The organism is Microtetraspora sp. NBRC 13810, from assembly GCF_030268685.1.
Classification (GTDB): Bacteria; Actinomycetota; Actinomycetes; order Streptosporangiales; family Streptosporangiaceae; genus BSRQ01.
The window spans coordinates 1-57671 of the sequence record NZ_BSRQ01000032.1; the positions used below are offsets into that span (position 1 = coordinate 1).

48 protein-coding genes and 2 riboswitches (1 of these 50 running past the window's edge) are annotated in these 57671 nt (G+C 72.2%); of the genes, 24 read left to right on the plus strand and 24 right to left on the minus strand.

Annotated elements, in window-relative coordinates:
- Both QSK26_RS39105 and QSK26_RS39110 read left to right on the plus strand, forming a co-directional pair.
- Positions 1–475, plus strand: a 475-nt coding sequence (locus tag QSK26_RS39105) for a serine hydrolase (protein WP_285780417.1), incomplete at its 5' end; no start/stop codon positions are given.
- A 93-nt stretch (positions 476–568) separates the two neighbouring features.
- A complete protein-coding gene (locus tag QSK26_RS39110) occupies positions 569–1537 on the plus strand; it encodes a helix-turn-helix domain-containing protein (protein ID WP_285780418.1) in 969 nt (322 codons plus the stop codon).
- 15 nt (positions 1538–1552) lie between these two features.
- On the opposite strand, the gene QSK26_RS39115 is transcribed toward QSK26_RS39110, so the two are convergent.
- A complete protein-coding gene (locus tag QSK26_RS39115; RefSeq protein ID WP_285780419.1) occupies positions 1553–2527 on the minus strand; it encodes an AraC-like ligand-binding domain-containing protein in 975 nt (324 codons plus the stop codon).
- 436 nt (positions 2528–2963) lie between these two features.
- Between QSK26_RS39115 and sigJ the strand changes: the two genes are divergently transcribed.
- The 4 genes from sigJ (at position 2964) to QSK26_RS39135 (ending at position 6412) form a co-directional block, all read left to right on the plus strand.
- Positions 2964–3896, plus strand: a complete 933-nt coding sequence (gene sigJ, locus QSK26_RS39120; protein WP_285780420.1) for an RNA polymerase sigma factor SigJ — start codon at positions 2964–2966, stop codon at positions 3894–3896.
- 146 nt (positions 3897–4042) lie between these two features.
- Positions 4043–4531 carry a DUF5946 family protein gene (locus QSK26_RS39125; RefSeq protein ID WP_285780421.1) on the plus strand — a complete coding sequence of 163 codons (489 nt, stop codon included), beginning with the start codon at positions 4043–4045 and terminating at the stop codon, positions 4529–4531.
- A gap of 373 nt (positions 4532–4904) precedes the next feature.
- Positions 4905–5330: a hypothetical protein gene (locus QSK26_RS39130; protein ID WP_285780422.1), complete on the plus strand. Its 426-nt coding sequence runs from the start codon at positions 4905–4907 to the stop codon at positions 5328–5330.
- Positions 5331–5602: 272 nt separating this feature from the next.
- A complete protein-coding gene (locus QSK26_RS39135; protein ID WP_285780423.1) occupies positions 5603–6412 on the plus strand; it encodes an alpha/beta fold hydrolase in 810 nt (269 codons plus the stop codon).
- Positions 6413–6650: 238 nt separating this feature from the next.
- On the opposite strand, the gene QSK26_RS39140 is transcribed toward QSK26_RS39135, so the two are convergent.
- Together QSK26_RS39140 and QSK26_RS39145 are read right to left on the minus strand one after the other, a co-directional pair.
- Positions 6651–7400 (minus strand): SDR family NAD(P)-dependent oxidoreductase, encoded by a 750-nt coding sequence (locus QSK26_RS39140; protein WP_285780424.1) that lies wholly within the window; start codon positions 7398–7400, stop codon positions 6651–6653.
- A gap of 25 nt (positions 7401–7425) precedes the next feature.
- Positions 7426–8661 carry an acyl-CoA dehydrogenase family protein gene (locus QSK26_RS39145; RefSeq protein ID WP_285780425.1) on the minus strand — a complete coding sequence of 412 codons (1236 nt, stop codon included), beginning with the start codon at positions 8659–8661 and terminating at the stop codon, positions 7426–7428.
- A 98-nt stretch (positions 8662–8759) separates the two neighbouring features.
- Between QSK26_RS39145 and QSK26_RS39150 the strand changes: the two genes are divergently transcribed.
- From QSK26_RS39150 to cobM, 4 genes are read left to right on the plus strand one after another with little or no spacing between them, the layout of a single operon-like run.
- Positions 8760–9509 (plus strand): helix-turn-helix domain-containing protein, encoded by a 750-nt coding sequence (locus tag QSK26_RS39150; protein ID WP_285780426.1) that lies wholly within the window; start codon positions 8760–8762, stop codon positions 9507–9509.
- On the plus strand, positions 9506–9931 hold the full coding sequence (locus QSK26_RS39155; protein WP_502888802.1) for a pyridoxamine 5'-phosphate oxidase family protein: 426 nt from the start codon (positions 9506–9508) through the stop codon (positions 9929–9931). Before QSK26_RS39150 ends, QSK26_RS39155 begins: the two co-directional genes overlap by 4 nt.
- Before the next feature lies 1 nt (position 9932).
- Positions 9933–11213, plus strand: coding sequence for a precorrin-6y C5,15-methyltransferase (decarboxylating) subunit CbiE (cbiE, locus tag QSK26_RS39160; protein ID WP_285780427.1), 1281 nt, complete (start codon positions 9933–9935; stop codon positions 11211–11213).
- On the plus strand, positions 11210–11953 hold the full coding sequence (cobM, locus tag QSK26_RS39165; protein ID WP_285780428.1) for a precorrin-4 C(11)-methyltransferase: 744 nt from the start codon (positions 11210–11212) through the stop codon (positions 11951–11953). The genes cbiE and cobM overlap by 4 nt, the downstream gene beginning before the upstream one ends.
- Here the strand turns inward: cobM and QSK26_RS39170 are convergent.
- Positions 11926–13026, minus strand: coding sequence for a cobalt-precorrin-5B (C(1))-methyltransferase (locus tag QSK26_RS39170; protein WP_285780429.1), 1101 nt, complete (start codon positions 13024–13026; stop codon positions 11926–11928). The genes cobM and QSK26_RS39170 overlap by 28 nt on opposite strands.
- A gap of 35 nt (positions 13027–13061) precedes the next feature.
- Between QSK26_RS39170 and QSK26_RS39175 the strand changes: the two genes are divergently transcribed.
- Positions 13062–13802 (plus strand): cobalt-precorrin-6A reductase, encoded by a 741-nt coding sequence (locus QSK26_RS39175; RefSeq protein ID WP_285780430.1) that lies wholly within the window; start codon positions 13062–13064, stop codon positions 13800–13802.
- Here QSK26_RS39175 and QSK26_RS39180 read toward each other — a convergent pair.
- Genes QSK26_RS39180 through QSK26_RS39190 form a run of 3 tightly spaced genes read right to left on the minus strand, consistent with a single transcriptional unit; the run spans position 13790 to position 17527 of the window.
- Entirely contained in the window at positions 13790–15298 is a 1509-nt protein-coding gene (locus QSK26_RS39180; RefSeq protein WP_285780431.1) for a precorrin-2 C(20)-methyltransferase, read from the minus strand. The genes QSK26_RS39175 and QSK26_RS39180 overlap by 13 nt on opposite strands.
- A 5-nt stretch (positions 15299–15303) precedes the next feature.
- Positions 15304–15930: a precorrin-8X methylmutase gene (locus tag QSK26_RS39185; protein ID WP_285780432.1), complete on the minus strand. Its 627-nt coding sequence runs from the start codon at positions 15928–15930 to the stop codon at positions 15304–15306.
- A 52-nt stretch (positions 15931–15982) separates the two neighbouring features.
- Positions 15983–17527 carry a ferredoxin-like domain-containing protein gene (locus tag QSK26_RS39190; RefSeq protein WP_285780433.1) on the minus strand — a complete coding sequence of 515 codons (1545 nt, stop codon included), beginning with the start codon at positions 17525–17527 and terminating at the stop codon, positions 15983–15985.
- Between the two features lie 132 nt (positions 17528–17659).
- Positions 17660–17786: riboswitch (cobalamin riboswitch) on the plus strand.
- Positions 17787–18049: 263 nt separating this feature from the next.
- On the opposite strand from QSK26_RS39190, the gene cobN reads away from it, so the two are divergent.
- A complete protein-coding gene (cobN, locus tag QSK26_RS39195) occupies positions 18050–21628 on the plus strand; it encodes a cobaltochelatase subunit CobN (protein WP_285780434.1) in 3579 nt (1192 codons plus the stop codon).
- A gap of 11 nt (positions 21629–21639) precedes the next feature.
- Here cobN and QSK26_RS39200 read toward each other — a convergent pair whose 3' ends face one another.
- From QSK26_RS39200 to QSK26_RS39235, 8 genes are all read right to left on the minus strand, one after another.
- Positions 21640–22455, minus strand: coding sequence for a hypothetical protein (locus QSK26_RS39200; RefSeq protein ID WP_285780435.1), 816 nt, complete (start codon positions 22453–22455; stop codon positions 21640–21642).
- A 209-nt stretch (positions 22456–22664) separates the two neighbouring features.
- Positions 22665–24044, minus strand: a complete 1380-nt coding sequence (locus tag QSK26_RS39205) for a cobyrinic acid a,c-diamide synthase CobB (RefSeq protein WP_285780436.1) — start codon at positions 24042–24044, stop codon at positions 22665–22667.
- Entirely contained in the window at positions 24038–24640 is a 603-nt protein-coding gene (gene cobO, locus QSK26_RS39210; protein ID WP_285780437.1) for a cob(I)yrinic acid a,c-diamide adenosyltransferase, read from the minus strand. Before cobO ends, QSK26_RS39205 begins: the two co-directional genes overlap by 7 nt.
- A gap of 1 nt (position 24641) precedes the next feature.
- Positions 24642–26759 (minus strand): putative cobaltochelatase, encoded by a 2118-nt coding sequence (locus tag QSK26_RS39215; protein WP_285780438.1) that lies wholly within the window; start codon positions 26757–26759, stop codon positions 24642–24644.
- Positions 26756–27475: a histidine phosphatase family protein gene (locus QSK26_RS39220; RefSeq protein WP_285780439.1), complete on the minus strand. Its 720-nt coding sequence runs from the start codon at positions 27473–27475 to the stop codon at positions 26756–26758. The genes QSK26_RS39215 and QSK26_RS39220 overlap by 4 nt, the downstream gene beginning before the upstream one ends.
- Before the next feature lie 5 nt (positions 27476–27480).
- On the minus strand, positions 27481–28260 hold the full coding sequence (locus tag QSK26_RS39225; RefSeq protein WP_285780440.1) for a CbtA family protein: 780 nt from the start codon (positions 28258–28260) through the stop codon (positions 27481–27483).
- A gap of 7 nt (positions 28261–28267) precedes the next feature.
- A complete protein-coding gene (locus tag QSK26_RS39230) occupies positions 28268–28456 on the minus strand; it encodes a CbtB domain-containing protein (protein WP_285780441.1) in 189 nt (62 codons plus the stop codon).
- Positions 28457–28490: 34 nt separating this feature from the next.
- A riboswitch (cobalamin riboswitch) is annotated at positions 28491–28609 on the minus strand.
- Positions 28610–28637: 28 nt separating this feature from the next.
- Positions 28638–29963 carry a TrkH family potassium uptake protein gene (locus QSK26_RS39235; protein WP_285780442.1) on the minus strand — a complete coding sequence of 442 codons (1326 nt, stop codon included), beginning with the start codon at positions 29961–29963 and terminating at the stop codon, positions 28638–28640.
- A gap of 400 nt (positions 29964–30363) precedes the next feature.
- Here QSK26_RS39235 and QSK26_RS39240 point away from each other — a divergent pair, with 400 nt between their 5' ends.
- The 3 genes from QSK26_RS39240 to QSK26_RS39250 are packed head-to-tail and all read left to right on the plus strand — an operon-like array spanning position 30364 to position 34621.
- Complete coding sequence (locus QSK26_RS39240; RefSeq protein WP_285780443.1) at positions 30364–31323, plus strand: hypothetical protein; 960 nt, start codon at positions 30364–30366, stop codon at positions 31321–31323.
- Positions 31320–32291: a hypothetical protein gene (locus tag QSK26_RS39245; RefSeq protein ID WP_285780444.1), complete on the plus strand. Its 972-nt coding sequence runs from the start codon at positions 31320–31322 to the stop codon at positions 32289–32291. Before QSK26_RS39240 ends, QSK26_RS39245 begins: the two co-directional genes overlap by 4 nt.
- Positions 32288–34621 carry a hypothetical protein gene (locus QSK26_RS39250; protein ID WP_285780445.1) on the plus strand — a complete coding sequence of 778 codons (2334 nt, stop codon included), beginning with the start codon at positions 32288–32290 and terminating at the stop codon, positions 34619–34621. The genes QSK26_RS39245 and QSK26_RS39250 overlap by 4 nt, the downstream gene beginning before the upstream one ends.
- A gap of 3 nt (positions 34622–34624) precedes the next feature.
- Here QSK26_RS39250 and QSK26_RS39255 read toward each other — a convergent pair whose 3' ends face one another.
- The 3 genes from QSK26_RS39255 to QSK26_RS39265 form a co-directional block, all read right to left on the minus strand.
- Positions 34625–35566, minus strand: a complete 942-nt coding sequence (locus QSK26_RS39255) for a hypothetical protein (RefSeq protein WP_285780446.1) — start codon at positions 35564–35566, stop codon at positions 34625–34627.
- A 123-nt stretch (positions 35567–35689) separates the two neighbouring features.
- Complete coding sequence (gene fxsT, locus QSK26_RS39260; RefSeq protein WP_285780447.1) at positions 35690–39433, minus strand: FxSxx-COOH system tetratricopeptide repeat protein; 3744 nt, start codon at positions 39431–39433, stop codon at positions 35690–35692.
- A gap of 49 nt (positions 39434–39482) precedes the next feature.
- Positions 39483–39686, minus strand: coding sequence for an FxSxx-COOH-like cyclophane-containing RiPP peptide (locus tag QSK26_RS39265; protein WP_285780448.1), 204 nt, complete (start codon positions 39684–39686; stop codon positions 39483–39485).
- A gap of 206 nt (positions 39687–39892) precedes the next feature.
- On the opposite strand from QSK26_RS39265, the gene QSK26_RS39270 reads away from it, so the two are divergent.
- From QSK26_RS39270 to QSK26_RS39305, 8 genes are all read left to right on the plus strand, one after another.
- On the plus strand, positions 39893–41092 hold the full coding sequence (locus QSK26_RS39270) for an FxsB family cyclophane-forming radical SAM/SPASM peptide maturase (protein WP_285780449.1): 1200 nt from the start codon (positions 39893–39895) through the stop codon (positions 41090–41092).
- On the plus strand, positions 41089–42408 hold the full coding sequence (locus QSK26_RS39275; RefSeq protein WP_285780450.1) for an HEXXH motif domain-containing protein: 1320 nt from the start codon (positions 41089–41091) through the stop codon (positions 42406–42408). Before QSK26_RS39270 ends, QSK26_RS39275 begins: the two co-directional genes overlap by 4 nt.
- Before the next feature lie 131 nt (positions 42409–42539).
- On the plus strand, positions 42540–43463 hold the full coding sequence (locus QSK26_RS39280; RefSeq protein ID WP_285780451.1) for an aldo/keto reductase: 924 nt from the start codon (positions 42540–42542) through the stop codon (positions 43461–43463).
- A gap of 117 nt (positions 43464–43580) precedes the next feature.
- Positions 43581–45119: an ABC transporter substrate-binding protein gene (locus QSK26_RS39285; protein ID WP_285780452.1), complete on the plus strand. Its 1539-nt coding sequence runs from the start codon at positions 43581–43583 to the stop codon at positions 45117–45119.
- Positions 45120–45122: 3 nt separating this feature from the next.
- Positions 45123–46076 (plus strand): ABC transporter permease, encoded by a 954-nt coding sequence (locus tag QSK26_RS39290; RefSeq protein ID WP_285780453.1) that lies wholly within the window; start codon positions 45123–45125, stop codon positions 46074–46076.
- Entirely contained in the window at positions 46073–46882 is an 810-nt protein-coding gene (locus QSK26_RS39295; RefSeq protein ID WP_285780454.1) for an ABC transporter permease, read from the plus strand. Before QSK26_RS39290 ends, QSK26_RS39295 begins: the two co-directional genes overlap by 4 nt.
- Before the next feature lie 49 nt (positions 46883–46931).
- Entirely contained in the window at positions 46932–47741 is an 810-nt protein-coding gene (locus tag QSK26_RS39300; RefSeq protein ID WP_285780455.1) for an ATP-binding cassette domain-containing protein, read from the plus strand.
- Positions 47742–47773: 32 nt separating this feature from the next.
- On the plus strand, positions 47774–48592 hold the full coding sequence (locus QSK26_RS39305) for an ABC transporter ATP-binding protein (protein WP_285780456.1): 819 nt from the start codon (positions 47774–47776) through the stop codon (positions 48590–48592).
- 16 nt (positions 48593–48608) lie between these two features.
- Here QSK26_RS39305 and QSK26_RS39310 read toward each other — a convergent pair whose 3' ends face one another.
- The gene (locus QSK26_RS39310) at positions 48609–49043 is read right to left on the minus strand and encodes an RrF2 family transcriptional regulator (RefSeq protein WP_285780457.1); all 435 of its coding nucleotides are present in this window, start codon (positions 49041–49043) and stop codon (positions 48609–48611) included.
- Between the two features lie 370 nt (positions 49044–49413).
- On the opposite strand from QSK26_RS39310, the gene QSK26_RS39315 reads away from it, so the two are divergent.
- On the plus strand, positions 49414–50334 hold the full coding sequence (locus tag QSK26_RS39315; protein WP_285780458.1) for a TauD/TfdA dioxygenase family protein: 921 nt from the start codon (positions 49414–49416) through the stop codon (positions 50332–50334).
- Between the two features lie 111 nt (positions 50335–50445).
- Here QSK26_RS39315 and QSK26_RS39320 read toward each other — a convergent pair whose 3' ends face one another.
- The 5 genes from QSK26_RS39320 to QSK26_RS39340 form a co-directional block, all read right to left on the minus strand.
- Complete coding sequence (locus QSK26_RS39320; RefSeq protein WP_285780459.1) at positions 50446–51573, minus strand: LLM class flavin-dependent oxidoreductase; 1128 nt, start codon at positions 51571–51573, stop codon at positions 50446–50448.
- On the minus strand, positions 51570–52643 hold the full coding sequence (locus QSK26_RS39325) for an LLM class flavin-dependent oxidoreductase (protein ID WP_285780460.1): 1074 nt from the start codon (positions 52641–52643) through the stop codon (positions 51570–51572). Before QSK26_RS39325 ends, QSK26_RS39320 begins: the two co-directional genes overlap by 4 nt.
- Positions 52640–53803 (minus strand): LLM class flavin-dependent oxidoreductase, encoded by a 1164-nt coding sequence (locus tag QSK26_RS39330; RefSeq protein ID WP_285780461.1) that lies wholly within the window; start codon positions 53801–53803, stop codon positions 52640–52642. Before QSK26_RS39330 ends, QSK26_RS39325 begins: the two co-directional genes overlap by 4 nt.
- Complete coding sequence (locus QSK26_RS39335) at positions 53800–55095, minus strand: NtaA/DmoA family FMN-dependent monooxygenase (RefSeq protein WP_285780462.1); 1296 nt, start codon at positions 55093–55095, stop codon at positions 53800–53802. The genes QSK26_RS39330 and QSK26_RS39335 overlap by 4 nt, the downstream gene beginning before the upstream one ends.
- 139 nt (positions 55096–55234) lie before the next feature.
- Positions 55235–57671, minus strand: partial view of a fumarate reductase/succinate dehydrogenase flavoprotein subunit gene (locus QSK26_RS39340; protein WP_285780463.1) — the 3' portion only. The gene runs 215 nt beyond the window's last position; the window shows 2437 of its 2652 coding nt (coding positions 216–2652); its start codon lies off the right edge, out of view; its stop codon occupies positions 55235–55237.

Consider the following 57671-nt stretch of genomic DNA (forward strand, 5'->3'; position numbering starts at 1 on the left):
CGCGAAGGGCTACTACACGCCCGGGTCACCGGCCGCGCCCATCAACGGCTCCCAGGCGTTCTCCGCGACCGGAATCTACTCCACCGTGGACGACATCGCCCGCTGGGACCGGTCCTTCGGCGCATACAAGGTCGCGCCACCCGCCACCGTCAAACAGGCGTTCACGCCCCAGGCGCCATGCCCCGCCAACGGCTGCCTCAACCTGCCGTCAACCGCGTACGCCTTCGGCTGGGCCGTCGACCGGCTCCACGGGCACCGGCTCCGCTACCACCACGGACTTCTGCAGGGCTACGCGGCAATCAACATGTACCTCCCCGATGACGACATCGCGGTTGTCGTGCTCAGCAACGTGCAGGACACCGACACTTACGGCATCGGCCGGCACCTCGCCACGATGGCCCTCAAGTCTGCGGTCACAGACAGGAATACACGCGGGACGATCCAGGGGCTGTCGCATCAGGCGAGTCGTGGGTGAATGTCCCTGCCTGTGATATGAAGAGCTTCGCCAGGCCACATTCGTACGCCACTTTCCCGCACGTGACCAGCGGCCGGTTGGAGTAACACATCGATGATGGAAAGAGCCTTCGACAGTGAGACTCTGCCGTTGTCGGACCGCTTGAACGCCTGGGACGACTTGATGTCCCGCACGCATGTCCCCACCGTGTTCAGCGTTGAACGCACAGTCGCCTTTCGGGCGGCGCTACGGGTGATGGATCTGGGCGCGGTGCAGGTGACCGGGATGACATATTCGACGTTACGGTCGCAGCGGACACCGAAGCTGATCCGGCGCTCCGATCCCGAGCTGTACGCGATTCAGCTCGTCACACGGGGAGGTCAGCACCTCGGCCAGAACAACCGGGTGGCCACGCTCGGCGCGAATGACCTGGCGATGTACTGCTCATTCCGGCCCTTCGACACCTGGATCGAGGCCGGTGACGGCACGGTCGCCTCCATGGTGGCGCAGATTCCGCGGGCACTGCTGCCGTTTCCCGACAACAAGCTCGACGGGCTGCTGGCCAGGCCCATGTCCGCACAGGAGGGAATCGGCGCCCTGGTCGCGGCCTTCCTCACCCACCTGGACGGCGATACAGGCCCTTATCGGCCCATGGACGGCTCTCGCCTGGGCATGGTGCTGATCGACCTGATTGCCGCGCTGCTGGCCCATCACCTCGAATCCGACCACGCGTTACCAGGGGGGTCACGCCGGCGCGCCCTGTTCCTGGAAGTCCGGGCGTTCATCCTCCGGAATCTCGGCGATCCCCACCTGTCCCCGGACGGCATCGCCGCCGCGCACCATATTTCTCTTCGCTATCTGCAACGCCTGTTCCAGCAGCACGGGCTCAGTGTGAGCGCATGGATCAGGGAACAACGGCTGGAACGCTGCCGGCGCGATCTGGTGGATCCCGCCCTCGGCGCCCACCCCGTCCACGCCATCGCCGCTCGGTGGGGATTTCCGCACCCCCAGCACTTCAGCCGTGCCTTCCATCATGCTTATGGGGTGTCGCCACGCGACTACCGGCATCTGTCGATGCCGTAGGCTCTGCGCCGTTGATCAGGTGACCGGCCGGAAAAGGTGCCGGTAGCCACGCGGTGAGATGCCGTATGCGGCGCGAAACGCGCGGCTGAAGGCCGCTGGATGGGTGAATCCCCAGCGAGCACTGATGGCGTGGACAGGATGAGAGACCAGCGCCGGATCTGCGAGGTCACGTCGAGCGCGTTCGAGGCGTTGCTCACGAATCCATGCGCTCACACTGTTGCCGTGCTGCTGAAAAAGACGCTGCAGGTAACGAAGAGAAACATGGTGGGACGAGGCGACACGGCCCGGAGACAGGTCGGGATCTCCCAGGTTCTCCACGATGAACGCACGGACCTGCGCGATCAGGGCTCGTTCACGTGTTTCCGCCGGCAGGTTGTTCTCGGCGTCAAGATGGTGCGCGAGCAGAGCCGTGATCAGATCCAACGTCACCATGCCCAGGCGGGGGGCATCGCCTCGCCGATACGAACCGTCGCCGAAGGCGAGTTGGGTGAGGTACGCAGCGAGCAGCCCACCCATTCCGGTCGTGCCAGGCAGCCGGACCGACAGCAGTCGGTCGACCTTGTTCGCGGGTAACGGCAGAGTATTGCGCGGAAAGTGCGCGACTATACTGCCTCCCGTGCTGCCGGCATCGTCAACTCGAGTCTCGAACGGGCGAGAAGTCGAGTACAGCACCAACTCGCCTTTCATGAGCATGGCCTCCCGCCCCAACTGGGCGATTCCCTGGCGCCCCGACCTGACAAGCCCGATAACGTAGAGTTCGGGGTCTGAGCGCCGGATCAAGCCAGGGGGACGGCTGGTGCGCAGAGGCGAGTAGGCCATGGCGGTGATTCTCGCCGGCCCGAAGTCCGACGCCCTGAGCGAGGCCCGGAAGTTCGCCGGATCATCGACATCGAACACGTTGGGTATCAGCGACCGGGACACAATGTCACACCAGGCGTCCAACCGGTCCGGCCGCGGCAGATCATCGCTGTCAAACAGCTTCTCTAGCATGATTGACCTACTTGGCGATCGGAAACAGTATAGCCTTTGTCACAAACTGCGAACGTCTGCCTTAGTCAGGGACATTCGGCAAAGTCTGCAGCAATTTCGCACGAGCAACTTGTCCTCGTCAAGCGCGACAGGCACAGGCATCCGCTTGGGGATTGACAGTAATGCCGATTCAGGCCAGGCCGTCGAGGGCCCAGCCGGTCGAAATCCCTCACCCGTGACCACCGCCATCACTCCTGACAAGGACATGGGCGGGCCGCTTGCAGGGTGACGCCGGTGGGCGGGCCGGGAGGTGCCGTAGGGACTGCCCCGACCTGAACGGGACGGGGTCGGTGTACGGCTCCGTGGAATGTGGGTCGGCGTGGCAGCCTGACATTCGGAGGGGCTGTCTCGTCGGTCTGGGGAGGACAGCTGCGACAAGAGGGAAGTCGGCGACACCATGACCACTGCATCCGGGCCAGGGGACGGCGGGCTCGATCCGGGTCTGAGCGCGATCATGAGCGAGCGGCGTCAGCTGATCAATCTGGCGTACCGGCTCCTCGGTTCGCTGGCCGATGCCGAGGATGTCGTGCAGGAGACGTACGCCCGCTGGTATGCCATGTCCCGGCAGCAGCAGGAGGCCATCGAGTCACCCGGTGCCTGGCTGACGCGGGTCGCCGGTCGTGTCTGCCTGGACCTGCTCGGCTCGGCCCGGGCCCGGCGGGAGCGCTATGTGGGTGAGTGGATCCCGGAGCCGCTGCCCGACCGTACGGAGTGGAACAACGAGCCGGCCGGCGCCTCCGCCGATCCGGCCGACCGGGTCACCCTCGACGAGTCGATCAGCATGGCCTTCCTCGTCGTGCTCGAGTCGATGACCCCGGCCGAGCGGGTCGCGTTCGTCCTGCACGATGTCTTCCGCTACTCCTTCGCCGAGGTGGCCGGGATCGTCGGCCGTACGCCGGCGGCATGTCGCCAACTCGCCTCCTCGGCCCGCCGTCGCATCCGCGCGTCGCGGGCTCCCGCGACGCCGGCGGCCCCGCGGGCCGGTCTCGTCAGGGACTTCAAGGAGGCGTGGGAGGCGAAGGACATCAACGCCCTCGTCGGTCTCCTCGCCCCCGACGCCACGGCGGTCGCCGACGGCGGCGGCCTCGCCAGCGCCGCGCTCCACCCGATCGAAGGCGGCCGGCAGATCGCGCGCAGCTTCGTCGCCATCATCAGCCAGGCGCCCGGCCTCACGGTCCTGGAGCGTACGGTCAACGGTCAGCCCGGTCTGGTGGCTCAGTTCGACGGCGAGACCGTGGCGGTGATGGCCTTCGAGGTCGCAGGTGACCGGATCAAGCGCATCTGGGCGGTACGCAACCCCGAGAAGCTCCGCTCCTGGACGACGGGCTGACGCCCGCGGGAGTCGCATGACGCATCCTCTGTGGGCCGTCCTTCCGGCGAAGCGGTCCGCGTCCGCGGCTGCCGAGGGGGGTATGGCGTCCGCGGCTGCCGAAACCGCGTCGACAAGGTCGTCGCGGGTCGCCTATGTTTCCGGCCATGACTGACAGCCCCGCTACCGGCCGGTGCGAGTGCGGTGCCGTAGCCGGCCCGCTGGGCGTGTGCGTGGACTACTACTACGGGATCCTGGCCGAAGAGCAGGCCGATCCCCAGATGTACAGGTGGCACGCACCGGTGGTCTGCGCTTATCTGCTGCAGCACCCTTCCAGGGGTCATGAGAAGTACCTTGACGTGCAGTTCCGCTGGTTGCAGCTCTACATGGACAAGGGCCTCGACGGGCTGCTTCGCGTACAGGCTCATCAGGTGGCGCGGAACCGGCACGGGGCGCGGTCGGGCTACGACATGGCGCCGTTCGCGGCGTACGCACCCCTCCCGCCGGGCAAAACTCCCGGGCCCTTCCGCGCCGCGTTCTCCGGGTTGCCGTTCAGCGACGGGAGTTTCGTGTCCGACGGGCATGTGGCGTACGGATGCCGCATCGAAGCCATCGTCGAAGCGACCGTGGAGTCCTGGCTGTCCGTCCAGGACTGACGCACCGCGGTCGCCGGGGCGAGGCGGTGGCGAGAGGGGCTGGAGGGGCCAGGTATCCCAGAGTTGTCCCAGTGGGGTGGCCGGAGGGCAGGTCACGAGGGGTGCGGGCGTCCCAGCTTCCCATTTCGCGGGTCCGTCTTGTGCGGGCGGTGAGGGCGTCGGCAAGATCGTTGCCGGTGCGGGGACGGGACACGGGAGTGCTGCGGCTCGCGAGGTCCCGTCCCCCGTCCCGTCTCCGGTTCCGCGCAGTGTCCGCATAGCGTCCGCGCAGTGTCCGCGCAGCGTCCGCGATCTTCTCGGAGCGCCCGCGGAAGGCGGAACACCCGCGGAACGCGGAACCTCTCTATTTCTACGGATCCTTTTGGGAGCTTTCATGGCGGTTATTCGTCGCCGAGGTGTCGCCGTACTCGCCGGGGCGTTGCTGGCCCTGCCGATGCTGGCTCTTACGGCGCCGGCCGCGTCGGCCGACACCAACTGCGGTAGCTGGCCGGGGAACAGCATCGCCAACCATGACGTCACGTCCAGGACGATCACGCATGGCGGGCGTACGGTGAAGATCGCTCTGGTGAACCAGCGGTTGAGCGACCACTCCTTCGCGGCCGTGCGCGATGGTTACAAGGACGGCGACCAGACCTGGGTCGACCGGTCCTCCAACGGTGGGGCGTCGTGGACGCAGTGCGGGCCTTTCAACAACAAGTTCTCCAACGACCTGCTGAACGAGGGCTACCACATGCGGGCGTGCGTCCGTTTCAACGGGGCGAGCTTCTGCACGGGATGGTATTTCGACCATGTGGAGTAAGTGACCCCTCTCCCCATCGTCACTGAGGATCGTCGGACGCGGCCGGACCGGGTGGCCCGGCCGCACCGGGACGTCGTGCCCGCCCGGACCGGGACGGCGGGCGCTCGAAGACGGTCCGGTGGGGTGATCCGGATCGAACGTCTGCCCGGTTGATCCGCATGTCGCGATCTTCTTTAGAACGCATGAGCGGTTGGGCGACGATTTCGGCCGCCGAGCGGAGTCTTACCCTTGTCACCGCGACCGCGGACGACCACAAGGAAGGACGAGCGGTTATGACCACCACCCATATCCTCGACATCCCGGACGGGCGCCTGTACTACGAGGTCCGCGGGTCGGGCCCGCTGCTGCTCGTCATGGGTTCGCCCATGGCCGCCGCGGACTTCGCCTCGCTCGCCGACGCGCTGGCCGGCGAGCACACCGTCGTGACCCACGACCCGCGGGGCATCTCGGGCAGCACGCTGAACGATCCGGAGCAGGACTCCACCCCCGACCTGCGGGCGGACGACATGGCCGCGCTGCTGGACGCGCTCGGCGCCGAGTCGGCCGACGTGTTCGGCAGCAGCGGCGGCGCGGTGACCGGGCTCGCGCTGGCGACCCGGCATCCTGGGCGGGTGCGTACGCTCGTCGCGCACGAGCCGCCGCTGCTGGAGCTGCTCCCGGACGCCGCCGACCGGCGCGCCAAGGTGGACGACATCGTCGAGACGTTCCACCGGGAGGGACCGGGCGCCGCCTGGATGAAGTTCATGATCAGCGCCGGGTTCGACCTGGCGGACGCGGACGCCCCGGCCGCGCCGCCCGGGGAGCCCTCGGCGCAGGCCCTCGCCGACTCGGCCCGCTTCTTCGCCCACGAGATCCAGGGCACCACCCGCTACGTGCCCGACATCGCGGCGCTGAAGGCCGGTCCGGCCAGGATCGTCGTCGGCATCGGCGCCGCCTCGGCCGGCCTGCTCACCGTGGACACATCCACGGCGCTGGCCGGGCTGCTCGGCACGGCGCCGGTGGAGTTCCCCGGGGACCACGGCGGCTTCATGGGGCAGCCCGGGGAGTTCGCCGAGACGCTGCGCAAGACGCTCGCGGGTTAGGCCGTCCCTCGCCCGCTCCCCTGACGGGGGGCGGGCGGTGACCGCCCCCCGTCGCGGAAGCGAACGGTGCGCCTCGGTCGCAGGGGCGGGGGCGGGGCGCACCTGGAACGGCTCGCCTCAGTCGCGGGGGCGCGGCGGAACTGGAACGGCGCGTCTCAGTCGCGGGGGCACAGCGGACCTGGAACGGCTCGCCCCAGTCACAGGGGCCGGGGGCGCGGCGGAACTGGAACGGCTCGCCTCAGTCGCGGGGGCCGGGGGCGCGGCGGAACTGGAACGGCTCGCTCTCCCGGCCCGAGACGACGTACCAGCATTCGCCGGTGCCCTCGCTGTCGAGGAGCCGGAAGAAGGCGTCGGCGACGTCGCCTACCTTCATGATGGGGATGCCGAGTTCCTGGAGCAGCCCCCTGTGGTCGCCGAGGATGGCCGTGTCGGCGAAGGACGGGCACAGCGCCTGGACCTTGACGCCGGCCGGTTCCAGGGCCTCGCCGAGGGAGCGGACCAGGCCGACGACGGCGTGCTTGTTGGCCGCGTAGATCGGGTCGGACAGGATGCCGACGATGCCGGCCAGGCTGGCGGTGGCGACGATGGTGCCGCCGGTCGCCTTCAGGGCGGGGAGCGCGGCGTGCGCGCCGAAGACGACGCCGTCGAGGTTGGCGCCCATCGCCAGGCGGTACCTGCCGAGGTCGAAGTCGTCGCCCAGGCCGCATCCGGTGGCGATGCCGGCGTTGAGGAAGGCGAGGTCGAGCCTGCCGTACCTGCTGGTGGCGGTGGCGACGGCCGCCTCGTTGTCGGGGAAGGCGGCCACGTCGCAGTGCACGAACGTGCCGCCGATCTCGGCGGCGACGCGCTTGCCCGCCTCGTCGTCGATGTCGGCCACGACGACGCCGGCGCCGCCGGCGGCGAGGCGGCGGGCTACCTCGGCGCCGATGCCGCTGCCGGCTCCCGTGACGAGAGCGGCCTTCCCTTCGAGCCGGTCACTGCGGATCACAGCCGTCCTCCTCTGCCGTGGCCCGTCACAGCGGGAGCCCGCCGGTGGCGGCGCTGGTCGAGCCGGTGTCCCGGTAAGCCGCGATCGTACGCTCCGCGATGCGCATCTGGTGGATCTCGTCGGCGCCGTCGGCGAACCTGGCCCAGCGGGCGTGCTGGAACATACCGGCCAGCGGGGTGTCGGTGGAGTAGCCGAGGGCGCCGTGCACCTGGATGGCCCGGTCGACGATCCGGTTGAGGCTGTTGGCCACGAAGTGCTTGCACATCGAGACCTCGGTGCGGAAGTCCTCACCCTTGTCGATCTTGGACGCGGCGTGCAGGACCATGAGCTTGCACTGGTAGAGCTCCATGGCGGAGTCGGCGATGAGCCACTGGACGCCCTGCTTCTCGGCCAGCAGCGAGCCGTGGCTGTACCGGTTGAGCGCCCGGTCGACCATCATGTCCAGCGCGGTCTCGGCCTGGGAGATCCACCGCATGCAGTGCGCGAGGCGGGCCGGGCCGAGGCGGTACTGGCCGAGCCGGTGGCCGTTGCCGCGTCCGCCGAGGATCTGGGTGTCCGGCACCCGCAGGTCGGTGATGACGATCTCGCTGTGCCCGGTCGAGCCGTGCATGGTCTCGATCTCGCGGACGTCGTTCCACCCTTCCTGCGGCAGGTCGACGAGGAAGGCGGTGTTCGCGCCGCGGGAGCCTTCCGGGACGTCGAGCTCGGTTCTGGCGATGAGGATGGCGAAGCTCGCCCGGCGGGCGCCGGAGATGAACCACTTGTGACCGTTGATCACCCACTCGTCGCCGTCCCGCACGGCTTTCGTCCTGATCAGAGTGGGGTCGGATCCGGCGACCTCCGGCTCGGTCATCGCGAAGCAGGAGGACGTGACGCCCTTGAGCAGCGGCTTGAGGTACTTCTCCTTCTGCGCTTCGTCGGCCCAGTGCAGCAGGGTGTGCATGTTGCCCTCGTCGGGCGCGGCGCAGTTGAGCACCCACGGGCCGAGCCTGGTCTTGGCCGCCTCGGACTGCACCATGGCCAGCGCGACGTGGCCGAGTCCCATGCCGCCGTACTCCTTCGGCATGTGCGGCAGCCAGAGTCCCTCGTCGCGGGCCTTCCGCCGCAGGTCGAAGATCACCCGCAGGTACTCCTCGCGGGAGCCGCCCGGCGACTCCGCGCCGAAGTCCTTGACCGCCGGGATGATGGTCTCCTGGACGAACGTCCGGACCCGCCGCCGGATCTCTTCGTGCTCGGGAGCGAGTGTGAAGTCGATGGCCATGAGACTCCTCACGGTTTTGATGCGACTGGCGGACGATTTGAGGCAAGTGCATGATTACGGTAACGAGCGCCGCTCGCCGCGACAAGAGAGGTACCCGGATGCCGCCGAACCCCGAGGCGACCAGCAGGCGGCTGGTCTCCGCCGCCGAACGCCTCTTCGCCGAGAGGGGCATCGACGGGGTGTCCCTGCGCGAGATCAACAGCGCGGCGGGCCAGCGCAACTCGACCGCCCTGCAGTACCACTTCCGGGACCGGGCGGGCCTGCTCGGCGCGGTCCTGCGCAAGCACCAGCCGGAGATCGAGGTGCGGCGGCACCAGTTGCTCGACGACTACGAGTCCCGCGGGCCGCTGCCGGGCGCCGAGGCGCGCCGCGCGCTGGCCGCCGCGCTGGTCCGCCCGCTGGCCGCGAAGCTGTCCGACCCGGACGGCGGGCGGGCCTATCTGCGGATCATGGAACAGCTCGTGCACCGGCACGATCCCCCCGTGCTGGGAGGCGCGCGGGACGACCCGGGGCAGAGCGTCAACCGGTGGCGTGAGCTGGTCGCCCCGCTGATCCCGCAGGTCGCCGTGCACCGGCTGCACCAGCGTTTCATGGCCATCCGGGTGACCTACGTCGAGCTGGCCCGGCGCGCCGACGGGCCGGCGGGCCGGGGCGACCGGCTCTTCACCAGCCACCTGATCGACGTGGTGTCCGCCGTCCTCGCCACCGAGGTCTCCGAGGAGACCGCCCGCCTGCTCGCCGAGCGTGATGCCGGACGGCGGGCCAACGGGAGCGGGGGTGAGATGAACCCGGGTGATACGGGGGATAATGTCCGGGTTCGAGATATCGCCGGAACGGAGCTGTCGTGACGCCAGCCGCATCGCCCCGCACGCCCCTCGACCTGCGGGCGCGAGGCGAGGGGTTCGCCGAGTTCTGGCGGGAACGGCACTTGTGCACCCTGACCGGGGTCCGCCCGGACGGGACGCCGCACGTCGTGCCGGTGGGGGTCACCCTCGATCTCGGCACGGCGATCGCCCGGGTCATCACCTCCGGCACCTCGTACAAGGCGCGCACGCTGGCCGCCGCCGGAGCCGAGGGCGCCCCGGTGGCGGTCTGCCAGGTGGACGGGCGGCGCTGGTCCACCCTGGAGGGCCGCGCGGTCGTCAGGAACGAGCCCGAGGTGGTCGCCGACGCCGAGCGCAGGTACGCGGAGCGTTACCGGACGCCGCGGGAGAACCCGGCCAGAGTGGTGATCGAGATCACCGTCACCAGGGTGCTGGGCAACGTCTGACATGTCCGAGGTGATCAACGTCGTCGGGATCGGCGCCGACGGCTGGCAGGGCCTGTCCGCGCGTGCCCGGGAAGAGGTGCTCGGCGCCGAGGTGCTGCTGGGCGGAGCCCGCCAGCTCGGTCTGGTGCCCGGCACCGGGGCCGAGCGGGTGACGTGGCCTTCGCCGATGCTGCCCGCGCTCCCCCGGCTGCTCGGCGAGCACGCCGGGCGCAGGGTGTGCGTGCTGGCCAGCGGCGACCCGATGTTCTTCGGCGTCGGCGCGACCCTGGCCCGGATACTCGGCCCCGAGCGGCTGCGGGTGCACCCGCATCCGTCCTCGCTGTCCCTCGCCTGCGCCCGGCTCGGCTGGCCGGCCGAGGAGGTCGAGGTGGTGAGCCTGGTGGGCCGCCCGGACTCGCTGCTGCACCCGGCGGTCCTGCCCGGCCGCAGGGTGCTGGTGCTGAGCGCGGACGGCGGCACCCCGGCCCGGGTCGCCGCGCTGCTGACCGCCCGCGGCTACGGCGCCAGCCCGATGACCGTGCTGTCCGGCCTGGGGTCCGCCGCCGAGGCCCGCCTCACCGGTACGGCCGGCGGCTGGGACCACTCCGGCGCCCCCGCCCTGAACGTGGTCGCCGTCGAATGCCTGCCCGACCCCGGCACCGCCGCGCTCCCCCGCGTCCCCGGCCTGCCCGACGACGCCTTCGAGCACGACGGCCAGCTCACCAAGCGCGAGGTGCGCGCGGTCACCCTGTCCAGGCTGGCCCCGGTCCCCGGCGAGCTGCTGTGGGACGTCGGCGCCGGGGCGGGCAGCGTGGCCGTCGAGTGGATGCGCACCCACCCGTCTTGCCGGGCGGTCGCCGTGGAGAGCCACCCGGACCGGGCGGCGCGCGCCGCGCGGAACGCCGGCGCCCTCGGCGTGCCCGGACTGGAGGTCGTGGTGGGGGCCGCCCCCGGCGCGCTGGCCGGGCTGCCCGCGCCGGACGCCGTCTTCGTGGGCGGCGGCGCGACCGCCCCCGGCCTGCTCGACACGTGCTGGGACGCGCTGCGCCCCGGCGGCAGGCTGGTCGCCAACGCGGTGACCCTGGAGTCGGAGACCGTCCTCGCCGCCTGGTACGGCAGGCACGGCGGCGACCTGGTCCGGCTGACGGTGGGCCGCGCGTCCCCGGTGGGCGGCTTCACCGGCTGGCGGACGATGATGCCGGTGACCATCTGGTCCGCGACCAAGAACGCGACCATGAACGCGGTCGAGAACGCGGTCGAGAACGAGGAAGCGTCCGGGGCGAGAGGCGAGGAGTTGCCGTGACCGTGTACTTCGTCGGGGCGGGGCCGGGGGCGGCCGATCTCATCACCGTGCGCGGGCAGCGGGTGATCGCGTCCGCGCCGGTGTGCCTCTACGCGGGCTCGCTGGTGCCGGAGGAACTGCTCGCGTCCTGCCCGCCGGGGGCCAGGCTGGTGGACACCGCCCGGCTGAACCTGGACGAGATCGTCGCCGAGATGCTCGCCGCGCACGCCGCCGGGCTGGACGTGGCCCGGTTGCACTCGGGCGACCCTTCGGTGTTCAGCGCGATGGCCGAGCAGATGCGCCGGCTCGACGCGCACGGCGTGCCGTACGACGTCGTGCCCGGGGTGCCCGCCTTCGCGGCGGCGGCGGCGACGCTGAAGCGGGAGCTGACCGTGCCCGGGGTGGGGCAGACGATCGTCCTCACCCGTACGGCGGCGCGGGCCACCCCGATGCCGGACGGCGAGGACCTGGCCACGCTCGGCGCGAGCGGCGCGACGATGGTCCTGCACCTGGCCGTGCAGCGGATCGACGAGGTCGCCGCGGAGCTGCTGCCGTCCTACGGGCCGGACTGCCCGGTCGCCGTGGTGGCCAGGGCGAGCAGGGACGACGAGCTGGTCGTGCGGGGTTCGCTGGCGGACATCGCCGGACTGGTGCGCGCCGCCGGGGTGCGGCGCACGGCCGTGATCGTCGTCGGCCGGGTGCTCACCGCCGCCGCCTTCCCCGACAGCCACCTCTACTCGGCGGCCCGATGCCGGGACTGAGTCCCCGCGCGGCCCACGATGACGCCCGCCCGGTCGATCACCACGACATCCGTCTCGACCGGCGCGCCGCGCAGCACCTCGACGGCGGTGCGCAGGGCGCGTTCGGCGATGAGGTCGCCGAGCGGCAGTCCCTCCTCCTGGCACAGCCGCAGCGCGTGCAGGGCGGTGTTCGCCTCGCCGACGCGCCCGGCCAGCGCGGCGGACGCGCCGGCCTCCAGGGCGAGCGAGGCGAGCAGCGCGGGGTTCACCTGGGAGCGGCCGGAGTGCAGGTCGAGGTGGCCGTCGGCGAGCTTGGACAGCTTCCCGACGCCGCCCGCGACGGTGAGCCGCGGCACGGGATGGCGGCGCACGTACTTCAGGACGGCCCCGGCGAAGTCGCCCATGTCGAGGAGGGCGTCCTCGGGCAGGCCGTACAGCTCGGCGGCGACGCGTTCGGAGGTGCTGCCGGTGCATCCCGCGACGTGCGTCCGCCCGGCGGCCCGCGCCACGTCGACGCCGCGCCGGATGCTGTCGATCCACGCCGAGCACGAATAGGGCACCACGACCCCGGTCGTGCCCAGGATGGACAGTCCGCCCAGGATGCCGAGCCTCGGGTTCCAGGTACGGCGGGCCAGTTCCTCCCCGCCCTCGACGGAGATCTCCACGACGACGTCCCCGGTGCCGCCGTGCCGGGCGGCCACCTCGGCGACGTGGTCGCGCATCATCGCCCTGGGCACCGGGTTGATCGCCGGTTCGCCCACGTCCAGCGGCAGGCCGGGTTTGGTCACGGTGCCCACGCCGGGCCCCGCGGCGAACGTCACGCCGGAGCCGGGGACGCCGTGCCGTACGGTCACGGAGACCACCGCGCCGTGTGTGACATCCGGGTCGTCGCCGGCGTCCTTCACCACGGCGGCGGACGCCTCGCCGTCGCCGAGGCGTTCCCTGGCCAGGGCGAAGGCCGGACGCTGTCCCTTGGGCAGCAGGATACGCACCGGGTCGGGGAAGTCGCCGGTGAGCAGGGCGGTGTAGGCGGCGGTGGTCGCGGCGGTCGCGCACGCGCCGGTCGTCCACCCGTACCGCAGGGGGCCGCTCACCGCTGCTCCCCCGTGGTCACGTCGAGAGGGGTCGCATGAGCCGGGTGCTCATTCTGGGCGGCACGGCCGAGGCGCGCGGGCTGGCCGCCGCGCTGGCCGGGACGCCGGGGCTGCGCGTGGTGTCGTCGCTGGCCGGGCGGGTGAGCAACCCGCGGCTGCCGGTCGGCGAGGTGCGCGAGGGCGGCTTCGGCGGGGCCGCCGGCCTGGCCGCCTACCTGCGCGAACACGCCGTGGACGCGCTGGTGGACGCGACCCATCCGTTCGCGGCCAGGATGACCGCCTCCGCCGTCGAGGCCGCCGCCCTGACCGGTACGCCGCTGCTGGTGCTGCGCCGTCCCGGCTGGCGGGAGGGGCCCGGCGACCGGTGGCACTGGACGCCGGGGCTCGCGGAGGCGGCCGGGCTGCTGCCCGGCCTCGGGGAGCGGGTGTTCCTGACGACCGGCCGCCGGAGCGTGCCGGTGTTCGCCGGGCTCGACCTGTGGTTCCTGCTCAGATCGGTCGATCCGCCGGGGCCGCCGCTGCCCCGCCGGTCGCTGGTGCTGCTCGCCCGCGGGCCGTACACGCTGGAGGGTGAGCTCGCGCTCATCCGGGAGCACCGGGTGGACGTGCTGGTGACCAAGGACAGCGGCGGCGAGATGACCACCGCGAAGCTGGCCGCGGCCCGCGAGCTGGGCCTGCCCGTGGTGGTCGTGCGCCGGCCGCCCGCACCGGAGGGCGTCCCCCTGGTGGCGGACGTGGCGGGGGCGGCGTCCTGGGTCGCCGGTCATGCCGGGTAGCGCCGCGGCGTGTAGACCACCTGCCTGCCGTCCCGTTCGGTGACCCGCGTGGTGGAGGAGCCGACGATGAGCAGGCAGCGCATGTCCACCTCGGCCGGGTCGAGCGTGCCCAGCGTGACGACCCGCACGCTCTCCTGCGCGCCGCCGACATCCCGCCCGATGACCACCGGCGTCTCCGGGGCCCGGTGTTCGAGGATCAGGTCCCGGGCCGCGGCCACCTGCCACGTACGGCTGCGCGAGGCCGGGTTGTAGATCGCGAGAACCAGGTCGGCGGAGGCGGCGGCGGTGATCCTGGCGGCCACCACGTCCCACGGCTTGAGCAGGTCCGACAGCGACAGCACGCAGTAGTCGTGACCCAGCGGCGCGCCCGCCCTGCTCGCCACCGCCTGGGCGGCGGTCAGGCCGGGCAGCACCCGCACCTCCACTCCGGCGAACTTCGGCTCGGCCGCCACCTCCAGCACCGCGCTCGCCATCGCGAACACGCCCGGGTCGCCGGAGGACACCACGGCCACCCGGGAACCCGCGGCGGCCAGCTCCAGCGCGTGCGCGGCCCGTTCCGCCTCCACCCGGTTGTCGGTGGGGTGGCGGCGCTGGCGCGGGTTGGCCGGCACCCGGTCCAGGTAGGGGCCGTAGCCGACCAGGACGTCCGCGGCGGTGAGCGCGTCCTGCGCCTCCGGGGTCAGCCACGGCCGCCCGGCCGGGCCGAGCCCCACGACGACGACCTCGCCTGGCCCGGCGGTCCGCTCCGGCTCCGCGACGGGAACCTGCGCGGTGAGCGGGCTCGGCAGCAGCGCCAGCGAGAAGTACGGCACCGTGGCCGGATCCACCCCGGCCAGCGGCTCGATCCGCTGGCCGGAAGTGGTGGCCCGTTCGACGTACCACGCCTCGTCCAGCCGGCCGGCCGCCTCCAGCGCGGAACGCACCTTCTCGAAGGTCCGGCCGAGCTTGAGCACCGCCGCCGAGTCGGTCCCGGCGAGCCGCTCGGCCAGCACGTCGGCGGGGAGCGTGCCGGGCAGCACGGTCAGCGTCTCGTCGCGTTCGACCAGCGGCCGGCCGAGCACCGCCGACGCGCCGCTGACCGAGGTGACGCCGGGCACCACCTCGGTGGGGTACCGGTGGGCGAGCCGCTTGTGCATGTGCATGTAGGAGCCGTAGAAGAGCGGGTCGCCCTCGCAGAGCACCACCACGTCCCGCCCCGCGTCCAGGTGGACGGCGAGCCGGGCGGCGCACTCCACGTAGAAGTCGTCCAGCGCGCCCTGGTAGCCGCCCGGGTGGTCGGTGGTCTCCGTGGTGACCGGGTAGATCAGCGGCTCCTCGACCTGGTCGCCGCGCAGGTACGGCAGGGCGACCGATCTGGCGATGCTGCGGCCGTGCCGGGCACTGTGGTAGGCGATCACGTCGGCCTCGCCGAGCAGGCGGGCGGCCTTCACCGTCACCAGCTCGGGGTCCCCCGGTCCCAGCCCCACCCCGTACAGGCGTCCGGGGGTTTCGGTCATGATGTTCACTCCTCTTCGCTGGCGATGGCGTTGATCGCCGCCGCGGCCATCGCGCTGCCGCCCCTGCGGCCGTGCACCACCAGGTGTTCCAGGCCGGACGGGTGCTCGGCCAGGGCCTGCTTGGACTCCGCCGCCCCGATGAACCCGACCGGCACGCCCACCACCGCGGCCGGGCGTCCCGCGCCCTCCGCCACCATTTCGAGCAGCCGGAACAGCGCCGTCGGCGCGTTCCCGATCGCGACCACCGCGCCGTCGAGGCGGTCCCGCCACAGCTCCAGCGCAGCGGCGCTGCGCGTGGTGCCCAGCCGCCGCGCCAGCTCCGGCACCTCGGGGTCGCCCAGCGTGCACAGCACCTCGTTGGCCGCGGGCAGCCGGCGCCGGGTCACCCCGGAGGCCACCATCATCGCGTCGCACAACACCGGCGCCCCGTCCCGCAACGCCCGCCGCGCCACCGTCACGACCTCCGGCGACCAGGCCAGGTCGTCCACCAGATCCACCATGCCGCAGGCGTGCACCATCCGCACCGCCACCTGGGCGACCCCGGCGGGCATCCCGCTCAGATCCGTCTCGGCCCTGATCGTGGCGAAGGACCTGCGGTAGATCTCCGCCCCGTCCCTGACGTAGTCGATCATCTTTCCCTTCTGAGGGTGGTCGGTCGGGCTCATCGGCCGTGGGCGGCGCCGGTCATCGTCGCCTCCTGGCGGCCATGACGGCGGCGCCCGTCTCCCGGGTGTCCGTGAAGTCCCTGCTGGTTCCGTCGAGGTCGACGCGGTAGCCGTACCCGGTGGCGACCACGTCCACGACCCGGCCGGCGGGTCGCCCGCACCGCCGTTCGCATCCCGCCCAGTGCACCGGGAGAGTAGCGGCCCCCTCCACGCCGTCGCTCACCCGGGGTCCGGCCCCGCCGCTCCCGACCGACACCGGAACGTCCGCGACGTCCGCGACGTCCGCGACGGCACCGGCGGCGTCGGCGGCACCGGCGGCGTCGGCGGCGTCGGCGGCGTCGGCGGCGTCGGCGCGAACGTCGGCGAGGGACTTCGCGCATCCCGGCCGCCCCGCGCAGGCGGTCATCCCCTGGTACGGCGACGCGGGGTCGGTGACCAGCCCAGCGCCCGCCAGCGTCGCGGCCCACCGCTCGGCCTCCGCCCACGGCAGGTCCGGCACCACCGCCTCCCGCCAGGGAGTGACCCGCACCTCTCCCCCGCCCGCCGCCGCGGCCTCGGCGAGCAGCTCCGCCTGCGCCGCCGTCAGCCGCCCCAGCGGCACGAGCACCACCAGCGCGAACCCCCCGTCGCGCTGCTCCACCACCCCCACCGGCCGCCCCACCCGCCGCCCGACAGCTCGCCACTTGCCGGCATCCGCGCCGGTGTCCGCGCCCGTGCCTGAGTCGGTGCCTGTGCCCGTGCCCGTGCGTGCGGCGGTTTCCGCGTCGGTGGCGGCCAGCCGCGCGGCCACTCGGGCGGGGCCGTCGGCGAGCTCGGCCAGCCGCCAGGCGCCCGAGCCCTGCGCGGCGCGCTCGTCCAGGAATGCCTCCGCCACGGCCAGCATCCCGGCGACCGCTCCGGAGAGCGGCACCCGCAGCCCGGCGTCCACCCCCGACAGCAGCAACCCCACGACCGGCTCGCCCTCCCGCCCGGCCCCGAAGCCGCGCACCTCAGAGCCGCGAGCCTCGGAAACGGGGGTCTCGAAGCCGAGGACGTCGGCTGGGATGAGGGTCACGTCCGCGTCGAGGGTGGTCACGTCGCCGGTGCCGTCGTCGAGGGCGAAGAGGAAGCGGCCGGGCAGGGCGGCGAGCGCCGGGCGGGCGCAGAGGCGGCGATCCAGCTCGGCCACCAGCGACCGTACGTCGAGCACGCTCTCCGCGGCACGCCCCGCCAGCGGCGAGGCGACGATGTTACGCACCCGCTCGTGGGTCGCAGACGGCAACAGCCCCGCCGCCGCCATCCGCTCCGCGAACGACGCGCCCGTATCCCCACGCGACATCCCTGCGCCCCCACGCGACATCCCCGTGGCCGGGGGTGACGGGTCGGGGAGGTCGCTCGACGTCGTCGTGGCCGGGGGTGACGGGTGGGGGAGGCCGCGGAGTTGCAGGTTTGCGCGGGAGGTCAGTTCCAGGACGGCGGAGCCGAGGTCGCGGGCGGCGGCGGCTACCTGGCGGAGCTGGGAGGTGGTGAGGACGCCGCCGGGGAGGCGGAGCCGGGCGAGGCCGCCGTCTGCCGCGACGTGCACCTGAAGCGCACCGGGACACGCGTCGCGTCGCGATCGTCCAGAAAAGTCGGCTATGGCCACGGTGAGGATGGTAACGCCAGTTTCCTGCTGGGTACCGGCCTGGCATAGTTTGCTCTTAGGCGACGGCACAAGGAGGAAGCCGGTGTGAATCCGGCGCGGTCCCGCCACTGTCACCGGGGAGCGAACCCCTTGCACCGCCACGGTCCGGAAGACGGGCTGGAAGGCCGGGGCGAGCGCTGATCCGGAAGCCAGGAGACTCCTGCCGCCGCGACACCCGCGACCCGGGGCGAGGACCCCGAGGGAGGACCCGCCATGCCGCCCACCCCCGTACCCCCTGCCGCCCCGGACACCCCCGGGCAGACCCCCTCCACCCCCCACGACTCCCCCACCACACCGGCCGCGAACCCTACGGGCATCCCCGGCCAAGTTCCCTCCCACGACTCCCCCGCCGCACCGACGCCGAGTGCCCCGGACACCCCGGGCGGGCGGCGCGACGAGGGCGGTGGAGATGATCTTCGTACCGTGTTGCTGCTTTCGACCTCGGACACCGACCTGCTGAGTGCGCGGGCCGGTGGGGCCGCCTACCGGCTGGGGAATCCGGCCCGGCTCGGCGTGGCGGACCTGCCGGAACTGCTCGACGGGGTGGATCTCGTCGTCGTGCGGCTGCTGGGCGGGCGGCGGGCCTGGGAGGAAGGGCTGGACGCGCTGCTCGCGAGCGGGCGGCCGGTGGTCGTGCTGGGCGGTGAGCAGGCGCCGGACGCCGAGCTGATGGAGCTGTCCACGGTGAGCGGCGGGGTCTGCGCCGAGGCGCACGCCTACCTCGCCCACGGCGGCGCCGGGAACCTCAACCAGTTGCACGCCTTCCTGTCCGACACGGTGCTCCTCACCGGCCACGGCTTCGCGCCCCCCGAGCCGACCCCCGGCTGGGGCGTCCTTGCCCGCCCGCAGCCGGCGGGCGCGCCCGGCGACGGCCCGGTCGTCGGGGTGCTGTACTACCGGGCGCACCACGTGGCCGGGAACACCGCGTTCGTCGAGACGCTGTGCCGGGCGATCGAGGACGCGGGAGGCCGGGCGCTGCCGGTGTACTGCGCGTCGCTGCGTACGGCCGAGCCCGCGCTGCTGGAGACGCTGCGCACGGCGGACGCGCTGGTCGTGACCGTGCTGGCGGCGGGAGGAACCCGCCCGGCGACCGCCTCGGCCGGCGGGGACGACTCGGCGTGGGACGTGGGCGCGCTGGCCGAGCTGGACGTGCCGATCCTGCAGGGGCTGTGCCTGACGACGAGCCGCGAGGCGTGGAAGGCGAACGACGACGGCCTGTCTCCGCTGGACGCGGCCTCGCAGGTGGCGATCCCGGAGTTCGACGGGCGGATCATCACGGTGCCGTTCTCGTTCAAGGAGATCGACGAGGACGGCCTGACCGTCTACGTCGCCGATCCGGAGCGGGCCGCCCGGGTGGCCGGCATCGCCGTACGGCACGGCCTGCTGCGGCACATCCCCGCGGAGCGCAAGAAGATCGTGGTGATGCTGTCGGCGTACCCGACCAAGCACGCCAGGATCGGCAACGCGGTCGGCCTGGACACCCCGGCCAGCACGGTCAAGCTGCTCGCCGCCATGCGCGACGCGGGCTACGACCTCGGCGACGGCCTGCCCGGCGTCGCGGGGCAGGACGGCGACGCGCTGATCCACGCCCTGATCGCGGCGGGCGGGCAGGATCAGGACTGGCTCACCGAGGAGCAGCTCGCCGGGAACCCGGTGCGCGTCCCGGCCGCCCGCTACCGGGCCTGGTTCGAGACCCTGCCGCAGGACCTGCGCGAGGAGATCGAACGCCACTGGGGGCCGCCGCCCGGCGAGCTGTTCGTGGACCGCTCGCGCGACCCGGACGGCGAGATCGTGCTGGCCGCGCTGCGGTCGGGGAACCTCGTGGTGATGGTGCAGCCGCCGCGCGGCTTCGGGGAGAACCCGATCGCGATCTACCACGACCCGGACCTGCCGCCGAGCCACCACTACCTGGCGGCCTACCGGTGGCTGGCGGAGGAGTTCGGCGCGCACGCCATGGTGCACGTCGGCAAGCACGGCAACCTGGAGTGGCTGCCCGGCAAGTCTGCGGGGATGTCCGCGTCGTGCGGCCCGGACGCGGCGCTCGGCGACCTGCCGCTGTTCTACCCGTTCCTGGTGAACGACCCGGGCGAGGGCACTCAGGCCAAGCGGCGCGCGCACGCGGTGCTGGTGGACCACATGGTGCCGCCGATGGCCCGCGCCGAGACCTACGGCGACATCGCCCGGCTGGAACAGCTCCTCGACGAGCACGCCACGATCGCGGCCCTGGACCCGGCCAAGCTGCCCGCGATCCGGGCGCAGATCTGGACCCTGATCCAGGCCGCGCGCCTGGACCACGACCTGGGCATCGGCGACCGGCCGCACGACACCGAGTTCGACGACTTCCTGCTGCACGTGGACGGCTGGCTGTGTGAGGTGAAGGACGCCCAGATCAGGGACGGCCTGCACGTGCTCGGCGCCGCGCCGGAGGGCAGGGGCCGGGTGGACCTGGTGCTCGCCATGCTCCGCGCCCGGCAGATGTGGGCGGGCCGGGAGACGCTGCCCGGCCTGCGGGAGGCGCTCGGCCTCGCCGAGGACGGCGGCGCCGCGCGGGTGAGCGTGGACGAGGCGGAGGCCCGCGCCCGCGCGCTGGTCGAGGCGATGGAGGCGCGCGGCTGGGACCCGGCCGCGGCGCCCGGCGTCGCGGCCGGCGAGCCGGAGCAGGTGGCGCGCATCCTCGCCTTCGCGGCCACGGAGATCGTGCCGCGGCTGGACCGCACCGTGGACGAGATCACCGTGCTGCTGCACGCGCTGGAGGGCGGCTACGTGCCGGCCGGGCCGAGCGGCTCGCCGCTGCGCGGCCTGATCAACGTGCTGCCGACCGGGCGGAACTTCTACTCGGTGGACCCCAGGGCGGTGCCGAGCAGGCTGGCCTGGGAGACCGGCCAGGCGATGGCGGACTCGCTGCTGGAGCGGTACCGCGCCGACACCGGCGAGTGGCCGCGTTCGGTGGGGCTGTCGGTGTGGGGCACCAGCGCGATGCGCACGGCGGGCGACGACGTTGCGGAGGTGCTGGCCCTGCTCGGCGTCCGCCCGGTGTGGGACGACGCCTCGCGCCGGGTCACCGGTCTGGAGCCGATCCCGACGGCCGAGCTGGGCCGTCCCAGGATCGACGTCACGGTCCGGATCAGCGGCTTCTTCCGCGACGCGTTCCCGCACGTGGTGGCCATGCTGGACGACGCCGTACGGCTGGTGGCCGGCCTGCCCGAGCCGGACGAGGACAACCTGGTCCGCGCGCACGTGCGGGCGGACCAGGCGGCGCACGGCGACGAGCGGCGGGCCACGCTGCGCGTCTTCGGCTCGCGCCCGGGGGCGTACGGCGCCGGCCTGCTGCCGCTGATCGACAGCAGGAACTGGCGCGACGACGCCGACCTGGCGGAGGTGTACGCGGTGTGGGGCGGCTTCGCCTACGGCCGCGACCTGGACGGCGTGCCCGCCAGGCAGGACATGGAGAACGCCTACCGCAGGATCGCCGTCGCCGCCAAGAACGTCGACACCCGCGAGCACGACATCGCCGACTCCGACGACTACTTCCAGTACCACGGCGGCATGATCGCCACCGTCCGCGCCCTCACCGGCAAAGCCCCGGCCGCCTACGTCGGGGACAGCACCCGCCCCGACGCGGTGCGGACCAGGACCCTGCACGAGGAGACCTCGCGGATCTTCCGCGCCCGCGTGGTGAACCCCAACTGGCTGGCGGCGATGCGCCGGCACGGTTACAAGGGCGCGTTCGAGCTGGCCGCAACGGTGGACTACCTGTTCGGCTACGACGCGACGACCGGCGTGGTGGCCGACTGGATGTACGACAAGCTCGCCGCCACGTACGTGCTGGATCCGGAGAACCAGGCGTTCATGGCCGAGTCGAACCCGTGGGCGCTGCACGGGATCGCGGAGCGTCTCCTCGAAGCGGCGAGCCGGGAGATGTGGCAGAGCCCCGACCCGGAGATCCTGGCCGCCCTCCAGGAGGTGTATCTCAAGACGGAGGGCGACCTGGAAGACCGCTGACGTCCGGCGGCTCAGCTCACCGAGTAGATTTTTATCGAGTATTCGGGATCCGAGTCCGAGGTGGACTCGGAGTCCCCGGCCGTTTCGTAGCCGACGGCGCATCCGCCCTTCAGGACGGCCAGCACGTCGTCCTTTGTCGTGCACTTCACGACGCCCGCCACCTCGGACTCCATGACCGTGATCGTGGACACCTTCTGGTGCCGGTGCAGGCGCACGCTCATGTGATGACTTTTCGTCTCGAAGTGCGCGATATAGTGGGCGTCTTTCTCGTCGCCGAGGAATCCCGTCTTGTCGAATATGGTATCCGTGAACCAGGCCGCGGAATTGGCGGAATCCATGTCCAGCTCGTGTTCGTACACCTTCACGAGTTTCAGCGCCGCCGCCGTGTCGAGCGCCCCGGCCTTCTTCTTCAGCCAGTCGGGCGCCTTCCCGTATGACGCGTCGGGTTCCAGGCCGTCCATGATCTCCCAGGCCGCGGTCAGGGCGCGCACGGCGTGCCGGATCTCGTGACCGTCGCCGTCGAACCCCGCGGCCTTCAGCAGCGTCTGCAAGGTGCCGAGGTCGGCGGCCTTGACGTCGGCGCGGTCGCCGGACCATTTGCACGTCCCGGTCGGCTGCCATCGCTCAAGGCAGCCCCACAGGTTCTCGATCCACACCGGCTGCGCCCGGTGGATGGTGACCCAGCCCCCGCACAAACCGTTCAGGGCCACACTCGAATACCAGCCGTCCAGGAGCTCGCTCTGCAACGCGGACTGCTCGTCGCCGGCGGACTGCTCAAGAAGCCTGCAGGCGTAGATCATCCTGCCCTGGATTTCTTCTTGGTTCATTCCTTGAACCCCTCCCGCTGAGCCCCGATACGTGGTGGACCGCAGTCACGCTTATTCTGACGAATGGGAGACAGGAGCGGGCGTGACTGGGCTCATCATAACGAGAGGGGTACGCGCGGGCCAGACGGATTTGGACCGTTTTTCTTTCCGGCCGGCGCTGACGGGCTAAGGGAAAAGACGAATCACCATATGTCGCACTTTTGTGTGATTTACGCCGTGATGGCGTTGAGGAAACGGGTGGCGAGTTCCGGCGTGCCCGCCCAGTGCAGGTGCAGGTAGGAGGCGGTCAGGCGGGGGGTGGCGAAGCCGTCGGCGCCGCCGCGCCAGCGGAACAGCGGGGTCGCGGCGTGCGGCGGATCGGTGGCCGTGCGGTGGAACTCGTGGCCCCGGAAGCGCTCGCCCTCGCGGGTGAGCACCGAGCGGGCGGTCGCCACGGCGTCGCGGTAGCCGAGGGTGAGACGGCCGGTCATCGCGGCGGTGACGTCCAGGACGCCGCACATGGGGCGGCCGTCGAGCTCGCGGGCCAGGTAGAGCAGCCCGGCGCACTCGGCGGCGACCGGTCCGGCGAAGGCCGCCACCTCCTTGCGCAGCGGCTCGTTGGCCGACAGCTCGGCCGCGTACATCTCGGGGAAGCCGCCGCCGATCACCACCGCGGCGGTGCCGCCGGGCAGCGCCTCGTCGCGCAGCGGGTCGAAGGTGACGACCCGTGCCCCCGCCGCCGCCAGCAGCTCGCCCTGCTCCGCGTACCCGAAGGTGAACGCGGGTCCGCCCGCCATGGCCACCACCGGCGGCCCCGCGAGAGCCGCCCCCGGCGCCCCCGGAAGGGCCGACCCCGGCAGCTCCCGGAGAGCCGGCTCCGGAAGGGCCGCGGCCGGGCTCCACGGGGTCGCGGAGAGGGCGGGGGCGGAGCGGGCCACCGCCGTCAGGGCGTCCAGGTCGCAGGAGCCGGCGATCAGGGCGGCCATCCGGTCCACCGCCGCCACGGCCTCGGCGCTGCGTTCCGCGGCCGGGATGAGGCCGAGGTGGCGGGACGGGGTGGCCACGCCGTCGGTCCGGGGCACGGCGCCGAAGACGGGGAACCCGGTCTCGACGAGGACCTCGCGGCACAGTTCCTCGTGCCGGGGCGAGCCCACGTTGTTGAGGACGACCCCGGCCAGCCGTACCCGGGTGTCGAAGACGGCGAAGCCCTGGACGATGGCGGCGACCGAACGGCTCTGGCGGGCGGCGTCGACGACGAGCACCACGGGGGCGTCGATGAGCCGGGCGACGTGCGCGGTGGAGGCGAAGTCGGTGGCGCCCGCGCCGTCGTAGAGGCCCATGACGCCCTCCACCACGGCGACGTCGGCACCCGCCGCGCCGTGCAGGAACAGCGGCGCGACCAGGTCCTCGCCGGTCAGCCACGGGTCGAGGTTGCGGCCGGGGCGGCCGGTGGCGAGCGCGTGGTACCCGGGGTCGATGTAGTCCGGGCCGACCTTGTGCGGCGAGACCCGCAACCCCCGTGCGCGCAGCGCCGCCATCAGCCCGGTGGCCACCGTCGTCTTCCCGCTGCCCGAGGCGGGCGCGGCGACCACCAGCCTGGGCACTACCATTCGATGCCCTTCTGGCCCTTCTGCCCGGCGTCCATCGGGTGGCGCACCTTGCCCATCTCGGTCACCAGGTCGGCGGCCTCGACCAGTCGCGGGTCGGCGTCCCTGCCGGTGATCACGACGTGCTGGCCGCCCGGCCGGCCGGCGAGGGTGCGCACCACGTCGGCCACGTCCACCCACCCCCACTTCATCGGGTAGGTGAACTCGTCCAGCACGTAGAACCGGTAGGTCTCGGCGGCCAGGTCGCGTTTGATCTGCTCCCAGCCCTCCAGGGCGTCGGCCGCGTGGTCCTCCTCGGTGCCCGGCCGCCTGCTCCACGACCAGCCCTCGCCCATCTTGTGCCAGGCCACCGTGCCGCCCTCGCCGGAGTCGCCGAGGACCCGCAGCGCGCGTTCCTCCCCGACCCGCCACCGGGCCGACTTGACGAACTGGAACACGCCGATCGGCCAGCCCTGGTTCCAGGCGCGCATCGCCATCCCGAAGGCGGCGGTCGACTTGCCCTTGCCCGGCCCGGTGTGCACGATCAGCAACGGCCGGGCGCGGCGCTGGCGTGTGGTCAGCCCGTCGTCCGGCACCGTCGCGGGCCTGCCCTGCGGCATCTCAGACCGCCTTCCTGTACTCGTACCTGCGGTGTTCGCGTACCAGACCGCCGAGCCCGTCCGCGGCGAGGTCGGCCAGGTGGACGGCGGGCACGCCGAGCCGGGCCGCGAGGGAGCCGGCCAGGCCGAGGCGCACCGGGCCGCTCTCGCAGTCCACCACGACGCCGGCCGTACCGGCGAGCAGCGCGGCCGAGCGCGGCACGTCGCCGCCGGCCGTGGCGCGGCCGTCGGTCACCACGACCAGCAGCGGGCGCCTGGCCGGGTCGCGCAGCCGTTCCACCCGCAGCACCTCGGCGGCCCTGCGCAGTCCGGCCGCCAGCGGGGTGCGCCCGCCCGTGGGCAGCTCGCGCAGCCGGGCCGCGCCCACCTCCACCGAGGACGTGGGCGGCAGCACGAGGTCGGCGTCCCCGCCCCGGAACGTGATCAGCCCGATCTTGTCCCGCCGCTGGTAGGCGTCGAGCAGCAGGCTCAGCACGGCCGCCTTGACCGCGCTCATCCGGCTGCGCGCCGCCATCGAACCGCTCGCGTCCACCACGAACAGCACCAGGTTGCCTTCCTTGCCCTCGCGCACCGTCTCACGCAGGTCGGTGTCGCGGATCAGCAGGCCGGGCCCGCCCCGGCCGCGTTCGCGCTGGTGGGGCGCGGCGGCGTGCAGGGTCGCGGTCAGGTGCAGGCGGCGCACCCGCCCGTCGGGCATCCGGGAGCCGGTGGTGCGCCCGTGCGGCGTCCTGGCCCGGGACCGCCGCCCGGCGGCGCCGTCGCCGAGCCCCGGCACCCGCAGCACCCGCACCCGGTACGGCTCCGCCGCCGCGACGACCCGCTCGGCCCCGCCGCGACGGCCCTCGTCCCGGCCCTCGTCCCGGCCGGTCGTCCCATCACCGGTCGCCTCACCGGAACTCGGCTCACCGGAACTCGGCTCACCGGAACTCGGCTCAGGGGAACCCCCGGACGCGGGCGGATCCGCTGGGCCGTTTCCGGTCCGGGGGTCGTTCGCGGGTGGCGTCTCACTCTCCGCGCCGGAGCCGCCGGGGGCGTCGGGGCCGTCGCCGTCCGGGCCGCCGTCGCGGGGGGAGCCGCCGGGCGGTTCCGGGTCGTCGTCATCGTCGTCGCCGTGCTGGTCGAGCAGTTCGTCGAGGCGGGACTCGTCCAGGCCGGGGGCGTCGAAGGGGTCGCGGCGGCGGCGGTGCGGAAGGGAGAGGCGGGCCGCCTCGCGGACGTCCTCGGTGGTGACCTCGTCGCGCCCGCGCCAGGCGGCGTGCGCGATGGCGGCGTTGGCGGTCACCAGGTCGGCGCGCAGCCCGTCCACCTCGAACGCGGCGCACACCGCCGCGATCTGCCGCAGCCGCGCGTCGGGCAGCACGACCCGCGCGACCCGCTCCCGCGCCCGGGCGATCCGCCCGGCCAGCGCGGACTCCTCCGCCGTCCAGCGGGCGGCGAACCCCTCGGGATCGGCGTCGAAGGCGAGGCGGCGCCGTACGACCTCCGCGCGCTCGGCGGGGTCCCTGGACGCGCGCACCTCCACGGTCAGGCCGAACCGGTCGAGGAGCTGGGGCCGCAGCTCGCCCTCCTCCGGGTTCATCGTGCCGACCAGCAGGAAGCGGGCCGCGTGCCGTACCGACACCGACTCCCGCTCGACGTAGCAGGTGCCCAGGGCGGCGGCGTCGAGCAGCAGGTCCACGAGGTGGTCGTGCAGCAGGTTGACCTCGTCCACGTAGAGCACGCCGCGGTGGGCGGCGGCCAGCAGGCCGGGCTCGAACGCCTTGACGCCCTCGGTCAGCGCCCGTTCGATGTCGAGGGATCCGGCGAGACGGTCCTCGGAGGCGCCCACGGGCAGCTCGACCAGCGCGGCGGGACGCGTCCTGCGTTCCTGCCCGGGGTCGTGCGGGCCGTCGGGGCAGGCCGGGTCGGGGGCGGCGGGGTCGCAGGCGAAGCGGCAGCCGTCCACCACGTCGACCGGGGGGAGCTGCGCGGCGAGCGCCCGGACGATGGTGGACTTGGCGGTGCCCTTCTCCCCGCGCACCAGCACGCCGCCCACCCGGGGCGACACCGCGTTGAGTATCAGCGCGAGTTTGAGGTCGTCGAGCCCCACGACGGCGCTGAACGGGTAGGAGACGATCACGAAGGTCCCTTCTGGACGATCCGGTTGACGCAGCCGATCCGCCATCCCGCGCCGGTGACGTTCAGCTCGGAGACCGACAGCGGGGCGAGGTCGAAGAGCGGGCCCGCGCCAGGGGGGAGCCCGAGCGCGTGGCAGAGCGCGGCGCGGATCGCCCCGGCGTCACAGCACACGACCACCGTCCCCGCCATCCCGTCACCGCCAGTGCCGGAGCCGGGGCCGGAACTGGTGCCGGTGCCGGGGCTGGAGCCGGGGCCAAGGCTTGGGTTGGAGCCAAGGCTGGAGCCGGGGCCAGGGCTGGGGTTGGGGCCTATGCCGGGGTCGGGGTCGGTCGCGGTGGTGCGGTGCTCGTCCAGCCACCGGCTCACCCGGCGGGCCATCGCGGCCACGCTCTCCCCGCCGTGCGGCGCCGCCTCCGGGTCCTCCCGCCAGCGGCGCAGCGCGTCCGGCTCGTCCTGCGCGACCACCGCGTACGGCCGGCCGCGCCAGCGGCCCGGGTCGGCGTCGGCGAACGCGTCCAGCACCCCGGCGACCGGCCCGAGCGCCTCGGCCGTCTGCCGCGCGGCCGGCTCCGGCGCGCTGAAGAGGGCGGCGCGTGCGGGCAGGACGAGGGTGCGGGCCTGCGCGAGGCCCGCCGGGTCGGCGTGCTCCCCCGCGGGGAAGCACGCCGCGCGCATGCCCGGCGTGGTCGCGTGCCGGACCAGGATCAGACGGCGCACCCGGCTCAGCTCGGCACGGCGTCGCGCATCGGCGCGCTCGCCGCGCCGCGCCGCGTGACCAGCCCGTACAGGACGCCGATCGACGTCCACAGCACGAGCTGCGTGCCCAGTGAGGCGACCCGGAAGTCCCACAGCAGTGTGGCGGGGAAGCCGCCGGGGACCTCGTCGACGGTGGGCAGCAGCGCCCAGGCGACGATCACCGGCACCAGGAAGCCCGCCGTGCCGGCCGCCGGGCCGTACCGCGGGAACTGCCGGGCGCAGGCCGCCGCGACACCGAGGGAGAGCAGGCCGATGGCGACCATGACGAGGTAGAGCGTGGTCCGGCTGCCGATGGTCTCGGGGTCGCCCACCGCGGGCGGGTTGGCGGGATATTTCAGGAATGGGACGAGTACTGCGGCGACGAAGGCGGCCCCGGCCAGGAAGGCCGCGAACGCGCGGTCGGACCGGGGGCCGACCCTGCCGCGCAGCCCCGCGTAGGCGAGCCCGAAGATGCCGCCCACGCTGACCCCGTAGAGGGCGAGGGCGAGGAACAGCCCGGCCTGCTGACCGGGGCGGCTGACGAGTTCGTCCTCCCCGTGGCTGTGCGCGGGGGCGGCTTCATCCTCCGCGTGGCTGTGCGGGGCGGCGCCGTCGTCGTGCCCGGCCTCGGCCGTCTGGCTCGCGGCCTGTTCGATCGCGATGGCGTTGTCCACCTGGGGTTCGCCGACGAAGAACGCGAACACGGCGGCGAGCAGTCCGGCGGCCAGCCCCACGAGCAGACCGCGGACCAGGAGAGTGCGTACCACGACGCGCTCAGTGACAGGGCACGCCGAGCAGGTGACGCCCGTCGTGCATGAGTTCGTGCAGGTAGCTGCCCATCTGGGAGACAGCGCCCTGGTCGAAGGTGACCAGGTAGGCCAGGAGCAGGGAGACGGGGACCGCGAGCAGCCAGGGGCGCAGGCGGGAAAGCGGGATGGGGCGTGAGCCGGCCAGCTCGTTCATGTTCGGCCTCCTATTAGGGAATGATCGCGTCCCAAGTCGTGAGGACGCGGCGGCCGAGTGACCTGGCTCCCGGAATCACTTCCGGATACAGTGGCGCGCCCGCACCGGCATCTCACCGGTTTCCCTCGAACCACCGCGAAATCCTCCGAAACGTACCCTTTCCCCATGAAACCGTCAAGGATCAGCCGACCAGGGGACGGTCCTCCGGCAACTGGTAGCGCCGGGTGCGCACATGCAGGGCCAGGGCGGTGCCCAGGGTCATCGGCCCGATCCTGCCGATGAACATCAGAGCGGTGAGCACCAGGTGCCCGGGGGCCTCCACGTCGGCGGTGATCCCGGTGGACAGGCCGACCGTGCAGGCCGCCGAGATGACCTCGAACAGCACCCGGTCGAGCGGGAACGGCGTCAGGATCATCAGGATGATCGTGCCCGCGACGACGGTGCCCAGGCTCAGCAGCGTGATCGTGATCGCCTGACGCTGGAGCTGGGTGGGTATCCGCCGGTGTCCCACGTTCACATCCGGCTCACCTCTCAGCTCGGCCAGGATGACGAACCCGAGCAGCGCGAACGTGGTGACCTTGATCCCGCCCCCGGTGCTGCCGCTGCCCGCCCCGATGAACATCAGCACGTCGCTGATCAGCCACGAGTTGTCGTCCATCTGCCCGATGTCCACGCTGTTGAGCCCGCCGCTGCGGGTGTTCACGGTGTGGAAGAACGCCGCCATCAGCCGGGCCGACTCCGGCAGCCGGCCGAGCGTGCCGGGATTGCCCCACTCGATCACCGCGATGGCCACGGTGCCCCCGGCCACCAGCACCGCCGACGCGCCCACCGTGATCTTCGAGTGCAGGTCCCACCGGGACGGCCGGTGCCACGCCTTGCGCAGGGTGAACAGCACGGGGAAGCCCAGCCCCCCGGCGACCACCGCCCCCGCCACCGGCAGGGTGACCCAGGGATCGGTGGCGTATCTCGTCATGCTGTCGGGATAGAGGGCGAATCCGGCGTTGGTGAACGCGGAGATGCTGTGGAAGATCCCCGAGTAGAGCGCACTGCCGAACGACTCGCCGTACCCGAACGCGAAACGGGCGGTGAGGATCACGGCCACCACGGACTCGATGATCAGCGTGGCCACGGCGACCCCGGCGACCACCGAGCGCACGTTGCCCGGACTCGGCGACTTCGTCTCGGCCTGCGCGGTGAGCCGGGCGCGCAGCCCGAGCCGCCCCGAGGCGATCAACGCCAGCAGCGACGCCAGCGTCATGATGCCGAACCCGCCGATCTGGAACAACACCATGATCGTGGTCTGCCCGAACAGTGACCAGTGCGCCCCCGTGTCGTGGATCGCCAGCCCGGTCACGCACACCGCCGACATGGCCGTGAACAACGCCGTGACGAACCCCTGCGACTGCCCTTCCGCCGTGGCGACCGGCAGCATCAGCAGCACCGCGCCGCCCACCGCCACCAGCCCGAACCCGGCCACCACGACCCTGGAGGGCGAATAAAAGGGCATGCGCCCAACACTCTGCACGGACGGTCTCACCATGCGCTGCCGCTCCATGGGATCAGTCGGTCCTTCGTACGGCGGCGCACGGCGACCCCCGCCCGCCGAGAAAACCCTAGGCCCGAAACCCTCCGCCCCCGCAGCCGACCACCCCGGCTCCGGACCACCCGCTCCGCCGGTCCGCCCCGCGAAGAAGCCTAGCCATTGATTTATGGATATCTGCCCCGAAAATAATAACCGTTACTGCGGTTCCGATTTCACTCACTTCGGAGGCGTCTGCGCGACTATCGCCATACATGGCTACCGTCGTCCTTGTCAGGGTTATCACGACCACGTACCACATACGCCGATACCCATGTCCCACGGTCGAGATCGAAGCTATCTTGCGGGTGACACGGAGGTGAGGACATTGCCTGGACAGCGGGTTTCCGAGCGCGCGCTTCTGGGCTTATTCGGCCTCTCCGCGGTCATCGTCCCCGTCGCCGGGGCCACCCCGACGCCCACTCCCCCCTCCACGGCCACAGCCACGCCCACCACCACGCCCACCGCCAAGCCCACAGCCACGCCGACCGCCACGCCGACCGCCACCCCCGGCCCCGTCTCCGACGTGCGAGCCGTCTACTGTCTGGCCCCCGAGAACCGGAGCAGGCTGACCCGCGCCGCCTTCGACCTCAAGGCCGCCTCGCCCGCCCCGCCGCCCGCCGACGCCCTCGTGGGCGGGTCGCCCCTGACTCTCGAAGAGTGGCGGGTGAGACAACCGGCCTCCTTCGACCGCGTCTGCGCCGCCCTGATGGCCGCGTCGGGCCGGGCGCCGGTCCCGGCTGCGGAGGACGGCGGCACCAAGACGTGGGAGATCCTCCTGTCGGCGGGCATCGGCGCGATCCTCGCCCTCCTCGCCGCGAGCTGGCGTGCCGCCGTCGACCGCGCGATCCGCGAGGCGCTGGCGCTCCGGATGGCCGGCACCGCCTTTCTCCAGGCCGTGGACGCTTACCTGAACGACTGGGTCAATCCGCACGCCGATCGCCCCTCCCAGGCGGCGGCGAGGGCGCAGCGCGCCAACCTGGCCGCCCATCTCGATCACGTGCTCCAGATGCACCCCGACTGGCCGGAGGCGACCGAGCTGCGGGCAAGACTCGATCATCCAGAGATGGACGAGCACCCCGTCTCCTTCTGGGCCGGGGCGACGAACCGGCCCGGCGAGGTCGCCGTGCTACGCGAGCGACTCCGCGACTTCGGCAGGGACCTGAGCGCGCTCCCGGTCGCGATGGAGCGTCCGCTGCGAACCTGGGCCCGGGTCCGGTTCCGTAAGAGAGCGTTTCCGAGCAGAACACCGTTGACCACATCGACCCGGGAATCGATATCGCAGTGAGCACTCCGTCCCATCTCGCAGGCGACCCGCCGGTGAAGCCGCCGAACCCCGACGAGTTCGAACGGCCGCTGACGCCACACGTGAATGCCGAAGAGCATGATCTCTATGTCGATGTGGATCACACGAGCCAGGCATATGAGATTTTCTGCCAAAAGGTCACGAAGGGCCCGCAGCCGTTGAGCAACGGAGTGACGGTGTTCGTCGGCGGCGAAAGCGGTTGCGGAAAGACGTCGACCATCAACCGCTGCGTCGCTTTCCTCAACGGGCATCTTCTTCAGACAGGCATGAACTGCGTCATCGTCGACCTCCGCCGCCCCGCCCTCCCGCCGCTCCCCGGGACGGGCGGGGGCGACGAGCCGGAGACCACCGAGGAGAGACAGCACGAGGTCTTCACCTACCTGGTCTCGAAGCTGAGCGCGCAGATGAAGCTGCCGGGCGCGGACGAGGACCGGCTTCTCGGGCACGCACAGCGCCGCAAGACCGGCTACGCGGCGCTCAGCCGGCACCTGACCCAGGCAAATCTCGCCGTACTGGTCATCCTCCCCGAAAGCCAGGCGAATTACGACGCACCCAACTACATCAGTTATAGGGCGCCCAATATCGCCTTTTTCGCCGAGGCCGCCGGGGAGGAGATGGCCCGCCAGTACACCCAATGGGGGAGCGACGACATCATCTCGCTCAGCGTGGGGCCCCTGAATCCGGAAGACGCCTGGAAGTACGCCACCAAAAGGATCAACTCCGGCATAGGGCCGTACAAGGGACTGACTATCGACGAGCTCGACGTTCAGCTCATGATGGAAAAGATCCGTGCCGTCCAGTCGATCCGCATCCTGAACCGCCTCATGAACCACGCCGCCCACAATGTGCTGGCCGTGCGGGGCAAACATATAACGTATAGCCATCTCAGCGATCACTGGCTCAGCAATTCGACCCTAGACCTCGGCCGAGGAGGGATGACCCAGACATGAGCGACGAACAGCACGATCACTACGCCCCGGCAGGACCGGGAGCGGCGGCGGAGGAAGCCGCGCCCGGGGTTGAGGCGCCTTCACTCATCCCTCCCGCCGCGATCGCCCGCTTGTCGCCCTACAAACCGAACAGGCACCTGACCGTGGTGACCCCCGCCGTGCGGACGGCCAACCGCTACCTCACGGACTTCCTGGACTCCTCCTCCTCGACGTCCGATCCCGAGGCCGAGGAGGCGCCCGGCGGACAGTGGAAGGCCCTTCTGCTCCTCGGCGAGTTCGGCATGGGCAAAACACACCTGGCACGGGACCTCGCCGGCCGCACGCTGGCGGCCCGCGACCAGGGCGTGCACACCCTTCTCCTCACCGCGCCCAACTCGGACCTGTCCGACGTCTACAGCGGATCGCTGATCGACCAGTTCTCACCCCTCGATCTGTTCGAGCGGGTCCGGGACTACTACGCCTTCATCACCGCGGACGCGCTGGAGAGTTCGGAAGTGGCCTCCAGCATCACGCGGGGGTTACGCGAGGGCAGCGTCGATCCGGACAAGGTCGTCGCGGTGTTCGGTCTCATGGAGAGCGCCCTGCGCAGCGACCTTCGCCGGATGCTCCGGTCGGTCACCGAGTCCGAGCAGTTCGCCACCGCGCTGGCGCTGACCCTGCAACCCCCCTTCCAGAACGCGGTGTGGAACTGGCTGCAGGGACACGAACCCGCGCAGATCCTCAAGGACCGCGGCATCACCAACGTCCTCAACACCCCCGCCTCGGCCGTCGACGCGCTGTCCGTCCTCGCCTTCATGTACGGCAGGGCGAACCACCGGCTGGTTCTCGTCATCGACGAGTTCGACAAACCGCTCCAGGCTCCCCCGCTGCCGCGCCTGCGGTTCCTTCAGCAGTTCGAGCGCCTGGTCAACGCCTTCATCGACGTCGGCGGCCTGATCATCTTCTGCGGCCCACCGGACATCCTGCCCGAGCTGCCGGCCAGCCTTCGCGAGCGGCTGCGCACGCTCTACCTGGCTCCCTTCGACGCCGGCAACACCGAGGAGTGCCTCGGGACCGGGGACAGCCTCTCCCCGTTCACCCACGAGAGCGCGGAGCTCATCACCGAGCTCACCAACGGCGTCCCCCGGCAGATCATCGAGGTGGCCAACCAGGCACAGGTCATCGCCTCGGAGTCCGGCACCACCGTCGACCGAAGCGTCGTGCACAGAGCCGTCCGGCAGCAGTACGAGCAGATCGGGGTCAACGAGCTGCGTGCCCTGATCCGGCGCATCCTCCAGGTGGAAGGTCTGCATTTCGAGGCCGGGCACCGTCCCGACGCCGGCACGGATGTCGAGATCGAGTTCTGGATACCCGTCGGCGAGCAACGCACCGGGATCGCCCTGTGGATCACCCCGTCCCTGCTGGAGCCGGCCGATCTCGACGAGATCCGGCGCAAGGCGGAGGCGGCCAGGCGCGGCGCGGAGCACCTGGAGATCCTGCTGGTGGTCAACGGCTACCTCGCCAATCCGCTGCGCGAGGCCGTGTCCGGGCAGATCGGCAGGCAGCCGCTCGTCTACGATCCCGGCCACTTCGCGGAGGTGCTCCGCAACCTGGTGGCGGGCGCGGTGCAACGGCTGGAGATCCTCAGCCGGGAGGATCTCCTGATGGTCGTCCGCAGGCAGGTCGCCCGCCTCAGCACCCAGCAGTCCGCGGTGCTGACCACGCTGGACACGATCAGCGGCAGCGTCGACCGCCTCGACCACGCCTACTTCCAGCGTCTCACCTCGATCGAGCGCGGCATCAGCGCGCTCTCCGTCGGCGCCCCGCGGACGTTGGGACCTCGGGCCGACTTCCCGGCGGCCTCCTTACCCGCCGGAGTCGAGTTGCACTTCGACAGGGCGCTGTCCGCCATCGGCTCGCTGACGAGCGTCAGGGACGTGTACCGGGACACCTTCGGGACCGCCGTGCCCTCGCGCGGCGCGGTCGTGCCGAGACGCAGGCTGCCCACCCGGGAGGTGTTCGAGGCGGTGGGCGTGACCGTCCTCCTGCAGAACCTGCTGGAGGCGTTCATGGAGCAGGTGGACGCCTGGCTCCAGGACGCCCAGAAGCTGGGCCGGGTCGAAGGTCCCCAACTGGACCGCCTGCGGCTGCTCTGCGAGACCTACGACGACACCCTGGAGGGATTGCCGCTGTTCCGGCTGGACAGCATGGCGGCCTTCGGCGCGTTCTCGGCGAGTCCGACGACGGACGAGCAGTCGGCGCGCACCCGGCGCCGGGCCGAGGCCGCCGCCGCGCTGGACGGCCTCGGTTCGCGGGTCCTGGACGCGACGTTGCGGGCCATCGCCACCTGACCCCTATCCGGCGGACAGCAGTGCCCGGACCTGGCCGGCGAGTTCCCGCAGCCTGAGCTCGGCCTGGTAGACGCCCGGCTGGTGGTAGGTCATGCCCAGCAGGAAGTCGCCCTCCCCCGCGAGGGGGTAGTAGTAGAGGGCGCCCTCCTGGACGTCGAGTACCAGCCTGCGGATCGGCCGCACGCTGAAGAGCCGCAGCGCGTGGGCGAGTTGCGGCAGGTCGGAGCGCAGCCCGCGCCCGAAGTCCTCATACTGCTTGCGCCGCCTGTCCTGCCTGCCGCGAAACCACTTCTGCAGCGCGGCGGTGTCGAAGAGGTCGGCCGCGAACGCCGGGCTCCAGTTCTGGAAGAGCGCGACATAGTGCAGATCGCCGACGGCCAGTTGCCAGGAGCACAGCCGCAGCATCTCCGTGTAGAGCGCGGCCGGCAGGTCTCCCGTGTGACGCGGGGACGACGGCTGGGCGAGGGGCCGCACCCGGGTGTCGGCGTACCCTCCCGGGTCCTCGTCGCCGAGCCCGTAGACCTCCCTGCGAATCGTCGTGACCAGGGTGGACGCGCCCTCGTCCAGCTGGTCGGCGCGCCCGCGGTCGAGCGTGATGGCGGCGAGGTACTCACGGGGGCGGACGCGGCCCAGATGGGTCACCCCGTCGTCGAACTCCACCACGGTGCGCAGCAGTTCTCCCGAGTCGAACACGGACATGGCCCGGTCGAACTCCTCGACCTTGATGCACAGCTGCCGCAGCGCGCTGGGGTAGTCCTCGCGGCGGACGGCCGGCGAGTCGTCGTCGAGCAGGCCGAACTCGACCCGGCGCCGCAGGACGTCTATCGCGAAGTCGTAGAACCCGCCGTCGAAGTAGGCGAGATACTCGAAGGCGGAGTCGTCGTCGAAACGTCCGCCGCACAGGTCGATGATCTCCTCGTATCCCGTCTGCGCGTGAGCCTCCACATGCGCGTTCAGATACCGCGCGAGCGGATGTTCACGGAACCTCTCCGACTCCTCCCCACGGCGAGGGGAACTGCCGTCGCTAGCCATGGTCGCCTTTCCCTGTCGCCACACGCACTCGGCCGGTCAGTATTCGGGGATCTCGATGTCGATGTCCCGCCGTCCGTCGGGAGCGGGCCGATCGCCGTCCTGTCGTGCCTCACCGGCCAGCACGTCGTCCAGATTCCGGCGCGACATCCGCCTCAGCGGATGCTGCACGTCGTGGAACACCCGCGCCAACTTGAGTTCCACCTGTTCCGCCAGGGTTCCAGCCTCCGCGAAATCGCGCCGGATCACCAGAGTGCGGGTGAGATTCAGCATCGCGTTCAACGTGGTGGGGTGCTGGCCGCCGAGCCGCCGGGTCAGCTCCGTGACACTGCGCCGGCCGAGGGTCAGGGCCTCCGCGTCCAGCGGGTTCGCGGACCGGAGGTACAGCGACAGGTTCGCCTCGCACATGGAGGTGTACGGGTGGCTCCTGTTGAGCCGGCGGAAGATGCGCAGCGTCTCGCGCGTCAGCGTGACGGCCTCCTTGTGCCGGTGCTCCTCATGCCTGTCGGCGGCCAGGCTGGCGGCGCACGCCAGGGTGAGCAGGTGCTCCTCACCGAAGGAACGCTGGAGTTCCTCCAGGGTCTTCTCGTCCCTGCGCCGCGCCTCCGCGACCCGGCCCCACCGGCGCTCGGTGACGGCCAGTCCCAGGTGCGTCCTGAGCACGTCCGCGGTGCGGCCGAGCGCGCCGACCGGCTCGGTCGCCATCAGGTGGTCCAGGGTGTCCCTGAGAAGGTCATGCGCCCGGGGATAGTCACCCAGCTCCCGAAGGTATCTGGCGATGTTGACCGCCGTCCACCAGGCGGTTCTGTCCTCCGGGCCGAACAGCTCCCTCCGGCGTTCGAAGCGCGCCTGGGCGAGATCCCTCGCCTCGTGGAACTGCCCGACCATCGCCTTGGCCCCGGCCAGGTTGTTCATCGCCCTGCCGGTGAGAAAGTGGTCGGCGCCGTAAAGCTCGCGCATCGCGTCCAGCGTGTTCTGGTCCCAGGCGTGCGCCTCGTCGAAGTTGCCCTCGGCGCGGAGGTTGGCGCCGTGGCTCATCGCCGCCAGCAGCACCCGCGGGTGTGAGGGGACCAGTTCCCTGCGGTGGCCCAGCAGCCCGGCGCGGCCGTACTCGACGGCCTTCTCGTGCATGTTGAGCGCCCGGTACACGTTGCCCAGCTGGACCTGGAGCCAGGAGACCGCGTGCTCCCCGGAGTTCGTGCCCCAGGCGACCAGGGCCTTCTCCGCGATGTCGCGGGCGTGCAGCAGGGCGCTGCGGTCCGCGGTCAGGAACAGGTGGCGGACCTGCTTGACCACCCAGGCGCGCACCGCGGGGCTCTCTCCCGTGTAGGCGCGTGTGGCGTCCAGGTGCTTGCCCAGCTCGCCGAGCACCGCCCTGGAGGCGGGCTCTTCGAGGACGAGCTCGTCCGGCGCGTAGGCCGCGAGGATTTCGAGGACGTCCTCCCGGCGTTTCCTGCGCTCCTCCTGGGTCATGAGGCCGAGGACGAGGTGCTGCAGGATCCGGTGCATCCGTAACGGCTCCTGGGTGCCCAGGTCGACCCGGGCGGGGCCGTGCCGGTCGAGGTCGCGCAGCACCACGTCGACCATCAGGGGATCGTCGAGCCGGGCGTCCACCGCGGCCAGGCTTCTCCGCATGACCGGCGAGCGCAGCAGGTCGAGGGCGACACCGTCGGAGGACAGGAAGGCGCACACTTCGAGGAGCCGTACGGCTGCTTCGCCGCCCGCCCCCTTGCCGAGCGCGTCCCGGGTCATCCGGAGCATGACCCGGTAGGGCAGGGGGTAACCGGACAGTTCCGGAGCTCCGGTCAGGGTTCCGGACAGCCGGTCGAAGTCCGCCTGGAACAGCGTCGCCGCCGTCTCGGCCGCCTTGTGCGGGGAGATGTTGCTCCGCCGGAGCAGGTCGACCTGCCAGCGCAGCCAGCCGGCGGCGAGTTCGACCGCGAGCGGAAGCCGTTCGAGCTGGGTCACGATCCGGGTGGCCTCACGGTCGGGGATCTCCCGGGATCGGGCCCGGAGCAGGGCCATGCTCTCCTCCCGGTCCAGCGCGCCCACCTCCTGGGCCGCGGCGCCCGGCAGCGAGCCCCGGCGCGACGTGACGATCACATGGCCGGGCCCGTCGTCGTCCGGAAGCATGCTGAGGAGGTCTTCGGCGACCTCGGCGTTGTCGTAGACGAGGAGCCAGCGGGGAGCGTTCTCGGCGCCGAGGTAGGACTTGACGGCATGGACGGCGTCGCCCGCGGTGCGCAGTTCCAGGGCCACCGCCAGCCGCCCGAGGGAGGTCCGCGTCGTCTCCGGCGTGTCCGCGTTGATCCACCACACGACGTCGTAGGCGCCTTTGAAGCGGTGGGCGTACTCAAGGGCGGACTGGCTCTTGCCGATGCCTCCCTCGCCGTGCAGCAGCACCACTCTGCGCCGATCGCGCGCGACGCCCAGGGTGTCCCGCAACCTGCCGAGCGTCTGCTCCCTTCCGACGAACCGCGGGTGCCTGGCGAGGAGGTTGGAGACGTCGGGCGAGCGCGGGTAGCGCCGGTCCGTCACGGCGGGAACGGGGGCGCGCACCCGGAGCCTGCGGCGCAGCTCGTCGATCGCGGTCTGCTTGTCGCCGCGGCCGAGGCTCAGTGTGGTCAGACCGGCGAGCTCCTCGGGGGGCCCCTGCCCGTCGACGTCCACGAGCAGGACCCGCGGGTCGTCCCTGGAGCCGCCCCTCGCCGTGTCGGCCGCCCAGCCGATCCTGCTCGTGGCCTCCCCGTCGAGACCGGGTTCCAGGAGGATGAGCATCATCTCGCCCGCGGGCACCGACGACCGGGAGCTCAGGTCCGACACGGGCAGTTCCTCGGCCTGCAGCCCGAACGACTCGACCAGGGCGGTGATCCATTCGGCCCAGACGCGATGCACCGGCGGGTAGACCACCGTGACCCGGCGAAGCGGCGTGACCTGGCCTCCGGTCAGTGTCCTCGCCAGGTTCTCGTACGCCTCGCGCAGGCCGCCGGCGGTCCCGGGCGGCTCCGCCCGCACGGCCAGCGAGTCGGAGTAGTAGTAGCCCACGCTGTAGGGGATCTCCGCGAACCCCGCCCTCGGTTCGACGACCGCGGCGAAGCGCTCGTACGCCAGCTCCCGCGCGGCGGTCAGCGCCTTCTCGTCGGTGCGGTCCACCTTCATCAGGATCGGCACGGTGACGAGCTCCCGGCCGGCCCGGGTCTGGATGTCGTGGGCGCCCTCGACGGCCGCGTCGATCGCCGCGGGGCCCAGGGTGAGGCACATGGCGACGGCGTCGGAGAGCCGGGCGGCGAGCTCGGCGGCGACCGGCCAGTGCCCGCCGGGGGCGTCCACGAGCACGTAGTCGTAGCCGGCCGAGCGCAGGTCCTCCCGTACGTCCTCCGCCCACCCCTCCTGCAGCGCGCGGGTCAGCAGGTCCGCGGGGGCGCCCTCCGTCTCCTGCCCGAACGGCAGCAGGTCGACGCCGCCGCCCTCGTCGCTCTGCCGGGCCAGCCGGGTCACCACGGTGCGCACGTCGGTGCGGCGCGGCCTGCCCGAGGCGGCGGAGGAACGCCACTCCCGGATCAGCGCCGCCAGGCCGCCGCCGGAGTCGAGCCGGGCGGACAGGCCCAGATAGCGCGGAAAGGCGTGCGAGGCCGGATCGCAGTCCACGACCAGCACATCCCGCCCCTGCTCCGCCAGAAATACGGCGAGATTGGCCAGGGCCATCGTTCGCCCCACGCCTCCCTGCCGAGCGGCAAAGGTGACGATAGTAGCGATCCCGGATTCAATGGACCTTCTCGTCATAGCCGCCTCTTTTCTTCATCCGGCTTGCGGATGACACCGGCAATGCGGCTCACGCTTCGCCGCCCCGGCCGCCTCCATCGAAAGACGCGGCGGCGGACTGGTATTGGACCGACAGCGACTCCGACTCCGGCCTTGAGTCGCGCCACACCCGGCGCAGCGCCACGGCGAACGCGGAGTCCGGCAGCGCGGCGACCTCACCGAGCCCGATGCCGGTCAGGTCGATCAGTTCCGACCTCAGGTCGGCCTCGTCCATACCACCCCACCACCATTCGCTGGAATCCTGCCCCTCCCCCGCCGTATTCACCCTGGCCAAGGCCCGGGGCGTCTCATCATAGCCACCGAGCGGATAAGGCTGAAAGAACTCTCTTTAGGCTTTAACCTCGTTGTCCCTATGAAGTACTCTTTGCCTCACTTATGGCTATGTCAATCAGCGCGCTCGAATCTGGCCAGAATTCGCGTTTGGAATGGCCCCATTCCCTCGACGTCCCGGCCCTGCTCGCCGGGGGCTGGCGACCGCACCCGTTCCACACCTTCATTCTCAAGATCCACAGCCGGTGCGACCTGGCCTGCGACCACTGCTACGTCTACCGGTCGGCCGATCAGAGCTGGACGGATCAGCCGCCGTCGATGAGCCCCGGCACGGTGGCGCAGACGGCGCGGAGGATCGCCGAGCACGCTGCCGCCCACCGGCTGTCCGCCGTCAACCTCGTCCTGCACGGCGGCGAACCGCTGCTCGCCGGTCCGGAACTGATCGCGCTCTGCGTGCGCTCCGTCCGCGAGGCGGTGGGACCCGGCGTCGCCGTGCACGCGCTCGTCCAGACCAACGGCCTGCGGCTCGACGAGGCGTACCTGCGGCTCTTCGGCGAGCTGGACCTGCGGGTGGGGATCAGCCTCGACGGTGACGAGGCGGGTCACGACCGGCACCGGCGGCGGGCCGGCGGCCGGGGCAGCCACGCGGAGGTGGTCGAGGCGGTCAGGCTGCTGGCCCGGCCCGGCCATCGGCGGCTGTTCGCGGGGCTGCTGTGCACCGTCGATCCGCGCAACGACCCGGTGGCCACGTACGAGGCGCTCCTCCGGGAGGCGCCGCCGTCGCTGGACTTCCTGCTGCCGCACGGCAACTGGTCGGCGCCTCCGCCCGGCCGCGACCCCGGCTCGCCCGCCGTGCCCTACGGCGACTGGCTGGTCACCGTCTTCGACCGCTGGTACGGCGAGCAGCCCCGTCGCGTACCCGTGCGGCTGTTCGAGGAGATCATGAACCTGCTCCTCGGCGGGTCGTCCTCGACGGAGTCCGCCGGCCTGGCGCCGATCCGGGTGGCGGTCATCGAGACCGACGGGGCGATCGAACAGGGGGACAGCCTCAAGTCGGCGTACCACGGCGCCGCGCGGACCGGCCTGCACGTCGCCACCGACCCGCTGGACGCCGCGCTGAGGCTGCCCGCGGTGGTCGCCCGCCAGCTCGGCGCCGAGGCTCTGGGCGCCGAGTGCCGGGCCTGCCGGCTGCACCGCGTGTGCGGCGCGGGGCTCTACGCGCATCGCTACCGGCCGGGCACGGGCTTCGCCAACCCGTCCGTCTACTGCCCCGACCTGCTGCGACTGATCACGCACATCCGTTCCGTCCTGCGGCGCGACATCGCCGCTCTCCGGGCGGGGACCTCGTGAACGATGCCGGGGCGGCCCGGCATGCCCTGCCCGCCGAGGTCTTCGCCGACCTCGCCCGGGGTGAGGGCGGGGGGCGGGCCATCCGGTTGCTGCGCTCCGCCGAGCACAGCCGCCGGGTCCTGCTGCTGTGGTCCGTGGTGGAGGAGGCCCGGTCGCGGCGGCATCCCGCCGCGACCGTGGCGGTCGACGGCTACGCCGCGCTGGCCGACATCCAGCGCCGCGCCCCGGACGCGGCGCGGACCGCGGTGGAGGCCCCCTCCACCGGGGTGTGGGCGCAGTTGACCCTGCACGAGTTCTGGCGGGGCAGTCCCACCGTGCGGCCGGAGAGGCTGGCCACGCTCGCGGGGAGCGCCGCCGTCCTCGCCGGGGCACGGAGATCCGTCATGATGCTCGCCGAGGACGACGGCGTGACGCTGCCCGGAGTCGGCCGCGCCGTCCTGCCGGGCGCGCGGTTCGGCCGCGCCACCGAGGTACGCCGCGGCGGCGATCACGTCGAGATCGTTTCCGATGGGATCCGCGTGGTGGTGCCCGGCGACCCTCGCGCCGAGACGGAGAACTGGCAGCCCCTGCGCCGCGCGAGACTGCGGGACGACATCGTCGTCGACGACGTGGACGAGTACCGGTTCGCCGCGGACGTCGAACTGCATCCGCGGCTCACCGGTGCCGAGCTGGCTCGCTGGCGTGGCAGCGTGGCGGCGGGGTGGCGGCTGCTCGCCGGTGACCATCCGGGGATGGCCGAGGAGGTCGCCGAGTGCGTCACCACCGTGGTGCCGCTGAGCACGCGCGGAGCGGAGGTGAGCAGCGCCACCGCGCCCGCCGCGTTCGGCGCCGTGGCGCTCGGCTTCCCGCGTGACGCCGTCACGGCCGCGGCGATCCTGGCGCACGAGGTGCAGCACGCCAAGCTGGCGGCGCTCATGCACCTGTACGACTTCACGGACGGCCCGCCGGACCGGCGGTACTACGCGCCCTGGCGGGACGATCCGCGTCCGCTGCCCGGGTTGCTGCACGGCGCCTACGCCCATCTCGGGGTCGCGCGGTTCTGGCGCGCGCGGCGGGAGCGGGCGGACTCACGGCAGGCGGTGTTCGACGCCGAGGTGCGGTTCGCCCGGTGGCGGGACGCGGCGCTTGAGGTGACCCGGTTCCTGGCGGACGGGGGCATGCTGACCGGCCTGGGCGGGCGGCTGGTGGGCGGCATGCTCTCCGTGCTGGAGGAGTGGGAGCGCGAACCCGTCCCGGCCGGTGCCCTCGCCCGGGCGCGCGAGGTGGCGGAGCGGCATCGGACGGGCTGGGCGGAGCGGAACGCGGGCGGGAGCTGACGAGGGCGGGCCGAGGAAGGACGGGCCGACGAGGGCGGGCCGGTGAGGGACGGGGCCGGCGAGGGGCGTCGGTTATGTTGTGGCTTGTGAGCGTTATGGAACAACGTCCGCTTGGTCGTACCGGGTGGCCGGTGACGCCGTTCGGGGTCGGGCTGGCCGCGCTGGGACGGCCGGCGTACATCACGCTGGGGCGGGACGACGACCTCGGGGCGGATCGCAGCGTCGAGGCGATGCGGGCGAGGACCTGGGAGGTGCTGGACGCCGCGTGGGCGGCGGGGGTGCGTTATCTCGACGCCGCCAGGTCCTACGGGCGGGCGGAGGAGTTCCTGGGCGAATGGCTGCGGGAGCGCGGGATCGGGCCCGGCGCGGTGACCATCGGGTCGAAGTGGGGATACGCCTACGTCGGCGGGTGGCGGCTGGACGCCGAGCACCAGGAGCTGAAGGAGCTGTCGGCCACGCGGCTGCGCGGGCAGCTCGCCGAGACCCGGGCGCTGCTCGGCGGGCACCTGTCGCTCTACCAGATCCACTCGGCGACGGTGGAGAGCGGCGTGCTGGAGGACGAGGACGTGCTCGGGCGGCTGCGCGAACTGCGCGCGGAGGGCGTCGCCGTCGGGTTCAGCACCACCGGGCCGCGGCAGGCGGCGACCATCGACCGGGCGGTGCGGACCGGCGTCTTCGACACGGTGCAGGCGACCTGGAACCTGCTGGAGCCCTCGGCGGGCGAGGCGCTGGCCCGCGCGCACGAGGCGGGTCTCGGCGTGATCGTCAAGGAGGGCGTGGCGAACGGCAGGCTCACCGCGCGCGCCGCCCCCGGGCCGCTCGCCGCCGCCGCCCGCGAACGCGGCGTCACCCCGGACGCGCTCGCGCTCGCCGCCGTCCTCGCCCGGCCGTGGGCGGACGTGGTGCTCAGCGGCGCCGCCTCCGTGGGCCAGCTGCACAGCAACCTCACCGCGCTCGGCGGCCTCTGGGACGCCGCCCTGGAGCGGACTCTGGGCGGCCTGGCCGAGCCCGCCGAGGCTTACTGGTCCACCCGCGCGGCCCTGACCTGGAGCTGAACAGCGCCGGTCAAGGGGGGCTCAAGCAGCGTGAACCAACCCTGTCGCTAAAATCTCCTCAACCTACCTTTTATCCCAAAAAATCCCCATGACGCCAAGCGTCGAGCAGGAGTGTCAGTGAACAGGAAGACGCCGTGGCTCATCGGCGCCGTCATAGCGGTCGCGCTCACCCTCACCGGCTGCGGCTCCGGGTCCGGGCCCGAGTCCGGGGCGCAGGGTGCGCCGGCGGGCACGGCGGCGTCCGGCTCGCACGACCCCGAGGCCACGATCGAGATCGGTTCCCTCTACGAACCGCAGAACCTGGACAACACCGCCGGCGGCGGGCAGGGCGTGACCGAGGCGTTCAACGGCAACGTCTACGAGGGCCTGTTCCGGCTCACCGACGAGGGCAAGGTGGAGAACCTGCTGGCCGAGAGCCAGGAGGTCAGCCCGGACGGGCTCACCTACACGTTCAAGCTGCGCCAGGGCGTGACGTTCCACTCGGGGGCGCCGCTGACCTCGGCGGACGTGAAGTACAGCATCGAGAAGGTCACCGCGGACGACTCGCAGTCGGCCCGCAAGAGCAGCTTCGACGTGATCAAGAGCATCGAGACGCCGGACGACGCCACCGTGGTGGTGAAGCTGTCGGACAAGTCGATCTCGTTCGTCTACAACCTCAGCTACGTGTGGATCATCAACCACGCGGCCAAGGACCTCGCGACCTCCGAGGACGGCACCGGCCCGTACAAGCTGGGCGCCTGGAAGCGCGGCTCGACGCTGAGCCTGGACCGCTTCGACGGCTACTGGGGGACGAAGCCGGCCAACAAGGGCGTGGTGTTCCACTACTTCACCGAGGCCACCGCGCTCAACAACGCGCTGCTGACCAACGCGGTGGACATCGTCACCAGTGAGCAGAGCCCGGACGCTTTGGCGCAGTTCCAGGGCAACGACGACTACAAGATCACCAACGGCAAGTCGACGACCAAGCTGCTGCTGGCCTTCAACGACCGGGTGAAGCCGTTCAACGACCGGCTGGTCCGCAAGGCGGTCAGCTCGGCGATCGACGACAAGAAGCTGCTGGACTCCATCTGGGCCGGGTACGGCACGCTGATCGGGTCGATGGTGCCGCCGAGCGACCCGTGGTACGAGGACCTCACCTCGGTGAACCCCTACGACGTGAACCTCGCCAAGCAGCAGCTCGCCCAGGCCGGCTACCCCGACGGCTTCTCCTTCACCCTGGACACCCCCAGCTACGACCCGCACCCGACGGCCGCCACGTTCATCAAGAGCGAGCTGGCCAAGGTCGGCATCAACGTGACGATCAACGTCATCACCGCCGACGAGTGGTACACCAAGGTCTACAAGAACCGCGACTTCACGGCCACGCTCCAGGAGCACGTCAACGACCGCGACGTGGTCTGGTACGGCAACCCGGACTTCTACTGGGGCTACGACAACCCCGACGTCGCCAAGTGGGTCAAGGACGCCGAGCGGTCCGACACCGTGGAACAGCAGACCGAGCTGCTCAAGAAGGTCAACCGGCAGATCGCCGACGACGCGGCCAGCGACTGGCTCTACCTCTACCCGCAGATCGTCGTCGCGGCGTCGAACCTGTCCGGCTACCCGGTCAACGGCCTCAACTCGCAGTTCTACGCCTACGGGATCAAGAAGAGCTGACCTTTGACCGCCTACCTGCTGCGGCGGACGGCGTTCCTGCTGGTGTCGCTGGTGCTGGCGGGCGCGCTGCTCTTCCTGCTGCTGCGCCTGCTGCCCGGCGACCCGGCCAACTCGCTGCTGTCGGTCGGCGCCACTCCGGAGCAGATCGCCGCCGCCCGCCGCCAGATCGGCTCCGACCAGCCGCTGCTCGCGCAGTTCACGTCGTGGGCGGGTGACATGGCCTCGCTCGACCTCGGCGAGTCCTTCGTCGGCAAGGTGCCGGTCGGGCCGGAGATCGCGGCCCGGCTGGTGGTCACCGTGCCGCTCACGCTGCTGTCCTTCCTGCTCGCGGTGCTGCTCGCCGTACCGGTCGGGTACGTCGCCGCGCGCCGCGCCGACCGCTGGTACGGCACGCTGCTCGGCGGGCTGTCCCAGCTCGGCATCGCGGTGCCGGCGTTCTGGATCGGGATGCTGCTGATCACCGTCTTCGCGCTGAACCTCCGGCTGTTCCCGGCGGGCGGCTTCCCCAGGGACGACTGGGCCGATCCGGCCGACGCGCTCACGTCCCTGGCGCTGCCGGTGGCGACCATCGCGCTGGTGATGTCCGCCTCGCTCATCCGCTATGTCCGCTCGGCCACGCTGGACGTGCTGGACAGCGACTACCTGCGCACCTTCCGCGCGCTCGGCTCCTCCTTCCCGCGTGCGATGTGGCGGCACGGGTTGCGCAACGCGGCCGTCCCCGTGGTGTCCATCCTCGGCATCGAGCTGGCCACCACCTTCCTGGGCGCGGTCGTGGTGGAGAGCGTCTTCGCGCTGCCCGGACTGGGCAGCATGCTCGTCAAGGGGATCGAGGAACACGACTATCCCGTCATCCAGGGCATCCTGGTGGTCAGCACCTTCGCCGTGCTGATGATCGGCTTCGCCGCCGACCTCGTCCAGCGGCTCATCGACCCCCGGCTGCGCGGAGGCTCGTCGTGAGACGGCTCACTCTCGTGTCGGGCTGCGTGCTGGCCGGCGCCGTGGTGGCGATCGCGGTCGTGTCGTTCCTCTGGCTGCCGTACCCGCCGGAGGACACCTCGGGCGGGCGGCTCGCCCCGCCCGGCCTGCCGCACCTGCTCGGCACCGACAAGCTGGGCAGGGACCTGTTCACCCAGCTCATGATCGGCGCCAGGATCGCGCTCGGGGTCGGGCTCGGGTCCGTCGCGCTCGGCGGGCTGCTCGGCGTCGCCGCCGGGCTGGTCGCCGGGTTCGCCACCCGCTGGCTGGACGACACCGTCGCCGTCGTGCTGGACATCCTCATCGCCTTCCCCACCCTGCTGCTCGCCATGCTGCTGGTCGCGGTGCGCGACGCCTCGCTCGGCTCGGCGATCCTGGCCATCGGCCTGGCGATGTCCGCGGTGGTGGCGCGGCTGACCCGGGTGCTGGTCAAACGGGTGCTCGCGCAGGACTACATCACGGCCGCGCGCACGTCCGGCACGTCGTGGCGCAGGATCGTGACCGAGCACGTGCTGCCCAACATCTGGCCGACGCTCGTGGTCAACCTGGCCCTCCAGCTCGGCCTCGCCGTACTCGCCGAGGCGTCGCTGTCCTATCTCGGCCTCGGCCCGCCGCCGCCCAACGCCTCGTGGGGGCGCATGCTCCAGGAGGCCCAGGCCACCGTCCTGGTCGCGCCGGTCGGCGCGATCGCCCCCGGCGTCCTGGTGGTGGCCCTGGTCGTCGGCGTCAACCTGATCGCCGACGGCCTGCGCGACGTGGCCGACCCGACCCGCCGGAGGACGCGATGACCCCCGACCGGCCCGACCGCCCCGTCCGTTCCCTCCGTCGGAGGACGCGATGAGCCTGCTGGAGGTGACCGGGCTGCGGGTGGCCGCCGCCGACGGCCGCGAGCTGGTCCGCGACGTGTCCTTCGCGGTGGACGCGGGCGAGCGGCTCGGCCTGATCGGCGAATCGGGGTCGGGCAAGTCGCTGACCGCGCTGGCGATCATGGGGCTGCTGCCCGCGGGGATGACCGTCGCGGGCGGCGTCGTGCTGGACGTCCCCGGCCTCGGCAGGACCGAGGTCGCCGGCCTCGCCGAGCAGCGGCTCAACGCGCTGCGCGGCAGGGCGGCCACCGTCGTCTTCCAGGAGCCGCTGACCGCGCTCGACCCGCTGATGAGGGTCGGCCGCCAGCTCGCCGAGCCGCTCCGCCGCCGGCGTGGCCTGCGCGGAGCCGCGCTGCGCGCCGCCGTGCGCGCCGCCCTGACCGAGGTACGGCTGGCCGAGCCCGACCGTATCGCGAAGGCGTTCCCGCACCAGATCTCCGGCGGGCAGCGCCAGCGGGTCGCGATCGCGATGGCCCTGGCCTGCGAACCGGCGCTGCTGATCGCCGACGAGCCGACCACCGCGCTGGACGTGACCGTGCAGGCCGACGTGCTGGCCCTGCTGGACGCGCTGGTCAGGGAGAAGGGGATGGCCCTGCTGTTCATCAGCCACGACCTCGCGGTCGTCTCCGCGGTGACCGACCGGGTCGTCGTGCTCAAGGACGGCGTGGCCGTCGAGTCCGGCGCGGTCGCCGACATCGTGCGCGCCCCCGCCCATCCCTACACCCGTTCCCTGGTCGCCAGCGCCAGGGAACTCGACAGCGCCCTGGACCTCGCCCCGTGACCGCTTCCCCGCCCCACTCCCGAGGAGAGCCCGTGACGCCGCCCGCCACGCCCCCCGCCGTCCTGGCGGCGGACCGGGTGGGGTTCGCCTACCGAGGGGCGGCCCCCGCGCTCGCCGACGTCTCCGTCTCGGTCGTCCCGGGACGCAGCCTGGCCCTGGTCGGCGAGTCCGGCGCCGGCAAGACCACGCTGCTGCGCCTGCTCCTCGGCCTGACCAGGCCCAGCACCGGACGCGTCCTGTTCGACGGCCGGGAGCTGGCGACCCGGGACCGGTCCCTGATGCGGGAGTTCCGGCGCGGCGTCCAGCCGGTCTTCCAGGACCCGTACTCCTCGCTCGACCCGAGGCAGCGGGTGGGCAGGATCGTCGCCGAACCCCTCCGTTCCCTCGGCCTCCCCGCGTCCTCCGGCGCGGCCGGACCGGCGCCGAGAGGCGGGAAGGCCGCGGTCGCGGAGCGGGTCGGGGCGGCGTTGCGGGCCGTGGGGCTGCCGGAGGAGGCGGCCGGACGTTATCCGCACGAGTTCTCCGGCGGTCAGCGCCAGCGGATCGCCATCGCCCGCGCCATCGTCTGCGAGCCGCGGGTCCTGCTGGCCGACGAGCCGGTCAGCGCGCTGGACGTGTCCACCCGGGTGCGCATCGTCGACCTGCTCGCCGAGCTGCGCGACACGTACGGCCTGACCGTCGTGATGGTCTCGCACGACCTCGCCGTGGTGGCCGCCCTGTGCCGGCACACGGCGGTCCTCGAACACGGCCGGATCGTCGAGCAGGGCGACACCGCCTCGGTCCTCGGCTCCCCGGCCCACTCCTACACCCGCAGGCTGGTCGGCAGCGTCCCCCGCCTGCCGCGCCTCTGAGCGGCGGGGCGGCGGTTCACACCGGACGGGTTTCGGCCGGGTCGTCGGGCTCGGGCCGGCCGGGCAGGACGCCGCTGGCGACGTGGGCGAGGGTGATCTCGGCCAGCAGGGTCTCCTCGTGGTCCCGCAGGGCGTACCAGACGTCGGCCAGGGGGCGGGCGACACCCGGGTAGTCGCCGCGGGCGGGCCCGTTGGGCACCCCTTCGATGACCACGACGATGTCCGCCAGGGTGATCTCCGCGGCCGGCCTGGCCAGCCAGTATCCGCCCTCGGGGCCGCGCTGGCTGTACAGCAGCCCGGCCCGGCGGAGCTGGAGCAGGATGTTGTCCAGGAAGCGGCGCGGGATGCTCTGCGCGGCGGCGATCTTCTCCGCGGGCACCGGGCCGGGTGGCGCGGCGGCCAGTTCCGCAGCCGCGCGCAGGGCGTATTGGGTTCTGGCGGAGATCCGCATCTCTCCTCAGTCGGTCACCTGGTGGAGGTCCGGGCGCCGCCACGGGACGGCACCGCTCATGGCGCCGCGAACCGGTGAGCCCGCACCGGCGAGCTCGTATCCGACACATCCCCGAAACACTCCATATTTCCCACTTAGTAAGTAGGCTTAGTCGTTTTATAGAACCCAGACAGCCGCCCGTCAACCCCTGCAGAGATCCCCTAATTCCCTACTGGTTGTGTTGACTTTGCGCTGCGTGCACGTCTACCGTGGAAAGCGTGACGACCACGGTTCTCACCATCCGAGGTCACGTGGACTTCTGCCGCGTGGCCAGCGCGCTCTGTCGTTCCTTCCGATCCCCGATCCCATTTCCGACGGAAGGAAGAACCTCATGTCATCCCTGACCATCGCACCCGTGGCCGGCCGGGTCGGCGCCCAGATCTCGGGCGTCCGGCTCGGCGGCGACCTGCCGGAGGACGTCGTCGCGGAGATCCGCGCCGCGCTGCTCGCGCACAAAGTGATCTTCTTCCGCGGCCAGGAGCATCTGGACGAGCAGAGCCAGGTGGCGTTCGCCCGGCTGCTCGGCGAGCTGACCACCGCGCACCCGACCGTGCCCGCCCTCGACGGCAACACGCACATCCTCGACCTCGACTACAGCCACGGCCAGAAGGTCGACCGCTGGCACACCGACGTCACCTTCGTGGACCGTCCGCCGCTCGCCTCGGTGCTGCGCGCCGTCGAGGTGCCGCCCGCCGGCGGCGACACGCTCTGGGCCAACACGGTGGCGGCCTACCAGAACCTGCCCGCCGAGCTGCGCGACCTGCTCGACCGGCTGCGCGCCGTGCACACCAACGAGTACGACTACGCGCGCATCGCCACCGCCGACAACCCCGAGCGCACCCGCGAGTACGCCAGGGTCTTCGCCTCCACGCTCTACGAGACCGAGCACCCGGTGGTCCGGGTGCACCCCGAGACCGGGGAGCGCTCGATCCTGCTCGGCGACTTCGCCAAGCGCGTCGCGGGCCTGTCCGGCGAGACCTCCGCCTCGATCATCCGGCTCGTCCAGGACCAGGTGACCCAGGTGGAGAACACCGTCCGCTGGCGCTGGGCGCCCGGCGACGTGGCCGTCTGGGACAACCGGGCGACACAGCACCGGGTCGTCCACGACTTCGGCGACCAGCCGCGCCGCCTGCACCGGGTGACCGTCGCCGGCGACATCCCGGTCGGCGTGGACGGCCGCCCCAGCACGGTGCTGCGCGGCGACGCCACCGCCTACTCCCCCGCCACCCCGGCCACCCCGGTGGCCGCCTGACCCCTCCAGCACCCCGGCCGTCCCTTCCGGCCGGGGCACCCCCTCCACCAACCCCTTGGAAACCGGGCGCGGCGCCCGCGAGAGCGAGCGCCGCGCCCCTGACACGCCCCGCTATCGGTGCCACTCCTCGGCGAGCAGCTCGAAGGAACGCACCCGGTCGGCGTGGCCGTGCGTGATCGTGGTGACGAGCAGCTCGTCCGCGCCGGTCACCCGTTCCAGCACGCGCAGCCGTTCGGCCACCGCCTGCGGCGTGCCCACGAAGCGGGTGTCGATCCGGTCCGCGACCAGCTCCCGGTCCTCCGCCGTCCACACGTGCGCCGCCGCCTGCTCCGGCGACGGGTACGGCGGCGCGCCCGCGCCCGTCCTGATGCCGCGCACCCACAGCCCGTACGGCTCGGCCAGCTCGCGCGCGGTGGCGTCGTCGCCCGCCACCAGCACGTCCGCGGACACCATGACGTGCGGCTCGGCGAGCACGGCTGACGGCTTGAACGCCGCCCGGTAGGCGTCCACCGCCTCCAGCACGGTGGCCGGGCTGACGTGGTAGTTCGCGGCGAACGGCAGGCCGCGTTCCCCGGCGACCTGGGCGCTCTGGCCCGCGCTGCTGCCCAGGATCCACAGCTCCAGGTCCGCCCCCTCACCGGGCACGGCGTGCGCGGCGAGGCCGTCGGCGGAGCGGTAGGTACCGGCGAGCAGCGCGGCGATGTCGTCCACCTGCTCGGCGAAGTCGGGGCTCTGCGCGCCGGGCTGCTGGATCATCGAGGCGTACAGCGTGAAGAGCGGCGACTTCGCGACGGCGGCGAAGGAGAACGGCGGCGGGATGAGCAGCCCGTCCACCGTCCTGCCCTCCTGGGGGGCCGGGGCCGGGGCCGGGGCGGGCTCCTGGAGCAGCTCGGTCCTGCGCTGCCCGGAGCGGCCGAGCCCGAGGTCGATCCGGCCGGGGTGCAGCGCCTCGACGGTGCCGAACTGCTCCACCACAGCCAGCGGCGTCTGGTGGCCGAGCTGGACGGCTCCCGAGCCGACCCGGATCCGGCTGGTCGCCGCCGCGACGAGGCCGATGAGCACGGCCGGCGCGGAGCTCGCCACCCCGGGCGCGAAGTGGTGCTCGGCGAGCCAGTAGCGGTGGTAGCCGAACTCCTCGGCCCGCCGGGCGAGGTCGATCGTGTCACGCAGCGCCTTCCGGACGCCGCCGCCGGACACGACCGGCGCGAGGTCCAGGATCGACAACGGCGACCTGCTCATGCCACCCTCCCGTTCCGCCCCTGCGCGCTCTCCTGCGCGAGGCCGGGGAAGGGCCTGCTGGGGATCTCCCTGCGGAGCACCGGGGCGATCTCGGCCTGGAAGAGCTCCAGAGCGGCGCGGTGCTGCTTGTCGGTGAGGCCGTCGGCGTCCGCGTGCAGGTGCATCACCTCGTGGCCGGGGCCGAACCGCTCGTGGTAGCGGAGCACCTTGTCGATGATCTGCTGCGGGCTGCCGACCAGGATGGAACTGCGTTCGATGGCGTCCTCCAGAGTGGGGAAAACCGCTTCGAGGCCGAGCCGGCGGAACGTCGCGAGCCGCGCCTCGTAGACCGGCCGGTAGGTGTCGATCGCCTCCTGCGAGGTCCGCGCGGCGTAGTACCCGGCGGTGCCGGCGCCGATCAGGATGTCCGCCGGGTCGTGGCCGTAGTGCGCCCAGCGTTCCCGGTAGTGGTCGATCAGCTCGGCGTAGGGTTCGATCGGGTTGGTGACGTTGGCGGAGAACAGCGGGTCGCCGTACCGCGCGGCCAGGTCCACCGACTCCTTGCTGGTGGCGCTGCCGTGCCAGATCCGGATCGGCTGCTGGAGCGGGGGCGGCCAGGTCTCGGCGTCGGTCAGCGACGGGCGGAACCTGCCCTCCCAGGTGACCTTGTCCTCCCGCCAGAGCCGGCGGAACAGCTCGTACCCCTCGCGGTTGCGCGCCCACTGGTCCTCGGCGGTCACGTGGAAGAGCCGGGCCTGCGCGGCGCCGTTGCCCTTGCCGACGATGAGTTCCAGCCGGCCGCCGGACAGGTGGTCCAGGGTCGCGTAGTCCTCGTAGGCGCGTACCGGGTCGAGCAGGCTCAGCGTGGTGACCGCGGTGAAGAGCCTGATCACCGAGGTGCGGGCGGCGATGTGGCTCAGCACGACCGGCGGGGAGGAGGAGATGAACGGCCGCTCGTGCCGCTCCCCCACGCCGAACCCGTCGAACCCGAGCTCCTCGGCGAGCACGGCGTTGTCCACGACCTCGCGGAACCGTTCGGTGACCGGCTTCTCGCCGTTGTACGCGATCAACGTGATGGCAAGGAATTTCACGACGTGGTCACCTTCGCGTGGCGGTTGGCCGGGTGGGGGAGGCCGAGCAGGCCGCGCAGGGTGGCCGCCTCGTATTCGCGGCGGAAGGCGCCCCGCCGGCACAGGGCGGGGACGACGCCCCGGGTGATGGCCTTGAGGTCGTGCGGCACCGCGCCCGGCCGCAGCCGGAAGCCCTCGATCCCGGCCCGCTGCCAGTCGAGGAGCAGCTCGGCGAGTTCGTCGGGGGTGCCGGTGAAGACGGCGGCGTCGGACACCAGCTCCGCCCGGTCCAGCTCGTCGAGCCGCGCCTTCCGGGCGGCGGCCCGGCCGGGCTCGCCGTCGAGGAAGACCAGGACGTCGGCGAAGATCTTCAGCGGTGTGCCCTCCCTGGGGATGCCCCGTATCTCCTCGACGACGGCCCGTGCCTGCCCGGCGTCGTGCGGGGTGACGTAGACGACGTCGGCGACGCGGGCGGCCAGCTCGTACGGCGCGCGTTCGTGCGCGAGCACGGTGACCGGCGGCTGCCCCTGCGGCGGCCTGGGCGTGATCGACGGCCCTTTGACGCCGAACCACCGGCCGTCGAAGTCGATGTAGTGCAGCTTGTCCCGGTCGATGAACCGGCCGGTGGCCACGTCCCGGATCTCCGCGTCGTCCTCCCAGCTGTCCCACAGCCGGCGGGCCACCTCCACCGCGTCCCCGGCCTCCGCCAGCAGGTCGTCGAGCGGCCCCGGGGCCGGCCCGGGGAACTCCCGCCGGCCGAAGTGCCGCGCTTCGGACGGGCGCGGCGAGATCTGCGCGCGCCACCCGGCACGTCCGCCGCTGACGTGGTCGAGGGTGGCGATGCCCATCGCGACGTGGAACGGCTCGGTGTGGGTGGTGGTGGCCGTCGGCACCAGCCCGATCCGGCTGGTGAGGGGGGCGAGCGCGGCGGCGAGCAGCACCGCGTCGAAGCGCCCGCGCACCTGGTCGAGCCGGTCGTCCGGCCCGTCCTGGCGGCTGGACTGGAGGGAGAGGGCGTCCTCCAGGGTCACGAAGTCGAGCAGGCCGCGCTCGGCCTCGCCGACCAGTTTGGCCCAGTGGGCGGCGGTGAACAGGTCACCCGGCCGGGCGGTCGGCTCGCGCCAGGCGGCCGGGTGCCAGCCGGCCCCGTCGAGCGCCACGGCGAGGTGCAGAGCGGTCACGAGGTCCTCCCGGGGGTCTCCAGGCCGAGATGGTCGCGCAGGGTGGTGCCGGTGTACTCGGTGCGGAAGACGCCACGTTCCTGCAGGATCGGCACGACCTTGGCCACGAAGTCGTCCAGGCCGCCCGGCGTGAGGTGCGGCACGAGGATGAACCCGTCGGCGGCGTCGGTCGTCACGAACTCGTCGATCCTGGCCGCCACGCTCTGCGGGGTGCCGATGAACGACTGGCGGCCGGTGACCTCGATGACGAGTTCCCGGATGCTGAGCTTCTTCTCCGCGGCCAGCGCCCGCCACTTGGCGGCGACGGCGAGCGGGTCCTTCACCGGGACCCGTCCCTGGGAGAGCCCTCCGCCGACGACCGGATCGACGTCGGGCAGCGGGCCGTCGGTGTCGTAGCCGGACATGTCCCTGCCCCACACCTGTTCCAGGAAGGCGATCGCGGTCTGCGGGCTCACCTGCTGCCTGCGGATCTCGGCGGCGTTCTCGGCGGCCTCCTCCTCGGTGTCGCCGAGCGCGTAGGTCACCCCTGGCATGATCTTGAGGCTGTCCGGCGCGCGGCCGTACCCGGCCAGCCTGCGCTTGACGTCGGCGTAGAAGGCCCGGCCCTCCTCCAGGGTGCCGTGCCTGCTGAAGATGACGTCGGCGGTGGCGGCGGCGAACTCGCGTCCCTCGTCCGAGTCGCCCGCCTGGATGATCACCGGGTGTCCCTGCGGGCTGCGCGGCAGGGTGAACCGGCCCTCGACGTCGAACTGCGGGCCCCGGTGCCGGACGTCGCCGATCCCGCCGTGCCGGACGAACCGGCCGCCCTCCTGGTCGGCGGCGAGCGCGTCGGGCCGCCAGGAGTCCCACAGCTCCCTGGCGAGCTCCACGAACTCGGCCGCGCGCAGATAGCGGTCCGCCGGGTCGAGATAGCCGCCGCGCCGGAAGTTCTCCCCGGTGAACGCGTCGGAGGTGGTCACCACGTTCCACGCGGCCCGGCCGCCGCTGAGGTGGTCGAGCGAGGCCAGGCGTCTGGCCAGCTCGTACGGTTCGTTGAAGGTGACGTTGATCGTGCCGGCCAGGCCGAGCCGTTCGGTGACGGCGCTCAGCGCGGCCAGCACGGTGAGCGATTCCGGACGGCCGACCACGTCGAGGTCGTGGATGCGGCCCTTGAGCTCGCGCAACCGCAGGCCCTCGGCGAGGAAGAAGAAGTCGAACCTGCCGCGTTCGGCCGTACGCGCCAGGTGCCGGAAGGATTCGAAGTCGATCTGACTGCCCGATCGGGGATCCGACCAGACCGTCGTGTTGTTCACGCCGGGGAAGTGAGCCGCGAGGTGAACCTGTTTGCGAGACACCGTCATGCGCCCTGCCCGTTGTCGGGATATATACCTATTAAAACAGTAGGAATACTGGGTATAAGTGTCAACCCGCATGACGTGGCATGTTCCGCCTTTACCCGTCGAGTGCCCTCCTGGCATGCGCCCGCACGTCGGCGTCGGGGTCCGCCAGCGCCCCGCGCAGCGCCGCCGCCACCTCCGGCCGGGACACGTGCCCGGCCAGCGCCAGCACCGCCGCCTTGCGCACGTCGAGGTTCCCGTCGCCGAGCGCCGCCACCAGCGGTTCCAGCGGTTCCCCGGCCGCGCCGAGACAGCGCGCCGCCCCCGCCCGCACCTGCCACGCCGGGTCCGCCATTCCCGCCACGGCCTGGTCCACCAGCGGGGAGCCGGTGGCCGCGGAGGACTCCAGGGCGGCGGCCCTGACCAGCGGGTCGGGGTCGGCGGCCAGGCCGTCCAGCGCGGGCGACGGCCGGCCGACGGCGGCGATCCCCCTGGCCACCCACACCCTGACCTCCCGGGAGGCGTCCCGCGCCGCGCCCGCCAGCGGGCCGGGCTCGTCCAGGGACACCAGGCCGCGGATCGCCTCGATGCGCACCCGGTGGTCGTCGTCGCCGAGCGCGGCGGCGAAGAGCGCCACGTCGCCCAGGCGCAGCGCGCGCAGGACGTCCAGCACCGTGCCGCGCACCGAGGCGTCCGGGCTGGTGACCCGCTCGGCCAGGGCCGCGCCGAACTCCGGCGTGGCGGGCAGCACCTCGGCCAGCTCGCGCAGCCCGGTCGCGGCGGCCCGCCGTACGGTGCCGTGCTCGTCGGCGAGGGCGGCGGCCAGGGCCACGCCGGCGCCCTCGGGGACGGTCTCGGTGAGGGCGGCGATCGCGGCCCGCCGCACCTTGGGCTCCTCGTCGGCGAGGTAGGGGGCGAGCCTGGCCAGGTCGGGCGCCTCCTCGGCGATCCGGTGCAGCTCCAGGATGCGCGGGGAGCGGCCGACGGCCGCGTGCCCGGCGCGGGTCTCGCCCGCCCGGCGGACCCGCGCGCCCGGCCGCGTCGCGACCGGCTCCGGCTCGGCCGCCACCGGGTCGAAGCCCTCGACCGGCACCAGATAGGGCTCCACCGGACGCTTGACGAACGCCATCGAGCCGTCGGGCAGCTTGCGGAGGTTCAGGTGGAACAGCCAGTTCGCGTCGTCGCGGTCGGGCAGGTCGGCCCGGTCGTGGTAGAGGCCCCACCGGCTCTCGGTGCGGGTCAGCGACGAGCGGGCGGCCATCTCCGCGCAGTCCCGGATGAAGCCCACCTCGGCGCAGCGCATCAGCTCGTGCGGGGTACGCGCGCCCATCCCGGCGATCTCGTCCCGCATCCGCTCGAAGGACTCCAGCGCGATCTCCAGCTTGGCGGCCGTCTTCGGCGGGGCGACGTAGTCGTTGACGAAACGCCGCAGCTTGTACTCCACCTGCGGCTGCGGCGGGCCGTCCGGATGGCGCAGCGGCCGGTAAACCAGCTCGTGCGCCTCGGCCACCTGGCCCTCCGGCAGACCGGCGGGCACCCGGTGGGACGCGGCGGCGTGCGCGCCCGCGAGATCGCCGAAGACGAACGCGCCGATCATGTAGTTGTGCGGCACGCAGGCCAGGTCGCCCGCGGCGTAGAGACCGGGCACGGTTGTCGCGCCGTGCTCGTCCACCCACACGCCGGACGCCGAGTGGCCCCCGCACAGGCCGATCTCGGAGATGTGCATCTCCACGTCGTCGGTGCGGTAGTCGTGGCCGCGCCCGGCGTGGAACGTGCCCCGGGTGGGACGCTCGGTGGAGTGCAGGATCCGCTCCACCGCGGTGACCGTCTCGCCGGGCAGGTGCGACAGCTTCAGGTAGATCGGCCCCCTGGCCGAGGCGATCTCCCGCGCCACCTCGGCCATCATGTGCCCCGACCAGTAGTCGGAGTCCACGAACCGCTCCCCCCGGTTGTTGACCTGGTAGCCGCCGAACGGGTTGGCGACGTAGGCGCAGGCGGGGCCGTTGTAGTCCTTGATCAGCGGGTTGATCTGGAAGCACTCGATGCCGCTCAGCTCGGCGCCCGCGTGGTAGGCCATCGCGTACCCGTCGCCGGCGTTCGTCGGGTTCTCGTAGGTGCCGTAGAGGTAGCCTCCTGCGGGCAGCCCGAGCCGGCCGCAGGCGCCGGTGGCCAGCACGACCGCGCCCGCCGCCACCGTGACGAACCGGCCGCTCCGGGTGTCGAACCCGGCCACCCCCACCGCCCGGCCGCCCTCGGTCAGCACCCGCACCGGCATGACCCGGTTCTCGATCCGCACCCGCTCCCTGATGTCACGGCGGCGCAGCACCCGGTAGAGAACCTTCTTGACGTCCTTGCCCTCCGGCATCGGCAGCACGTAGCTGCCCGACCGGTGCACCCGGCGCACCGCGTAGTCGCCGTGCTCGTCCTTCTCGAACTTCACGCCGTAGCCTTCGAGCCTGCGCACCATGGCGTGGCCGCGGGTGGCGGTCTGGTAGACCGTCTTCTGGTTGACGATCCCGTCGTTCGCCCGGGTGATCTCGGCGACGTAGTCC

Excerpts from the sequence above, each read along its gene's own strand:
- QSK26_RS39135 (WP_285780423.1), top strand. The coding sequence starts at position 5,603 with ATGACCACCACCCATATCCTCGACATCCCGGACGGGCGCCTGTACTAC.
- QSK26_RS39125 (WP_285780421.1), top strand. The coding sequence starts at position 4,043 with ATGACTGACAGCCCCGCTACCGGCCGGTGCGAGTGCGGTGCCGTAGCC.
- cobO (WP_285780437.1), bottom strand. The coding sequence starts at position 24,640 with ATGCCGCAGGGCAGGCCCGCGACGGTGCCGGACGACGGGCTGACCACA.
- cbiE (WP_285780427.1), top strand. The coding sequence starts at position 9,933 with ATGTCCGAGGTGATCAACGTCGTCGGGATCGGCGCCGACGGCTGGCAG.
- QSK26_RS39310 (WP_285780457.1), bottom strand. The coding sequence starts at position 49,043 with ATGCGGATCTCCGCCAGAACCCAATACGCCCTGCGCGCGGCTGCGGAA.
- QSK26_RS39115 (WP_285780419.1), bottom strand. The coding sequence starts at position 2,527 with ATGCTAGAGAAGCTGTTTGACAGCGATGATCTGCCGCGGCCGGACCGG.
- QSK26_RS39175 (WP_285780430.1), top strand. The coding sequence starts at position 13,062 with ATGAGCCGGGTGCTCATTCTGGGCGGCACGGCCGAGGCGCGCGGGCTG.
- QSK26_RS39315 (WP_285780458.1), top strand. The coding sequence starts at position 49,414 with ATGTCATCCCTGACCATCGCACCCGTGGCCGGCCGGGTCGGCGCCCAG.
- QSK26_RS39150 (WP_285780426.1), top strand. The coding sequence starts at position 8,760 with ATGCCGCCGAACCCCGAGGCGACCAGCAGGCGGCTGGTCTCCGCCGCC.
- QSK26_RS39235 (WP_285780442.1), bottom strand. The coding sequence starts at position 29,963 with ATGCCCTTTTATTCGCCCTCCAGGGTCGTGGTGGCCGGGTTCGGGCTG.
- QSK26_RS39250 (WP_285780445.1), top strand. The coding sequence starts at position 32,288 with ATGAGCGACGAACAGCACGATCACTACGCCCCGGCAGGACCGGGAGCG.
- QSK26_RS39145 (WP_285780425.1), bottom strand. The coding sequence starts at position 8,661 with ATGGCCATCGACTTCACACTCGCTCCCGAGCACGAAGAGATCCGGCGG.
- QSK26_RS39265 (WP_285780448.1), bottom strand. The coding sequence starts at position 39,686 with ATGGACGAGGCCGACCTGAGGTCGGAACTGATCGACCTGACCGGCATC.
- QSK26_RS39180 (WP_285780431.1), bottom strand. The coding sequence starts at position 15,298 with ATGACCGAAACCCCCGGACGCCTGTACGGGGTGGGGCTGGGACCGGGG.
- QSK26_RS39205 (WP_285780436.1), bottom strand. The coding sequence starts at position 24,044 with ATGGTAGTGCCCAGGCTGGTGGTCGCCGCGCCCGCCTCGGGCAGCGGG.
- QSK26_RS39110 (WP_285780418.1), top strand. The coding sequence starts at position 569 with ATGATGGAAAGAGCCTTCGACAGTGAGACTCTGCCGTTGTCGGACCGC.
- sigJ (WP_285780420.1), top strand. The coding sequence starts at position 2,964 with ATGACCACTGCATCCGGGCCAGGGGACGGCGGGCTCGATCCGGGTCTG.
- QSK26_RS39230 (WP_285780441.1), bottom strand. The coding sequence starts at position 28,456 with ATGAACGAGCTGGCCGGCTCACGCCCCATCCCGCTTTCCCGCCTGCGC.
- QSK26_RS39130 (WP_285780422.1), top strand. The coding sequence starts at position 4,905 with ATGGCGGTTATTCGTCGCCGAGGTGTCGCCGTACTCGCCGGGGCGTTG.
- QSK26_RS39300 (WP_285780455.1), top strand. The coding sequence starts at position 46,932 with ATGAGCCTGCTGGAGGTGACCGGGCTGCGGGTGGCCGCCGCCGACGGC.
- QSK26_RS39185 (WP_285780432.1), bottom strand. The coding sequence starts at position 15,930 with ATGATCGACTACGTCAGGGACGGGGCGGAGATCTACCGCAGGTCCTTC.
- QSK26_RS39320 (WP_285780459.1), bottom strand. The coding sequence starts at position 51,573 with ATGAGCAGGTCGCCGTTGTCGATCCTGGACCTCGCGCCGGTCGTGTCC.
- QSK26_RS39200 (WP_285780435.1), bottom strand. The coding sequence starts at position 22,455 with ATGAACCAAGAAGAAATCCAGGGCAGGATGATCTACGCCTGCAGGCTT.
- fxsT (WP_285780447.1), bottom strand. The coding sequence starts at position 39,433 with ATGACGAGAAGGTCCATTGAATCCGGGATCGCTACTATCGTCACCTTT.